This is a genomic window from Nocardiopsis valliformis DSM 45023 (assembly GCF_000340985.1).
Lineage (GTDB): Bacteria > Actinomycetota > Actinomycetes > Streptosporangiales > Streptosporangiaceae > Nocardiopsis > Nocardiopsis exhalans.
The window spans coordinates 57,672-115,342 of record NZ_ANAZ01000023.1 but is presented as its reverse complement, the minus strand read 5'-3'; the positions used below and the strand labels follow the sequence as shown (position 1 = coordinate 115,342).

Sequence of the window (57,671 nt, the reverse complement as noted above, 5' to 3'; positions counted from 1 at the left end):
CATCAGCCGGTCGAACTGCTCAATTCGCTGCGTGGACTGGTCCTGGGGCGGAAGCTCTCCGTCGCCGACGCAGAGGCCGCTCGCAAGCTTTACGGTTTGCAGACGATCGCGTATATCGAAGTGGTGGGTTCCGTCGCAGACCGGGTCTGGGAGCTGCGGAACAATCTGACGGCCTACGACGCGGCCTATGTGGCGGTGGCTGAGGCCCTGGACTGCGCTCTGGTCACCGGTGACGCTCGCCTGGCGGCCGCACCGGGGCTCAGGTGCGAGGTGCGGGTGATCCGGTAGGCCATCCTTGGCGTGTCTGGGATTTCGGACAGAACTCACGTGTTGGCACTTCCGGCGGGGTCGCGGACAGGGTCGAATGGGGGCATGTCCACAGCAGTTGCTTCCGTAGCCGTCGGCGGTGCCCCGCTCACCCCGGCCCAGGTCCTGTCCGTCGCCCGTGATGGCGCCCACGTCGTTCTCAGCGAGGAGACCCGCAAGGCCGTGCGCCACGGCCGTGAACAGGTCGAGGCGCTCGCCCGGGGCGAGGTCCCCGCCTACGGGGTCAGCACCGGTTTCGGTGCCCTGGCCACCCGGCACATCGCCCCCGACCTGCGCGCCCGTCTCCAGCGCTCGCTGATCCGCTCGCACGCCGCCGGGGCCGGTCCCGAGGTGGAGCGCGAGGTCGTGCGCGCCCTGATGCTGCTGCGGCTGCGCACGCTGGCCTCGGGCAACACCGGGGTCGAGGTCGCCACCGTCGAGACCCTCGCCGCCCTGCTCAACGCCCAGATTACCCCGGTCGTGCACGAGTACGGCAGCCTGGGCTGCTCCGGTGACCTGGCGCCGCTGTCCCACGTGGCCCTGGCACTGATGGGCGAGGGCCGGGTGCGCGACGCCGACGGCGAGCTCAAGGACGCCGAGGAGGCCCTGGCCGAGGCCGGCGTCCAGCCGGTGGAGCTCGGCGCCAAGGAGGGCCTTGCTCTCATCAACGGCACCGACGGCATGCTCGGCATGCTCGCCATGGCCTGTATGGACCTGGAGCGCCTGCTCAAGGTCGCCGACATCACCGCCGCCATGAGCGTCGAGGCCCTGCTGGGCACCGACCGGGTCTTCGCCGAGGAGCTCCAGCGCCTGCGCCCGCACCCCGGCCAGGCCGCCTCCGCCGCCAACCTGCGCGCGATGCTCGCGGACTCGCCGATCGTCGCCTCCCACCGGGGCCCGGACTGCAACCGCGTCCAGGACGCCTACTCGCTGCGCTGCGCCCCCCAGGTCGCCGGGGCCGCCCGCGACACTCTTTCCCACGCCCTGCTCGTGGCCGGGCGCGAACTGGACAGCGTCATCGACAACCCTGTCGTGCTCGACGACGGCCGCGTGGAGTCCAACGGCAACTTCCACGGGGCGCCGGTCGCCTACGTGCTGGACTTCCTGGCCGTGGCCGTGGCCGACACCGCCTCGATCGCCGAGCGCCGCACCGACCGCATGCTCGACGTCTCCCGCTCCCACGGGCTCCCGGCCTTCCTCGCCGACGACCCCGGCGTGGACTCGGGGCACATGATCGCCCAGTACACCCAGGCCGCCATCGTCTCCGAGCTCAAGCGCCTGGCCGTGCCCGCCAGCGTCGACTCGATCCCCAGCTCGGCCATGCAGGAGGACCACGTGTCCATGGGCTGGTCGGCCGCGCGCAAGCTGCGCCGGGCCGTGGACGGGCTCACCAACGTGCTGGCCGTGGAGCTGCTCACCGCCGCCCGCGCCCTGGACCTGCGCTCCCCGCTGGAGCCCGGCCCCGCCACCGGCGCGGTCCTGCGCACCGTGCGCGAGAAGGTCGGCGGCCCCGGCCCCGACCGCTACCTGGCCCCCGAGATCGCCGCGGTGGCCGCCCTGGTCGCCGACGGTTCGGTGGTCGCGGCAGCCGAGTCCGTCACCCCGCTCGCCTAGCACCAGCCCCGCCCCCTCCGCTCTCGAAGGAGACCACGATGAGCAACCCACGCACCGTCCGCGCGGCCCGCGGCCTCACCCTGTCGGCCAAGGGCTGGCAGCAGGAGGCGGCCCTGCGCATGTTCCACAACAACCTCGACCCCGAGGTCGCCGAGCACCCCGAGGACCTGGTGGTCTACGGCGGTACCGGCAAGGCCGCACGCGACTGGCGCAGCTTCGACCGCATCACCGCCTCCCTGCGTGACCTGGAGGGCGACGAGACCCTCCTGGTGCAGTCCGGCCGTCCGGTGGGCATCATGCGCACCCACGAATGGGCGCCCCGCGTGCTGCTGGCCAACAGCAACCTGGTGGGGGACTGGGCCAACTGGCCCGAGTTCCGACGCCTGGAGGCCGAGGGCCTGACCATGTACGGGCAGATGACCGCCGGTTCGTGGATCTACATCGGCACCCAGGGCATCCTCCAGGGCACTTACGAGACCTTCGCCGCCGTGGCCGCGAAGTTGGGTTCGGAAAAGCACAGTGAGGGAACTCTGGCCGGGACCATCACCCTGACCGCCGGGCTCGGTGGCATGGGCGGCGCCCAGCCGCTGGCCGTCACCATGAACGACGGCGTGGCGATCGTGGTGGAGTGCGACGGCAGCCGGATCGACCGCCGCATCGAGCACCGCTACCTGGACGTGCGCGCCCAGAACCTGGACGAGGCCCTGGAACTGGCCGTACGCGCCCGCGACGAGCGCCGACCGCTGTCCATCGGCGTCCTGGGCAACGCCGCAGAGGTCTTCCCCGAACTCCTCTCCCGCGGCGCCCCGATCGACATCGTCACCGACCAGACCTCGGCCCACGACCCGCTCGCCTACCTGCCGGCGGGTGTGTCGTTCGAGGACTGGAAGGACCTGGCCGCGGCCAAGCCCGAGGAGTTCACCCTCCGGGCCCGCGAGTCCATGGCCGCGCACGTGGAGGCCATGGTCGGCTTCCTGGACGCGGGCGCCGAGGTCTTCGACTACGGCAACTCCATCCGCGACGAGGCCCGCGAGGGCGGGTTCACCCGCGCCTTCGACTTCCCCGGCTTCGTGCCCGCCTACATCCGCCCCCTGTTCTGCGAGGGCAAGGGCCCGTTCCGCTGGGCCGCGCTGTCCGGTGACCCGGCCGACATCGCCCGCACCGACCAGGCCATCCTCGACCTGTTCCCCGAGAACGACCACCTGACCAAGTGGATCCGCATGGCGCAGGACCGGGTCGCCTTCCAGGGCCTGCCCGCCCGTATCTGCTGGCTTGGCCAGGGCGAGCGCGCCGCCGCCGGTCAGAGGTTCAACGAGCTGGTGGCCTCCGGTGAGATCTCCGCTCCGCTGGCCATCGGCCGCGACCACCTGGACACCGGTTCGGTGGCCTCGCCCTACCGCGAGACCGAGGGCATGAAGGACGGCTCAGACGCCATCGCCGACTGGCCGCTGCTCAACGCCCTGGTCAACACCGCCTCCGGCGCCTCCTGGGTGTCCATCCACCACGGCGGCGGTGTGGGCATGGGCCGCTCCATCCACGCCGGTCAGGTCAGCGTCGCCGACGGCACCGAGCTGGCCGCCGCCAAGCTGCGGCGGGTGCTCACCAACGACCCGGCCATGGGCGTCATCCGCCACGTGGACGCCGGGTACGAGGACGCCGAACGGGTCGCCGACGCCCACGGCATCCGGGTGCCCATGAAGGAGGGCGAGTGAGCTTCGACCGGCTCTGGGCCGACCTGGCCCCCGTCGGGCGCTCCGCCGACAGCGGCGGCTACCACCGGTACACCTGGGCGGGCGCCGACACCGACGCCCGCGCCTGGTTCACCGAGGCGGCCGCCGCCCGCGGCCTGGACGTGCGCACCGACCGCAACGGCAACCTGTGGGCCTGGTGGGGCACGCCCGGACCCGGCGCCGTGGCCACCGGATCGCACCTGGACTCGGTGCCCGACGGCGGGGCCTTCGACGGTCCTCTCGGGGTGGCCAGCGCTCTGGCCGCCGTGGACGAACTCCGCTCGCGCGGGTTCACGCCCGCGCGGCCGCTGGTCCTGGGCGTGTTCGTGGAGGAGGAGGGCGGCCGCTTCGGGGTTCCGTGCCTGGGCAGCCGTCTGAGCGCTGGGGAGATCGACCCGGCCCGTGCCCGCGGCCTCACCGACGCTGCCGGGGTCACCTGGGATCGGGCGATGGCCGAGGCCGGTCTGGACCCCGAGGGGATCGGCCCCGACCCCGAACTCCTCGGCTGGCTGGACGTCTTCGTCGAGCTACACGTGGAGCAGGGCCGGGCCCTGGAGGACATCGACCACCCCGTCGGCGTGGCCAGCGCGATCTGGCCGCACGGGCGATGGCGGATGGACTTCACCGGTCGCGCCGACCACGCGGGCACGACCCGTCTGCAGGATCGCAACGACCCCATGTTGCCGTTCGCGCACACGATCCTGGCCGCCCGCACCCTGGCCGAGAAGCACGACGCCCGGGCCACCGTGGCCAAGAGCCTCATCACCCCCAACGGCACCAACGCGATCCCCTCGCTGGTCAGCGCCTGGCTGGACGCGCGGGCCGCCGACGAGGCCGCCCTGGCCGCGGTGGTGGAGGGCGTACGCGAGGCCGCCGAGCGGGCCGCACGCGACCACGGGGTCACCCACACCATGGCGGCCGAGTCCACCACGCCGCTGGTGGAGTTCTCGCACGACCTGCGCGACCGTATGGCCGCGATCGTGGGCACCCGCGCCGCCGAGTCCGCCGGCCCGGTCCCGGTCCTGCCCACCGGTGCCGGACACGACGCCGGGGTGCTCTCCGCGCACGTGCCCACGGCGATGCTGTACGTGCGCAACCCCACCGGGGTCTCGCACTCACCGCAGGAGTGGGCCCGGCCCGAGGACAGCCACGCCGGGGTCCTCGCCCTGGCCGACGTCCTCCAGGACCTGCTCGCCGTTCCGGGAGGGGCGTCATGACCGCGTACTCCGAACACCAGCACGCGCCGTCTTCGGATGCATCGGGCACAGCGGGCCCCGAACGTTCGCGCACGGAGCCGTCCGCCGAACGCGCGCACACGCCGTACCCCTACGCGCCGGGTACCGGGTCGCGCCGGTACTGGTGCGAGTGGGCCTGGCTCGGGGGAGAGGCCCCCGAACCCGGGGTGCTCCTGGAGGTCGACCGGGCCGGGCGCCTGGCCTCGGTCAGCCGGGGAGCGCCCCCGGCCGACGCCGAACGCCTGACCGGGCTCACCCTGCCCGGTCTGGCCAACGCTCACTCGCACGCCTTCCACCGGGCGCTGCGCGGCCGCACCCACAGCGGGGAGGGGCACGGTGCCGGTGGTCACGGGCACGGCGGGTCCTTCTGGACCTGGCGCGAGGTGATGTACCGGGCCGCCGAACGCCTGGACCCGGACTCCTACTACCGCCTGGCCAGGGCTACCTACGCCGAGATGGCCCTGGCCGGGGTGGCCTGCGTGGGCGAGTTCCACTACCTGCACCACGGCCCCGGCGGGCACCGCTACACCGACCCCAACGCCATGAGCGAGGCCCTGGTCGCGGCCGCCGCCGACGCCGGGATCCGGATCACCCTGCTTGACGTGTGCTACCTGTCCGGCGGGCTCGACGAACACGGTTCCCACCTGCCGCTGACCGGCCCCCAGTTGCGCTTCGGCGACGACACCGTCGGCGCCTGGGCCGAGCGGGTCAGCGCGTTCACCCCGGGCGGGGCGCACGCTCGCGTCGGTGTGGCCGCTCACTCGGTGCGAGCGGTGCCCGGACCCGACCTGCCCGAGGTGGCCGGGTTCGCCGACCAGGGCGGGCTGCCTCTGCACGTGCACGTCTCCGAGCAGCCCGCCGAGAACGCCGCCTGCCTGGCCGCCCACGGGCTCACCCCGGTGCGGGTACTGGCCGAGGCCGGGGCGCTCACCGAACGCACCACCCTGGTGCACGCCACCCACCTCACCGACGCCGACGTGGACGCCCTCCGCACGCACGGGTCCGCCGTGTGCCTGTGCCCGACCACCGAGCGCGACCTCGCCGACGGCCTGCCGCGCACCGGCGACCTCGTCGCCGCCCCGCACCGGGTCCCGCTGAGCCTGGGCACCGACCAGCACGCCCAGCTGGACCTGTTCGAGGAGGCCCGCGCGGTGGAACTGCACGAGCGCCTGCGCACCCACCGCCGGGGCACCCTGGGCAGCGGGACCCTGCTGCGCGCCGCCACCGCGGCCGGCCACTCCGGGCTCGGCTGGCACGACGCCGGAGCCCTGCTGCCCGGGTCCCGCGCCGACCTGGTCAACGTCCCCCTGGACAGCGTGCGCCTGGCCGGGGCCGACCCCGAACGCGCCACCGACGCCGTGGTCTTCGCGGCCACCGCCGCCGACGTCCGCCACGTGATGGTGGACGGGCAGTGGGCCGTCCGCGACGGCGTGCACGTCCGCCTGCCCGACACCGCTCGCGAACTCGACGCCGCCATCAAGGAGCTGCTTTGACCGACCCCAGGACCGAGACCGAAACCGTTCCCGGGACGCCCGGCACGATCCTCGTCGACACCATCGGCACCCTGGTCACCAACGACCCCGCACTGGGGGAGGGGCCGCTGGGGGAGATCAGCGACGCCGCCCTGGTGATCGAGGACGGCCGGGTAGCCTGGGCCGGTCCCCGCGCGCAGGCGCCCGCCGCCGACGCCCGGGTGGACGCGGCCGGACGCTGCGTGCTGCCCGGTTTCGTGGACAGCCACTCCCACATCGTCTTCGCCGGTGACCGCAGCCGCGAGTTCGCCGCCCGGATGAGCGGACAGCCCTACTCCGCGGGCGGCATCCGCACCACCGTGGCCGCCACCCGAGCCGCCTCCGACGCCGAACTCCTCGACGGCGCCCGCCGCTTCGTCCGCGAGGCCAACGCCCAGGGCACCACCACCCTGGAGGTCAAGTCCGGGTACGGGCTCACCGTCGAGGACGAACGCCGCTCCCTGGAGATCGCCGCCCGGGTCACCGACGAGGTCACCTTCCTGGGCGCGCACGTGGTCGCCCCCGAGTACGCCGACGACCCCGGCGGCTACGTGGACCTGGTCACCGGGCCGATGCTGGACGCCTGCGCCCCGCACGCCCGCTGGGTGGACGTGTTCTGCGAGCGCGGCGCCTTCGACGAGGAGGCCTCGCGCCGGGTGCTCACCGCCGGGATCGGGCGTGGCCTGCTGCCCCGCGTGCACGGCAACCAGCTGGGCGAGGGGCCCGGGGTCCGGTTGGCGGTCGAGCTGGAAGCGGCCTCGGTCGACCACTGCACCTACCTGACCGGCGAGGACGTCGACGCCCTCGCCCAGGCCGCCAAGCGCCCCGAACCCACGGTCGCCACGCTGCTGCCCGGCGTGGACTTCTCCACCCGACAGCCCTACCCGAACGCCCGCGCCCTCGTGGACGCCGGCGCGATCGTCGCCCTGGCCAGTGACTGCAACCCTGGTTCGTGCTTCACGTCCAGCCTGGCCTTCTGCATCGCGGTGGGCGTGCGCGACATGGGACTGACCCCGGACGAGGCCGTGTGGGCGGCCACCAAGGGCGGGGCCCTGGCGCTGCGCCGCACCGACGTGGGCCACCTGGCCCCGGGGGCCCGCGCCGACCTCACCCTGCTGGACGCGCCCAACCACCTCTACCTGGCCTACCGTCCCGGTGTGCCCCAGGTGGCGGCGGTGTGGAAGGACGGTGCGATGGTGGCCGGGCGCCCCTGAGCTTCGGTGTCCCCGGGGCCGGCGCTCCGGCCCCGGGGAAGCCGCCCCGCGGGGGCGTTACCGGACCCTCAGGTGTGGGTTTCGCCCTTGGCCCATGCGGTGACCAGTTTGTTCGCGTCCGGACGCCTCGGCATCGCCACGATGATCAGGTCACCTTCCCTGATTCTGGTGCGGGGGGTCGGCAGGAGCACGTGTGAGCCCCGCACGATCGTGGTCACCAGGCCGTGCGGGGGGTCCAGCTTCTCCAGCCGTCGGCCGACGATGTACAGACCCGGAGTCGCACGGACCTCGACCAGTTCGGTGTTGACGTCACTGAGCGGAACGTCCGTGGCCACGGGCGAGAGCGTGTGCTCCTCACCCCGGGCCAGCCCGAGCCAGCGCGCCGCCGTCTGGATGCTCATCCCCTGCACCGCGGCCGATACCAGGACCACGAAGAAGACCACGTTGAAGATGAGTGCGCCGTCGGGGTAGCCGGCCACGAACGGGAAGGTGGCCAGCACGATCGGCACCGCGCCGCGCAGCCCCACCCAGCTGATGAAGACCAGTTCCCGCCAGTCGTAGCCGAACCACACCAGGCACAGGACGACGGATACGGGCCTGGCCACGAGGATGAGGACCAAGGAGACCGCGAGCGCGGGCACGGCGACGGAGGGCAGTTGGGAGGGGAAGACCAGCATCCCCAGCATGAGGAACAGCCCGACCTCGGCGGTGTTGGACAGCCCTTCGTGGAAGCTGCGGATACCGCGGCGGTGCAGGGGCGCCCGGGCGCCCACGATCAGCCCGGTGACGTAGACGGCCAGGAAGCCGGAGGCCCCCAACACGGCCGCTGACCCGTAGGAGAGCCCCGCCACCCCCAGCGCGAGCACCGGATAGACCCCGGCGGGCCCCAGGTTGACGCGGGTCAGCAGCCAGCTTCCGGCGAGGCCGGCCAGAGCGCCCACCGTGATGCCTCCGCCCAGCTGGAGGAGGGCGAACACCGTCCAGTCAGCGGGTGTGGGGGCACCCTGCCACGTGGCCAGGAGCCCGATCGTGAGCATGATGGCGATGGGGTCGTTACCGCCCGACTCCACCTCCAGCAGTGACGCCAGCCGACGGGGCAAGGGGGCGCGGCGCAGCATCGCGAAGACGGCCGCGGCGTCGGTGGAGGCCACCACCGCGCCGATCAGGAAGGCGGTGAGCGGTGCGACGTCGAGCAGCAGGTACGTGCCCCAACCCACGAGGCCGGCGGTGATGAGTACGGCGAACGTGGCCAACAGGAACCCTGGTGCGGCCGCGCGCCGGATGTCGCCCGGTTTGGTGGTCAGGCCACCCTCGAACAGGATGATGAGCAGGGCTACTGTGCCCGCGACCTGGGCCAGGCCGGGGTCCTCGACGCTGACCAGACCAAGACCGTCGTCGGCGATCAGCATGCCCAGTGCGAGGAAGAGCAGCAGACCCGGTAGCCGGATCCGGCTGGCGAACCCGGCCGCTAGGATGGCCGCTATCAGCAGGGTGCCTCCTGCCAGGATCCAACCGTCGGCAGGTAGTTGAACGCTCATCGTCCCCCGTTGTCGGGTATGTGATGGTTCACAGGGAGTTTATCGGTGCTGAGGGGACTCAAGTGGCGCGGACACGGTACGGCGGCGCGGCCGTCGGCCATCCGTCGGCTGCTCGTTCCGCTGGACGGTTCGGTTGAGGCCGCCTCGGCGATCGACCCCGCGCTGCGCATCGCCCGCTCCCTGCAGGTGCCGGTCGAACTGATGACGGTGCACGAGCCCGTGCACGGTACATGGGCTCGGGACATCGACGACACCGCTGCCGGTCTGCTCTACGAACACGTCGAGGTCGCCGTGGTGGGCGCGGGCTGGGCCGGTGACGTGATCGTGGAAGCGGTCGCCGAGCATCCGGGCACCGTGGTGTGCATGGCCACGCACAGCCGGGACCGGTTCTCGCGGTTGGTCGCGGGGAGCGTGACCGAGCACGTGCTGCGCCACGCCGAGGCGCCGGTGGTGATGGTGGGGCCGCGGTACCTGCCGGGCGAGGCCGAGGGCCTCTATGAGCGCGCCGTGGTCTGCTGCGACGGCGGTCACCGTGACGAAGTGACGCTCGCCGCCGCTGAGAGCTGGGCCCGACAGCTCAAATTGGAGCTGGAACTCGTGCACGTCCTCGGCAGGGGTGCGGACGACGGCACAGCCGCACGGATCTCGGACGCGGCCGTGCGCCTGGAGGAGAACGGCCTGGCGGCCCGCGCCACGGTGACCACCGGGGCGGATCCCGCGGAGAGCCTCATCGAGCTCTTCGCGCAGCGCCCCGGCGCGCTGGCGGTACTGGTCAGCCACGCCCGGGTGGGTCTGCCCCGGATCGTGCTGGGCAGTGTCAGCTCCAAGATGCTGGAGGCCAGTCCGATCCCCCTGCTCCTGACCCGCGTTCCCTGACCGGGGCGGGCGACCACAGCCCCGGCTCCGGTGGCTGATCCCGGGGCGCCCCTACGCCCCTACGCCCCTATGCCCCGGCGCCCTGGTCGCCGGTCAGCCCTGAGCCCGGGCGCCGATGCGCGCTGTCCGGGCCCGTTCGGCCAACCGGTCCGCGGCGCGCCGCAGCATGGCGCGGACCACGAAGGGGTGCAGGCGGCGGACCACCGCCCAGTACAGCCGCCCGCGCCGGTTGTTCAGGCGCACCACCGTGCTCAGGGTGACGGTGCCGGAATCTTCCTCGACCAGGACCGAGGCCCGAAAGTCCAGGTGACCGGAGTCGGTGCCCAGAAGTACCTCGCCGGGGCGGGACGCGACCGTGTCGAAGGCGGTCCGGCCCCCGCGTTCGATGCCGACCAACCCCACCAGCGCCTCGCGCAGCAGGAGCAGCGACAGCACCCAGCGGGGCGGGTCGCGGAAGACCGCGTCCGCCCACTCCCGGGGGTCGGTGCTGATGCCCGGGCGCAGGCCGACGGAGAAGGCTCCTGCGTGGTCCGTCTTCTCGAAGGCCGTGCGGGCGAGCCGCGCCGCTTCCGGTACCGGACAGGACCGGGCTCGTGGGCGTGCCACGCGGCGGAGCAGGCGTACCCACGGTGACCAGCGGCGGGCCGTTGGACGCTGCCCGGTCGCGGCGTGTTCGGCGTTGTCGAACAGGTCCTCGATCAGGGCGTCGTGGATCGGGCGGATCACCAGCGGCCACATCAGGAGTGTGCTTCCGCGCGGGCTCGCCTCGATGTGGTGGCGCAGCATCGAGGAGCCGTCGGGGCGTGGCTCGACGGTGAACTCGTGGAAGCCCCCGAGCCCCGTCCGCTGGCCGAACTCGAACCGCACCCGGCGTCCGGGCTCGTACTCGCTCACCCGGTAGCGGATCGGCCCGTGCCCGCCGTCGGCGCCGACCGATAGCGGCCGGTCCAATCGCAGCGGCATCCACTCCGGGTTCGGCCACAGCCGGTCCCGGTCGCCGCCGAGTGCGGCCATCAGATCGCCCCATGCCTCGGGGGGCGCGGAAACGACCCGTTCATGAGTGTTGCGGACGAGTGCCACGTGGACCTCCATCGAGTTCACCATACGGTACCGTATGGTGCTTTTCCGTACGGTACCGTATGGCTATGGCCGACGAAAAGACCCGCAAGCGACTCACCGCCGAGGACTGGGCCCGCGCGGCCATGGCAGCGATCAGCGAGGGCGGTCTGAGCGCCGTCGCTGTCGAGCCGATCGCTGCCCGCCTGGGCGCGACCAAGGGCAGCTTCTACTGGCACTTCGCCAACCGCGACGCACTGATCGCGGCGGCGCTGGATCTGTGGGAGCGCGAGCACACCGAGGCCGTGGTCGCATACGTGGAAGCCGAACCGGACGCTCACGCCAAGCTTCGGAGGCTGTTTAGGGACGTGACCGTCTGGGCCGCCAGCGCAGCGGAGAACCGGATCGAGGTCGCCCTGCTCGCCACCGCCTCGCACCCGCTGGTGGCACCCGCCGTCGCTCGCATCACCGAACGCCGGGTCTCCTATGTAGCCTCCCTGTACGAGGAACTGGGCGCCTCACCCGAGCGGTCACGGCATCAGGCCCTGCTCGCCTTCACCGCCTGGCTCGGTTACATGCAGCTGGTCCACGCGACCCCCGGGGTACTGCCCGGTGGCGCGGGTGCTTCGGCCTACCTCGACTTCGTCCTCGACCAGTCCGTCACCCCCCAGGGGATCGCAGACGGTTAGCCGCCCGGGCGGCGGGACCCGGGGTCGAGGCCGTCTCCCGCGGTGGTCTTCGGTTCGCATCCGTTCCGGGCGTAGCCGGACGCCGACTGCCGGGCGTAGTCTGGCGCCGGTCGACGCCGAGAATCGGATGGGAAACAGTCATGAGGTACACGGCAATGGCCGGGCTCGCCGCCGCGGCACTCGTGCTCACAGCGTGCGCCGGCTCAGAGGAGCAGAGCGCTCTCCCGGACGAGACGGGCAACGGGACAGCGGGTGAGGCGGCGCCGGAGTCCGGTCCGGGTGCGGAGCTGCTGGCCGAACACGGCCTCGACGGTCTGACCGCCGAGGAGATCGTGGACCGCCTGGACCTGCTGCCGGTGGACGAACGCCCCACCGGCCTCGTCGCCTCCGTGCGCTCCGACGTCCTCGTCCTCGCCGACGGGCCGGAAGGGGAGGAGGTCGAACTCGGCCTGCCCGAGGACCTCTTCTACCTGTCGATGGCGCCGTACGTGGACCACACGCACGACTGCTTCTTCCACAGTCTCACCTCCTGCCTGGGGGAGCTGCGCGGTGAGGCAGTCGCCGTGACCGTCACCGACGACTCCGACGGCACCGTCCTGGTGGAGGAGGACGGCACCACCTTCGACAACGGGTTCGTCGGGTACTGGCTGCCTAGAGGCGTCGACGCCACCGTCACCGTCGAGCACGAAGGCCGGTCCGGCACCGCACAGGTCTCCACGGGCGAGGACGACCCCACCTGCCTGACCGCTCTGGAACTCAGCTGAGGCCGCTGCCCGCACACGCCCCGTGCCCGTGGGCGGTGCCGAGTGGGTAGAAGCGGGCGAAGAAGTGCGGGGCGAGTGGTGCTCGCCCCCGCGAAACACCGCGCGCCCCACGTAGGGGAGACCACCTGCTCAGGTCAGGGGCATGGCGGATCAGCGCCGACCGTCGTCACCACCGGTCCGCGTCGATGGCGGTGTTGAGGGAGGACACGTCCGGGCCGCGGTAGTCCGCCATACGCAGATGCGCCCGCAGGTGCATCAGCCCGGAGTGGATCATGGTCGCCACGGTCTCGTGCGGCACCCCGAGGACGGTGCTGATCTGTTCGGAGGTGCACCCCTGGTAGTAGGCCAGGAGAACGGCCCGGCGCCGCGTGGCGATGGAGAGGTAGGCGTTCGGATCCGGTTCGGCACCGGCCGGACCGGTGGACGCGGAATCGATCCGGGTGAGAGCGGTGTCGCTCGGAGAGGAACGGAGCCGCTCGACCACCGTGCGCTGCGTCAGTGCGATCACCCAGGCCAGCGCCGAACCCTGGGCCGGGGTGTACTGGCCGGACCGGTGCCACACCCGTATCCACACCGCCCGGGTGACCTCCTCGGCCGCCTCGGGATCGCGCAGGACGCGCAGGACCAGGCCGTGGACGGTCGCCGCGCCGCGATCGTAGAGGTGCGCGAACGCCTGTTGGTCACCGGAACCCGTGCGCGTCAACAAGTCGTCGAGACCTGTCGGCGGGTTGGGGTGCGCGAAAGTCTTCATGGGCGGTCGCCCCTCGAGCCGTCGGACATATGTCTTTCGGCCGCCGGTCTTCTGGGGCAGCACACCCGCACTTCGTGCCCGGGGCCCGTGCGCGGATCCCGTTGACCCGGGCCGCGCGGTGCTTACGGGAGACGAAGGAGAGCCCTCAACTCTTAGCACGTGTGGCGCAGATCGCACAAGCTGACCGGATCCCGTGCGGCCCGTGCGAGACTCGTAGGAGCAGACACCGGGCCTCCGCTCCTTCCTCGCAGCTGTTCCCCGAGTGCCGTTGCTGTCGGCTCCGGCCGTCTCCACCTACCAGGAGGAGGAATGCGGTGCGTAGCCAGTGAGTGTTCCGCAGAGCCCCGAGGAGTTCCTCCAGCGGGTGTGGGTCGCCGTCGCCGCGTCCATCAGCGGCGGTTCCGGCGGAACGGAAGTGCTGGCGCTGGTCGGGCGGGTGTGCACACAGCTGCTTCCGGTCGACGGCGCCTCGATCTCGATGGTGGCCGGTGCCCGAACGAGGGAGGCGCTCTACTCAGGGGACGAGACGAGTGACCGGATCCAGCGGTTACAGGTCAGCCTGGGCGAAGGGCCCTCCTACCAGGCGTACGCGATGCGCAGACCGATCCTGCTCCCCGACCTCGCCGCCGACCCCGGGACGCGCTGGCCGGTGTTCGCCACCGAGATCGGCGCCTATCCGGTCGGTGCCCTGTTCGCCTTCCCGCTCCAGCGCGGAGCGATCACGATCGGGGCCCTGGACCTGTACCGCCGTCAGCCGGGATGGTTGTCCTCCGAGGAGGTGACCATCGCGCTGCGCATCGTCGACATCGCCACGCTGGCCTTGCTGGCACTGCGGGTGGACTCACTCCAGGGGGAGTGGGTCGTGGCCCTGCCGCTGGAGCGCGCCCAGGTCCACCAGGCGACGGGGATGCTCATCTCCGGGCTGGGCGTCACCGCGGAGCAGGCGCTGGCCAAACTGCGGGCCCACGCGTTCGCCGTCGGGCGCATGGTGGACGAGATCGCCGACGACCTGGTCTGCGGCCGGATCCTCCCGGCCGACATCGAACTCTGAGGAGCGGGTGTGAGAGTACGGACACGCGCCATGGCGGCGGACACCGCGCGCGGCATCAGACAGGGCACGGAGCAGGACCGCGCCGAACCCGGAGCGAAAGCAGAGGAAAGCCCATGAACGACTCACTACCTTCGGGCACGCGGCGGGAGTCGGACCTCGTGGGCGCTTTTGTCCAGTTGGCCGACACCCTGGTCGACGACTACGACGTCCCCGAGGTACTGCACCAGCTCGCCACCCACAGCGTCAGCCTCCTGCACGTCTCCGCGGCCGGACTGATGCTGTCCGACCAGAGGGGCAGCCTACAACTGGTCGCCTCCTCCAACGAGCGGACACGGCTGCTGGAACTGTTCCAGCTCCAGACCGACGAGGGACCCTGCGTCGAGTCCTTCCGGACCGGCGAGACGGTCACGGAGGCCGACCTGTCCACGGCCGGGGGTCGCTGGGCGGTCTTCACACCCCAGGCCCTGGAACAGGGGTTCAGGGCCGTGCACGCCGTCCCGCTGCGTCTGCGCGGCGACGTCATCGGCACACTGAACCTCTTCAACCAGTGTGCCGGAGCTCTCTCGGCCGAGGACGCGCAGGTCGCCCGGGCGCTCGCCGACATCGCCACCATCGGGATCCTCCAGGAACGCGCGATCCGCCACGGCGAGGTGCTCACCGAGCAGCTCCAGGGCGCGCTCAACAGCCGGGTCACCATCGAACAGGCCAAGGGGCTGCTCGCCCACGCAGGAGGGCTCGACATGGAACAGGCCTTCCAGGCACTGCGCCAGTACGCGCGGTCCAGGCACACCGGGCTCAGCGACATCGCCCACCGGCTGGCCTCCGGGCAGCTCCCTCCCGACCTGGTCCTGAGCCCCGGGAGCGGCGACGGCACCTGAGCACGCGCCCTCCCGGACAAGAAGAGACTCCGGGACGCAGCCGGTGTTACGCGACGTTCCCGGACCGCACACCGAACTCAACCGCGGCCTAACCTCCGCGAAACCTCGGGCCACCACAGTGGAACCACGTCGGTGCGCGTCCCCCGCCGCGCCCACAGCGTCGTGACGCGGCGGGGGGAGCACCTTCTCCACCAGGAGGTTTGGCCCATGAGCCTGTGGCGTATCCGTACCGCGGTCGAGGACCGCCCCGGCGGCCTCGCGGGGGTCGTCGGCACCCTCGCCGAACACGGCGGGAACATCGTGGGACTGGCCATCCACACCGACGTCTCCGGGGTGGTGGACGAGTTCGTCGTGGACATCCCCGGAAACCACGGCGCGGCCGTCCGCGCACTCACCGAACAGTGCCCGGCCGGTACCGTGACGGCGGTCGCCGCCGGGCGGCGCGAGGTCGGCGACGACGTCACCCGGGCCCTGCTGCTCACCGCGCGGCTGCGCTCCCACCCGAACCGGCTCCCCGAGTCCCTGGCCGAGCTGCTGCTCGCCGACGACGCCCGCTGGACCAACCTCACCCCGGAGGACGCCGAGGACGTGGCCCGGGGCACCTCGATGCTGGTCCCGGTCGGACCCCTGCGCGGGGTCCTGGTCAGCCGGGCCTCACACCCCTTCACCTGGACAGAGTCGAGCCGCGCCGACGCACTGGTGCGCTCGGTGATGCCCTCCACCGGCCCGGTGCCCACCGACCGCGTCATCCGCACCGCGGACGGCGCGGCGCTCTCCCTGCGCCAGGTCCGCGAGACGGACGCACCGGCCCTGAGCGACCTGCACCGCCGCTGTTCACCGGACACCCTGCGCAACCGGTACTTCGCGGGGATCAGCGAGCTGGGCCCGCGCATGCTCCGGGTGTTCTGCGACGCCGGACGCGGCCTGACCATCGCGGTGCGCCCGCAGGGTCAGGAGGAACCGATCGCCCTGGGTCACCTGATGTACACGCTGGACCCCGGGGTGGGCGAGATCGCCTTCCTCGTCGAGGACTCCTGGCAGGGGAGCGGGGTGGGCACCGCCCTGACCCGCGCGCTCACGGTCATCGCCGGCGACTGGGGGCTGGCCGAGGTGCGGGCCGAGACCACGCTCGCCAACACTGGGATGCTGCGGATCATGCGCCGCCTGGGGGCTTCGGTACAGACCCAGGAGGGTGTGTACGTACACGCCCGGCTGCCAGTCGCCGCGGCGGTCCAGGGCGGACTCGGTGAGGAGAGCCGCAAGGGCGGCCAGGTCGCGCGCCTGATGGGGTCGGCGTGACCGGGCCTGCGTGATGGCGCCAGCGCGAGGGGAGCCGTGTGACGGATTCTCCCGAGGACATCCGCCCGGTCGGACCCCGCTTGAAGGGGCCCGGCCGAGGGCGGATACGAACGCGGGGGTCGGCGGCCACTGGGGGTGTCGCCGACCCCCGCTTCGCGGTTGACGCGATGAGGTCGTTCTCGCGCGGCCCCGAGGGACCGCGCAGGTGAACCTAGTCGTCCTCGCTGTCCGCGGCGGAGTCGGAACTCTCGGGCTGCTCGGTCTTCTCGGCGGCGGGCGCGGCCTTCTTGGTGACGCGGCGCTTCTTCACCGGACGCGAGTAGTCGACGAGGGGCTCGTAACGGGTCTCGTGCTCCTTGAAGCACTCCTCGCAGGCGTCGACCTCGCGGACAGCGCCTTCCCAGGCGAACTGGATGACCTCAGTCGCCTCGACCTTCTCCTCGCGAACAGCGTGGGGATCGCAGTACTTGCGCGTGAAGACCTCGGTGACCACGGCGGGGATTTCCCTTCGGTATCGCGTGAACTGTGCGGACCCCGTAATCATACACATGTACGAACGCGGAAACGGGTGTTGAGCCCGGTTTCCGTGATGGGTCGGGGTCGCCCCGAAGCCTAGCGAAGTCGGAGGGGTCGCTGCGCCGTCCCGCGGCGCGTGTGGCTGGGATGACCAGGCAGTCCGTTTGGGATGCGCACTGTGATCCCGGTCGCCGTCCGGTCTTCTTCGGGGTGGGGCGGGCGTGGGTATTTGGTCCGGGCTGTGGTTCGGCAATGCCCTTCGTCCCTTTTCTCATTCTCGCTCACCGTATTTGTGCCAGCCGATTTGTGTATTTGGTGAACACGCCGCGCGGAGTGTCGTTAGTGTGATGCCCACCCTGGGGAGAGGGGCGTCCCGCGACGGTGACGACTCGCCCCGGGAAACCGGCCGACGCGCCCTTGGCGGCGCGCGCCGGTGAAAGGCCGCAGTCCGTGGGGGAGCGGATTGGGCGCCACAGACAAGGGCCCCGCTCGCGCGGGGAGGGACTTTGCCGTGTTCGGGGGGATGGCCGTGGTCGAGTACATGGAAGGCACGTCCAGAAGGCGTGGTGACGGCGCGGGGGAATCACCGCGACCGGCTGGTGGGAGGTCGGCCCGCATGCGGGCCGAGGCGGATATGGCGCATGCCTGTGAACGCATGTCCGTCGACCCGCGTTTTGTGAAACTACGAAGGAGATTCGCACTTCAGGCGGGGGTGCTGGTCGGCGCCTTCCTGATCAGCTACATGTCCTATCTCCTCCTTTCCGCCTACGCGCGCGATTTCATGAGCGTGCAGATCGTCGACTCCGTCAACGTCGCCCTGCTCATGGGTATCGGACAGTTCCTGCTCACCTTCGTGCTCGCCTGGGCTTTCGGCCGTTTCTCCGCCCACTCCATCGATCCGCTGGCCGAGGAGATCCGTGACCGCGCTCGCGACGAGGACACGATCAACGGACGGGTGATCGGCTGATGGACACCGGTACCCTCGATCCGGGCAGTGCCATGTATTCGGGCAGCGCCATCCGTCTTCTGGACACCGCCGCTCCCGACCTGGGCAGCGCGCTCGGCGGTCAGTTCGGCGTCGCGCACGCCTGGACCGTCGGCCTGTGCGCCCTGTTCGTCCTGGTCACCCTGGCCATCACCATCCGCGCCCGGCGCACCACCAAGGGCGCCGTCGACTTCTACGCGGGCGGTCGCGGCTTCTCCAGCACCCAGAACGGCCTCGCCCTGACCGGCGACTACCTGTCCGCCGCCTCCTTCCTCGGCATCGCCGGGATGATCGCCCTCCAGGGCTACGACGGATTCCTGTACTCCATCGGCTTCCTGGTGGCCTGGCTGCTGGTGCTGCCCATGGCCCAGCTGATGCGCAACACCGGCCGCTTCACCATGGCCGACCTGCCCGCCTTCCGCATGCGCCGGATGCGCGTCCGTCTGGCCTGCACCGTCTCCACGGTCACCGTGTGCGTGTTCTACCTGGTCGCCCAGATGGTGGGTGCGGGCGCGCTGGTCGCCGTCCTGCTCGGACTGCACGACGGCGGCACCTTCCTGGGGCTGAGCGCGGGCCAGGCCCGCACCGGCGCCATCGTGCTGGTGGGCGTGCTGATGATCGTCTACGTCATGTACGGCGGGATGAAGGCCGCCACCTGGCTGCAGATCATCAAGGCCGTGGTGCTGCTCAGCGCCACCGGCCTGCTCACCGTCATGGTGCTGGCCCTGTACTCCTTCGACCCGCGAGCCCTGCTCAGCGGTGCGGCCGAGGCCAGCGGACACGGACAGGCCTTCCTCGAACCCGGTCTGCGCTTCGGCGTCGAGGTGCCCGGCGAGGCGGCGCAGACCTTCTTCAACAAGTTGGACCTGATCAGCCTCGGCCTGGCACTGGTCCTGGGCACCGTGGCCCTGCCGCACATCCTCATCCGCTTCTACACCGTGACCGACGGCCGCGCGGCCCGCTCCTCGGTCAACCGCACCATCGTCATGGTCGGCGCCTTCTACCTGATGACCCTCGCCCTGGGGTTCGGCGCCGCCGCGATCGTGGGCTCCGAACGCATCATGTCCCTGGACCCCTCGGGCAACTCCGCCGTCCCGATGCTCGCCGAGGAACTGGGCCGCCTGGCCGCGGGCCCGGTGGGCGCCGCGGTACTGCTCGCCCTGATCTCCGCGGTGGCCCTGGCCACCATCCTCGCGGTCATCGCCAGCCTCACCCTGGCCTCGTCGTCCTCGATCGCGCACGACCTGTTCGGCCACATCCTCATGTGGGGGCGCCCGCGCGAGTCCCAGGAGGTGAGCGTGGCCCGCTTCTCCGCCTGTGTGATCGGCGCGATCTCCATCGCCCTGGCCGTGCAGGCCCAGTCCCAGAACGTCGCCTTCCTGGTCGGGCTGGCCTTCGCCATCGCGGCCGCCGCCAACCTGCCGGTCATCGTCCTGACCATGTTCTGGCGCCGCTTCAACACCAAGGGCGTGGAGTGGGGGATCTACGGCGGGCTGTCAACGACCCTGCTGCTGATGCTGTTCTCCCCGGTGATGTCCGGAAAGACCGACCCGGTCACCGGAGAGAACCTGTCCATGCTGCCCGCCTGGATCGACATCCAGTTCTTCCCGATGGAGAACCCGGCCCTGGTCGCGGTGCCCGTCGGGTTCGCCTGCGCGGTCATCGGCAGCCTGCTCTCCCCGGAGCGCAACAGCGCCCGCTTCACCGAACTCCGGGTGCGCTCCCTCACCGGCTGGGGCGCTGACCGCGACTGACCGGCGGTGCCCGGGGAGAGGGTCAGCCGCGGCTGCGCGGCCGGGCCGTCGCGAGGGACTCGGCTACCTCGCCGAAGAAGCCGGGCAGCTCGGGCAGGGCGCGGGCGAGGTCGTCCCAGCCTCGGGCGAGCTCCGCGGAGTGTTCCGCCACGGAGACGCTGTCGGCCCGGCGGACGGAGCGCACCAGCGCCCAGAAGACCGCCGCCACCAGCGGCCGGGCCAGTCCGCGGCCGCGCACGTTCAGGTCGCCGGAGACCGACCAGAGCCCGTTCGGGCCCGGGGCGGGCACCACCTCGCCGTGCGCCCGGACCAGCCTGTGCTCCACCTCCAGGGTCACCGGGGGAGCGGTCGCACCTCCGGCGGCCGCCGCGAACCAGCCGCGCAGCTCCACCCGTGCGGTGATCCGGGCGCGCAGCAGGCTCGAACCCCAGCGCGCCATCGCGCTCTCCATCGGAAAGCGCATGTCGGCGTGGACGGTGAGGGTCTCCTCCGCGCGGTCGTGGACCACACTGCCGGTGGTCACCGGCGGGGCGCCGTCCTCGGCCGAGGCGGCGTCCTCGCGCATGCTGAAGTCCACCGAACACACACCGGACTCGTCCCAGGCGGTCACGGTCAGGTCGGTGCCCAGCCAGCCCTCGCCGCCCTCGGCGAAGAGGGGTTCGCCGTCGGCGTCGACCTCGGTCGCCAGATAGGTGCTGCCGGGGACCAGGTGTTCCCCGGAGAGCAGCCGCAGCGTGAGGGTCGCCTCGCGCACGGCGGCCTCGTCCGAGCGGTCCTGCTCCCAGAGCTCCCGTTCGGTGTCACAGCCCGGGGCCCCGGCGGGCTGTTCCGGATCCGGGAGGTCGGCCAGCCGGGCCTGGTTCCGGCGCTCGCTCTCCTCGCGCTCGGCCTCGGCGGGGACGATCCCCAGTTCCTCGGCCCGCCGTTCCAGGCGCTCCGACTCCTGCTCGGTGGGCAGGATCAGCTCGCCCGTGTCGTCGAAGCGCGCACTACGCAGGACCTCGTGCACCGCGGACACCGCCCGGGCGACGTCCCCCCGGTCCACCGGTGTCAGGTCCAGGGTGTGGCTCAGGCGGGGCATGTCCCCTCCGCTTCGATGTTGGTCAGTGTGGCCAGGCCATTGTGGTCCCTGCTCGCACGGAGGGACAAGCGGCACCGGGCCCTGGCCTGGCACAGCCGACTGTCACGGGTCTGCGGCACCATGGCTGGTATGACCAGACACATCGTGCTGCTGCGCGGGATCAATGTCGGCGGGCACCGGAAACTGCCCATGGCGGACCTCAGAGCCCTGTTGGCCGGGCTCGGGTACACCGACGTGGTCACTTACATCCAGAGCGGCAACGCGGTGGTCGCCGCGGACGAGCCCGACCCCGAGGTGGTGGGAGCGGCCGTGCGCGAGGCGGTCCATGCGCGGTTCGGCTTCGACGTTCCCGTGATGGTGCGCCCCCTGGAGCAGTTCCGTGCGGTGGTCGCCGCCAATCCCCTGGACGTGGCCGACCCCTCCGTGTTCATGGTGCTGTTCTGCTCCGAACCCGTGGACACCGCCGGTCTGACCTCGATCGACCTGGCCGCCTACCCCGGTGAGCGCATCGCCATCACGCCCACGGAGGTGTTCACCTACCACGAGTGCGGTGCCCGCGAGGCGAAACTGCCCGCCGTGGTCGGACGACACTGCCCGGGGGAGATCACCGCGCGCAACTGGCGTACGGTACTGCGTCTGCTGGAGATGGCCGGAGGCTCCTGAGGGCGCACGAGCGTCCCCGGGAACGGTGCCCGCGAGCGACCGGGGCGGTCGGCGGCGCATGTTCGTAGCTGAGGGCGTGTGGGAGCCCGGTTGCGCGGGACTGTCCGAGAGAAGTCATCGGTGAACTGAGTACGGCGGGAACTATCGCCGTCATGACCACGTGAAGGGGTGGTGTGCGGTGCCCAGACGGTGGACCGTGATCCTGCGGGACCAGGCGGACACGGCGCGGCCGATCCGGCCCGAGGACTGTCACGGGCTGCTCAACCGTTGGTGGCCCCAGCCCGCGTCCGAGCACGCCGCCGCCAAACGCTGGGCGATGAACGGCTGGCTCCGCCCCCTGGGCGATCGGCTGCACCACTGGACGCTCACCTGGTTGGACGACGAGAATCCGGCGCCCCTGGACCCGGGGGAGCTGGTCGGCTCCGCCCAGCGGGTCGGCGACCACGTCCTCGAACCCCTCTCGGTCACGCGGACCTTCGACTCCTCCTACACCGAAATGCTCACCGAGACGCGCGGCCCCGCCGTCGTACGCACCGCCGAGGTGCGCACCCAGACCCCCGTGGTGATGAACACGAGGGACGCCACCGGTGAGCGGGTCCCGCACATCTGGCCCAACCCCCGGCGCCTCTTCGGCGCCGTGCACCGCTCCAGCGGCGAGATCGTCGGCGGCAGCGGCGCGGTGGGCGCGGTGGCCCGGTTCGCACCGCCCGCCCTGGCCGCCTCCTGGCTCGAAGAAGCGCTGACCGACCTGGCCCAGGTGCGGCGTTCGACCCTGCCCGGGCAGGAGGTACGGCTGGCCGAACACCACCACGCGGAGAGCCGGACCGTCCTGGGCTGGCGCGGCGGGCTGCATCTGGAGGCGGTCGGCGGCGGACACCGCGGCACCGCGACCTTCGCGGCCCTGTTGGAGCTCCTGGAGCTGGCCGGTGTCGGCAAGTACACCGCCCAGGGGTTCGGGTCGGTGCGGGTGGACACGGTCACCCAGAGCCAGCGCGCGCCCCAGGTCCCCGCCCCGCGTTCGGGTCGGGCCACACGCCGGGTGCGGCGCAACCCGCCTCGGGCGGCCGACAGCCGGGCGCACGCGGTCGCCGAGGCCGAGGACTTCGGGGGCACGTTGTTCGACTGACCCACAGACCGCCGGTTCCCGCCCGAGGACGGCGGGCGGGGGCCGGTGCCCCACCCTGACGGCTGTTCGGCCGCCTCCATGGCTCCCACCCGGTGGACGGGGTGGGAGCCTCCTTCTTGTTCTGGTCCGCTCTGCGGGACGCCGTGCCGTAGGCGGGCACCGCGCTGTCGGCCTGCGCTGAACGGTCCGCCTGATCGCCCGCCTGATGGCCCGAGTGCGCTGCCGACGGGGTTGCTGGCAGCGCACTCCGTTCTCGGCGGGCCCAGGGCTCTCGGCGGGTTCCAGAGGTGCGGACGGCCCTGCGCCTCTCGTGTCCAGGAGCCGGGGCGTTCTCGGCCTGTACGGTTGCTCAGGCCGAGCGGATCAGGCGCCGTTCTCGTGGGGCATCGGCCCCGGCGGCGTGCGCCCGTCGCCCTGCCGCAGGGAGCGAGCCAGGCCGAGCAGGTGCGGGACGAGGTCCTCCGGGGTCAGCGCGGGACCGGTCCGCTTGCCGGCGGAGGGCCGCTCGCGCTCGGATCGGGAGAGCTGGTCGTGACTGTGCGGGGTCGCCATGGAGGGCCTTTCCTTGCTCTGGACGCTGTTCCGGACGGGGACGGTCCGTGCACTGAGCTCTCTCGGACAGACACGGGCGGTCGCGCGCCCGCAGGGGCACGAGTGACCGGAAGGGGCCAACAAGATGACGCGGGCCCGTGACACCTGGTATCGGTGGTGCTGACGGCGTCACCGTCCGAGAGAGGTCAGCAGGACACCCGCTTCCCGTTCGGCGCCCCCACGCCGTCCCCGCCGTCCCCCGGCCATGAGGAGTCCGTCGCGGTGACCCAGGCCCCCGAGCACCGACCGACCGAACCCCGCACTCCGGGCCCCTTCGTCCCCGAACACGCCCATTATCCAGACCACTCTGGCGCCCCACCGGTCAGCGGGGTGCTCGTTGGCGTGGACCTGCGCGGGATCCAGGCCTACGTCTACAGCGGCCGCCGCATCCTGGACGCCGTGGGCCGTGCCGCCCTGGTCGCCGAGCTCACCGACACCTCCGACCCCGTCCACGGGGTGGCCGACCTGGTTCCCCCGGGCAGCCTGGTGCTGCGGGACGCGGGCGGGGCCCTGACCCTGGTCGTGGCCGATCCGGCGGTGGCCCGGGACTTCACCGGACGCTACACGCGCAGGCTCCGCGACCGCGCGGGGGGCCTCACCCCGGTGGTCGCCCACGTCCCCTACGGGCCGGGAGCCGTCCCGGTCCCGGGGGAGCCGGCCCTGCCCGACCTCGACACCGCGCTGGCCGAACTCCCGGTCCGGCTGCGCCGCGCCCGCCGCCACATGTCCGCGCTGCACACTCCAGCGCACGGTTACGGGATCACGGCTGTGTGCTCGGTCAGCGGCGCCCCGGCCGAGGCCGTGGACAGCAGCAGGCCCCTGGGCGACCGGGGGCGCGTGCACGAGCGGGTGGCCGCCGACGTCGCCCGGGCCCGGGGGATCGGCCGCCGCTGGCACCGTGCGCACAGCGACGCCTGGCTCGCGGGGGCGGGCTCCGCCGACGGCTCCGGACTCGCTCTGCCGATGGAGGTGGACCGGCTCGGCCGCGATCACGGCGAGGTGAGCCGGGTCGCGGTGGTGCACCTGGACGTCAACGGCCTGGGCACGATCCTGGGTGAGTACCGCGAGCGAGCCGGCGACCCGGAGGTGCCCGGTTCCGGTGCCCTGGCCCAGAGAGCGCTCTCCACCCGGATCGCCGGACTCACCGAAGGACTGGCCCGGGCCCTGGTGCACGCGGTGGCCGCCACCGTCCGGACGGAGCCGGGACGAGCCCCCACCGTTCCGGGCACCGGTGCGGGCGGACCCCTGACCCTGGACCACGAACCACCCGGCCCGATCCGCTTGCCGGTGCGGCCGATCGTGGTCGCCGGAGACGACCTCACCGTGCTGTGCGACGCCCGGCTGGCGCTGAGCATGGTGCGGTACGCGCTGGAGTGGCTGGACGCCGACCCGGAGGCGATCGGGGACCCCGGGGATCCCAGGGTGGCCCTGCACCGCGCTCTGGCCCGTGCCCGCGTCCCGGGCCGCACCGTGGCCACCGCCGACGGCCGCCGCCACACCACGTGCGTGCCCACCGTCGGTGCGGGGATCGCGGTGCAACCGGTGGGCGCCCCGCTCTCCCTCGGGTACGACCTGTGCGAGGCCATGTGTCGCCTGGCCAAGGCGCGACGGCTGGCCGCGGCCGCCACCGACCCGACCGCCGCCCAGGAACACGTCGTGGCCTGGACGACCCGCTTCGACGGGGTCGACCGGGTCGTGCGCCGCTTCGAACTCGCCCTACGGGCCGAGCGCCCGCGCACCGCCCTGCCGATGACCGGCACCGCCTTCGCCCGTTTCCTGGACCGCTACCTGTCCGCACACGGCGGTCTGGTCGCGGACGGCGACACCCGCCACCGGGGCTGGCTGGTCTCGGCGCTGGTCCCCCTGCTGGAGTCCGGTGCGGACCCCGCCCCGGAACTGGCCCGCCGCGCCCACGTGACCGGGAACCCCGTGGCGCTGCCCGAGGGGTGGACCCCCGGGGAGCTGCTCGACGCGGTCGGGGTGATGGATCTGCACGTGGATCCGGGACTGTCCGCGGCACTCGACCCCCGCCTGCCCGCCGGAGGTGGGCCGCGATGACCGATCCGGACCGGATCGTGGTGCGTCTGGCCTCTCCCGCGCTGTTCGTCGGGGCCAGCGCGGACGGCACGGGAGCCGACACCGACGTGGTCACCGACGAGCACGGACTGCCCTACCTGCCCCGCCACCGGCTCGCCGCCCGACTGCGCACGGGCGCGCTCAGCGCTCTTCGGGTCGCCCCGGACCTCGCCGAAGCGGTGGACCAGGTATTCGGCCGGAGCCGCTCCCACGGTGCTGACCGCATCCTGAGGACGGGCCACGCGGTCCCCGGCGACGAGGTGCGCGCCGCCGTCGCCCACGCGCTGGCGGGCCGCGCCGAACCCATCCGTTCCACCCTGCGCCGGGCGGTCACCGACGCGCACACCACCCTGGAATCGGGGATCGAGGTCGGCCCGCACGGTGCACCCGAACCGGGACGGCTGCGCACCAACCGGGTGCTCCTGCCCGGACTGGTCCTGATCGCCCCCCTGACCTGGGCGGTTCCGCCGGAGGAAGAGCACTGGCGCTGCCTGGCCCGGGCCTGTCTGGCCACCGATCAGATTGGCCGGAAGGCCAGCCGGGGCCGCGGCCGCGTGGACGTGCACCTGGCCCTCCCCGACGACCCGAACCCCCGCGCCACCACCCTGGCCCTGGCCGCGCCCCCGGCCCGGGCAGGGGAGGCCCCACGACCATGACCTCCACCCGATCCCTGCCCCCCGATCGAACCTCCACCCCCGCCGAGCACCTGGACCCCACCCACACCGAGGGGCCCACCCCCTCCCCCCACCCGCACCCCCTTCGTCTCTCGGAGCTGACCCGGTCCGTGCACCCCGACCAACCCGCCCACCTCCCTCGGCCCCTGAACTCGCAAGAGCACGCAAGTCCCGAACAGCGCCTGCCGTCCGATCCCGTGAGTGCCTATCTCCCCCTGCGCTATGTGCTCACCGACTCCTTGGCGGTGCGTACTTCCTTCGACCCCCTGCGGGTGGACTCCGAGACCACGGTGAGCGGGCGCGCACAGCGCGGCATGCTCGCGGCGGCCCTGCAACGGGCCGGGCTGGAGAAGGAGCTCACCGCATGGGTGGCGAGGGGTGAGCACGTGCGTTTCGCTCCGGCCCACCCTCGGCTCGAACAGCACGCTCGGGACGGGGTACAGGTGGTCGCCCACCCGCCGCCCGCCCACCTGTACACCCCGGGAAAGGACGGGGACACCCTCGTGGACGTGTTCGCCCCCGGAGCGGATCGGCCGGGCGTCCCCTACCGGGCGGTCCGCGATCCGCTCACCCCGGACCGGTCACTGCGGGCGGCCGTGCGCACCACCGCCGAGCGTTATCTCGGACGCTCCCGAACCGGGGAGACGGGCCGGGGCGTGCCCTTCTTCACCACGAGCCTGGACCCGGGACAGGTCTTCGAGGCCCGGTGGCAGTTGCGCGGCCCCGACCACGCCTTCCTGCGCGGCCTCGCCGAGCGGATCGTCACCGTCCTGACCGACGCCGAGGGCACCCTCACCCTCGGGGGCGGCGGCACCCGGGCCCACGGCGGGGTGACGGTGGGGCCGGTCCGCCCGGACCGGCTACTGTCCCCGGACCGGGTGGAGTGGCCGGGGGCGGACCGTTCCCGGCGGGCGGGGGAGGAGGTCGACCTCCTGCTTCTCTCGCCCGCGCTGCTGGTGGGCGAACAGGGCCAGGGCCGCCCGCACGCGTTGGTCCCCGCGGTACACGAACTCCTGGCCCGGCGGTTGCCCGGCACCGCGGTGGCGGTGGTGGCCGCCCATGTGGAACCGGTACTGGTCGGCGCCTACCACCGCGCCTACCGCGGCCCGATGGCCCAGCGGTGGGCCGCTGCCCCCGGCTCAGTGGTGCGGTTGCGCGTGGAACGGGAGCTGACCACCGCCCTGGTCCGCGACCTGGAGGCCCACCCGCTGGGCGAGCGCCTCGTGGACGGGTACGGCCAGTTCGCCCTGGTCGACCCGCCGCCTCACCCCGAACCGCTCCCACCGACCTCGGAACCGATCACCGCGCGCAGCGAGGGCACCGTCACCCTGCCCGACGGGCGGGTGCTGCCCGCACCCGCACCGCTGGCCCCCGAATCAGATTCCGAGTCGGGCACCCTCTACGACGAACTCCTGTGGAACGCCGCCGCCCAGCGGGTCCGAGACCACGCCCGGGCCCTGGCCCAGGCCTCGGTGCACACCCTCGCCCCGCTCACCCCCAGTCTCCTGGGGCGGTTGCGCGAGGTGGTGTCCCACCCCGACCGCACCGCTGACGAGGCGTTGACCGCTCTCGGGGACACCCTCAACGGTGAGGATGGCCGTAGCGCCCACAAAATCCTGCGGGAACGGGCGGTGCGGGCACTGGAACGGGCCCGGCTGGTCCACCCGGGGGAGCAGCGTCCGGTCGCGGTTCACACCTGGCTGAGCGGGCTCTCGGGCGGGACCGCCGCCGTCGCCTGGTGGCAGCGGAACCGCCCCCGGTTCGTACAGGACCCGGCCTACGCCCAGGCGCTGGCCGCCGTGGACCTGGCCTCGCCCGACGGTCTGCCCCCGACCACCCGGGAGAGCGCTCTCTCAGCCGGCGCGGAACAGTGGGAGCGCCGCGCCTCGGCCCGCCTGTGTCTGCTGCTGGTCTCCTCCTGGCTGGCCGAGGCCGCGCGAGTCCTGCGTACCGAACCGGACCGGGCCGGAGCCGCGCAGTGCTGAACACCGGCCCCGGCCCCAGCCCCGAGCCTGCGCACGGTCCCGGACCGGCCGGGCCGGTCTGGGAGTTCGCCGTCCGGCTTCTCCTGCTCACCGACACCCACATCGGTGCGGCCCGGGCCACCCCCCGGCACACCGCTGAGAGTGACGTGGACCTGCACCTGGACCGCGATCCGCGCACCGGGGTGCCCCGGCTGCGCGCCACCACCCTCGCGGGCCTGCTCCGCCACGAACTGCTCGTGCGCACCGCCGACCCCGTCGGCGCCGCCGCGCTGCTGGGGTCCAGTGACGCGGGGGAACTCACCGAGGAGAGCGCTCTCACGACGCTGCCCAGCCCCCTGGACATCGATGACTCCCACGCCACCCTGCCGGAGGAAGCCGGTGTCACGGTTCGCGTGGGCAGCCGGGTGGACCCGGCCACCGGCAGTGTGTACCCCGGTCGGATGTGGCAATGGGAGGTCCTGCCGGCGGGCACGGTTTTCACCGCTCACCTGCGACTGCGTATCACCGCACCGGCCGAGGAGGCCCATCTACTCACCCTGCTGACCCTGGCCGCCCGAGGGCTGGGCGACGACGGCCCGGGCATCCGGATCGGCGCCCGTTCGGGCCGGGGCCACGGGGCGGTCCGGGCCGTCCGCTGGGTCGCCCGCCGCCACGACCTCACCGACGAACACGGATGGTTCGCCTACCACGCAAGCGACTGGTCCACCCGCTGGCAGGAAGGGCAGGCGGCCCTCGCCACCCCCGCCGACCAGCCCACCGAGCACCCTCCCCACCGACGCGAATCCACCAGAGAGCTCTCTCCTGGGGTTCGGCCTGATCAGGGACAGACCTCCGGGATCAGGGCTTCGGAGGACCAGGCCTCAAAGAGCGCTTTCCCGAAGTATCGTTCCGGTGCGGAGCTGGCCGGGCTCCTGGATGTCCTGCTGCGCGAGAACGGCCGGGACGCTGCCGCGGCCCGTCTGGCGGCCCGGGCCGTGGGCGTGGACCGTCGGCATCGGGCCGAACTGCGCATGCGGTTGCACGTGGCCGAGCGCCCTGAACCCCTTCCCACGGGGCGGCCACCCCTCTCCCGGGAACTGCGACCGGGGCTGCTGATGATCGGCGACATCCCCGCGGACGACCGACTGGCCGAGGTCGACCGCGCTCACCGGCGACGCCCGGTCGTCACCGGCACCGGCTCCGAGATCGGGAACCCGGCGGTGGAGCTGCGTCCGGTTCTGGGCGACACCGCACTGTTCGCCCTGTTCAAAAGGATCGGCGGTCGGCTCGTCCGCGACGCGGCCGAACACCTGGCGGGGGAGGAGACTGACTGGCGGGAGTGGCACGCGTACTGGTGGGGCGCGCAGCCACACACGGGAGGGGGCGACCAGCGCCTCGACCCCCCGCCCGCCCCCTCCCGTGTGCGCCTGCGCGCCACCCCCGCCCTCACCGGTGGTGCGGCCCTGACCACCACTCGCCTGACCGTGGACGCACTGTTCGGTGACGCCGTGGACGGGCGCTTGTTCACCACCGACCTGCACTGCGGCGGGTCGGCCGAGGTGGTCTTCGACGTCACCGAACCTGACGACGCCGTCCGGGGGCTGCTCGCCCTGGTCGTGCGTGAGCTGGCCACGGTCCCCCTGGACACACTCGGCGCGGGCTCGGGGAGCGGAAACGGCAGGCTCGTCGCCACCCGCGCGGTGCTGGTCAGCCACGAAGGGGACGGCTCCGCACCACAGGAGGTGGACCTGATCGCCGCCCTTGCGAACCCGCACGGCCGCGACGCCGAGGTCGCACGCGGTTGGCTGCCCGCCCTGCACCGCAGGATCTCCGCACCCCGACCAGTCGATGATGGGGATTTTTCATGAACCGGCACTCCCACGAACCTCCCGCTCCGGTCGGAGTGGACGTCAGGGGGCTCTCCGCGGCGATGATCGACGAGGTCCTCGACGACGTGTTCGTCCGGGCCCGGCGCTGTCGTGCGCTCGACGCGGCCGGGCCGCCGGGAACCTCCGGTGGTCCCCAGTGGTTGCTGGCCGAGCTCGGGGACGGGCGGATCACCGGGGCTTGCCCCGGCGACCGCTGGTCCCGCTCGGACACCCCGCCCACCGAGCACCTCTCGGCGCCCTCACTGGATCCCGGCACCGACCGGTGGCGGGTGCTGGAGGTCCTGGTGTTCGGTCCGCACGCGCAGATCCGCCTGGGTGAGGGGGCGGGATCGGGGTGGGTCAGCGCCGAGGGGCAGGGCGACGTCCCGGAGTGGTTGCGCCCCCGCGACCGGTCGTTCCTGCTGCAGGGGTGGCCCGGGGCGGACCACAGCCGCACGCTGGAGGGGGACGTGCCCCGATCCGTGACCAGGGAGCCGTCAGGGGCCGAGGCGGTGCTCCCGGTGGCCTGGACCGATTTCTCTGGGCGGCTCCGGCCGTTGCCGGAGCGGGGCCGGGGCGCGTTGGAGAGCTCCGGGACCTGGCTGACCGTCCGGGAGTACTGGGCGGCCGACCCCCTCACGGGCGCGGTGGGGGTGGCCTTCCACCGGCTCACCGGGCTGCGCGCCGGGACCAAGCCCACCGGCCCTGAGTTCGACGTCGGCACCGGTGACCAGGTCGAACCCGGGGGCCTGGATCATGGCCGGGGGCAGGAGGAGGAGCGCTGATGGTGGATCCGAGACAGATCGCTGCCGGAAAGAGCCCTCACCAGACCACGGCTCCCTTTCGCGCCACAGCGCCCTACGGCCTGGTCCGGCTGGCCGAGGCCCCCGTGCCCGCGGCCGCGCTGCACCCCGACCACGACACCCGGGAGCTGCTCCGCTCGCACGACCACACCGTCCCGGGTACCCGTACCGGGTGGATCGATCTCACCCTGACCACCCTGACCCCCACCTTCGTCGGCCAGGCCCCGGGCCGGGGCCGCGTGCACCGCTCCGCCCGCTTCCCCCACGGAGAGCGCTCTGTGCCCGTCGTGCCCGGCTCCACCCTGCGCGGCCTGATCCGCAACACGCTGCGCATGCTCACCAGCGGTGAGAGCGGCCCGGTCAACACCCCCATGCTGTTCTTCCGCGCCCCGGTGCGCGTAGATCCCGGCGGCACCGACACCTCCTTGTCCACGCGCGCTCGCCAGGTCATGGCCCAGCAGCACGACCACTACCGCAAACGCCGCGCCGGGACGCACACCAAGCAGGGTTTCCTGTACCGGTCACCCCAGGACACGGGCTGGTACGTCGTCGAGGTCCCCGCCACGACGCTCGAGCCCGAACCGGGCCGGGTGCTCAAGGTGCCCTTCGAGGTACTCCGGCAGAGCCTGCGCACCTGGGACTTCGGGGTCGGGGACTTCCCCGACCCGCCCCGGGGCAACACCTACGTGCCCACCACCCACGAACAGCACGGCCGGCTCCAGCACCGCTGGGTCCACGCCGTCCACCTGCCAGGGCAGCGCGGGGTCGCCGCGGTCGCCCCCACCCGCGGCGAAGCCCTCGCCCACCTGACCGCGCACACGGGGTCCGGCGGCGGTGGCGGGGTGATCCCGGCCCTGGTGGTCCTGACCGGGGCCGCCGCCGGGGAGCGGCGCAACGCCTACCTGTTCCCCCAGCCCCCGAACCTGCGTACCGGCCGGCTCCCGGTCCCCGACGCCATGGTGGAGCTGTTCGAGTCCGCCGAGCAGGTCACCGACTACCAGCGCGTGGCCTTCCCCGAGACGCTGGGAGCCGGGGGCAGCGACCCGGCCCGGCCGCCCGTCGCCGGGACCGGGGGCGGCGGACTGCCCCGGCGGAGCCTGGAACCGGTCTGGTTCGACGTGGACCCGTCCGGCCACGTGGTCTCCTTCGGCCGCTCCGGCGGTTACCGCATCGCGGTCAGCGACGACAACCCGATCCGCCGCGCAGTCCCCGGTCCGGTGCTCGGCCCCCAGCACGGTGACCCCGACCGCGCCGACCGGGCGGGGCGCACCGTGGACGTGTGCCGGGCGGTCTTCGGCGACGTCGACGTCTTCGCCGGGGAGGCGGGGGCGCTCAAGGGCAGGGTCTCCTTCGGCCCCGCCCTGGCCACCGAACCCGGCCACCCGGTTCTGCTCCCCGGCCACACCGACAACCCCCACCACCACGACCCCGGTCCCGACTACCCCGACGGCGCCACCCTGCGCGTCCAACTGCTCTCCCCGCAGCGCGGCTGCTTCGCCAACTACCTGGTCCAGGGCCCCGACACCGCGGCAGGGGAGCGACCGGACATCGTCACGTGGTCCCACGAAGGACGCATCCGCCTGGGCGGATACAAGACCTACCTGCACCGGCACGACCCCCGCCTCGGCTCGCCCGTCCGCTACGACGAACGCGCCCAGGACGAACTCGGGCTCGAGGTGATCCCCGCAGGATCCGAGGCCGCGCCGCCCCGGGACACCCAGCGCGACATCGTCCCGCTCCGCGACGGTCTCACCCTGCGCTCCCGCATCACCTTCACCAACCTCACCGACGCCGAACTCGGCGCGCTGCTGCGGGCGCTGCTCCTGGCCAACCCGGTCGACGGCGGAGACCCCGCCGGCCCCGAGCACGCCCACAAGATCGGCATGGGCAAGTCCCTGGGCATGGGCAGTGTGCACCTGCGCCCCGAACTCCACCTGGTGGACCGCCGCGCCCGCGCCGCCGACCTGTCCCTGGACCCCGCCGCGGGGGTCACCGCCGCCACCCCCGGACAGGTCACCGCCTTCCTGGACGCCTTTTCGACACCCCTGGCGGAGTACCGTGCGGTCGATGACTGGCGCCAGGTGGACCAGGTGGTGGACGTGCTCCTGGCCAGTCGTTGGCGCGGGCGCCTGCCGTGGTCGGAGACGGCGGTGATGTCCCTGCGCCAGTTCGCCGAGTACCCGGTCCTGCCCCCGCTCACCGAGCGCTTCCGGCTCACCGAACACTCCGGGAAGCCGGGGCGGCCTGAGAAACCCGGGCAGCCCGGGGAGCCCGGGGAACCAGACGCAGGATGAGCAGCCCCACGGCGAACGACACCGCGCTGCCGATCACCACCGCCACATGCATCCCACTCAGGAACGCCGCCCGCGCGGACTCGGCCGCGCCCTCCGCCAACCCCGAAACCGCCAGGGTCTCGTTGAGCGTGCCCGCCACATCGGGGCCGCTCAGCCGGAAGACCAGAGCCGCCGTCGCGCCCAGCAGGGAGATGCCCAACGCGTTGCCGAGCTCGTTGCTGGTCTCGGCGATCGCGGCGGCCGCCCCCGCCCGTTCCGGCGGCACCGCCGACACGGCGACGTCGGCGACCACGCTGAATGAGATGCCGTACCCGATGCTCGCGATCATGGTGGAGGCGACGAACCAGCCGACCCCGGACTCCGTGCCCGCCAACAGCAGGAGCGCCAGCCCCGCCCCGGCGAACAGGTGCGCGGCCGCCAGGGCGATCCTCCTACCGATCCGTTCGAAGAAGCGGGGCGTCACGACGCACGTCACGGTCAGTACCAGGGCGCCCGGCACCGCCAGCAGGGCGGCGGTCAGCACGTCCAGCCCCAGCACCGACTGCAGGTAGATCCCGGTGAGGTAGCTCGCCGCGGCCCACACCAGCAGGGACAGCAGTCCGGTGACGATCGCGAAGGCGAAGACGCGCTCCCGGAACAGGCCCAGCTCCACCAGCGGGTGTTCGAGCCGGTGCTGCCTACGCAGGAACCACCACACCAGCGCGACCCCGGCCAGCCCCGTGAGTGCCTGGTGCCAGCCCAGGCCGTGGCTCGCGGCGTCCTTGAGCGTGTACACGGTCAGAAGCAGCCCGGCGGAGGACAGCACCACGCTCAGCACGTCCACCCGTCCGGGCCGGGTCCCGCGGACCTCCTGCAGCATGGCCGGGGCGAACACCAGGAAGAGCACGACCACCGGCAGGTTGATCAGGAAGACCGACCCCCACGGGAACACGCTCAGCAGCAGCCCGCCGGTGACGGGCCCGATCGCGAAACCGGTGGCGAAGGTCGCCGCGAAGATCCCGATCGCCTGCGCGCGTTGCCGGGGGTCGCGGAACAGTTCGCTGATCACCGCGAGCCCGGAGGGCAGCAGGGTCGCTCCGCCGATCCCCATCAGTGCGCGGAAGGCGATGAGGGCTTCGGGGGAGGAGGAGAGCGCCGCTCCGGCCGAGGCCGCGCCGAACACCACGGCACCGACCGTCATCAGCCGCAGGCGCCCGTAGCGGTCCCCGACGCTGCCGAAGGTGATGAGCAGTGAGCCCACCACGAAGCCGTAGATGTCGAGGATCCACAGCGCCTGGCCCGCGCTGGGGGAGAGGGACTCGCTGATGCGCGGCATGGCCAGGTGGAGGATGGAGTTGTCCATCGCCACGAGCAGGACCGGGCCCAGGACGACCAGCAGGCCCAGCCACGCACGGCGGTCGGATCGTGTACTCGGGGCGGGTGAGGTGAGCTGTTCGGTTGGGGAGAGTCGTTCTGTCATGGCTCCGACGGTGCCCGCCGCCCCGGGCGCCGGCCAGACCACCGCCGTGGGTATCCCCGGCAGGTGCAGGCACGGCCCGGGCCCGCCGACCTACGATGCGAGACATGGAACTGGAGAGTCTGGGCGCTTACCTCAGAAGCCGGCGCGACCGCGTCACCCCCGAGGACGTGGATCTGCGGGCCTACGGTCCGCGGCGGGTGCCGGGGCTGCGCAGGGAGGAGCTGGCCCAGCTCGCCGGGGTCAGCCACGGCTACTACACACGTCTGGAACAGGATCAGGCGGGCACCGCCTCCCAGCAGGTGTTGGACGCCCTGGCCCGGGTGCTGCGGCTCGACGACGCGGAGACCGTCCACCTGCACAATCTCGCCCGTCGCCCGGCGGTGCCGCGCCTGGTCCGGCCCGAACTCGAGCGGCCGCACCCCAGGGTGCTGGCCCTGCTGGACTCCCTCGGTGAAGGCGCCCCGGCGGTCCTGCTGGGGCGGCGCGGGGACGTGCTGGCCTGGAACCGGGCCGGGCATGCCCTGGTCGCCGAACACCTGGACTTCGATGCCCCCGAGGACGTGGAGAACCGGCCGTCGGTCCCGCGGATGTTCTTCCTGGATCCGCTCTGCCGGGACCTGCACCGCAACTGGGAGGAGCTGGCCCTGGTGCACGTGGCCTACCTGCGCCTGACTGCCGGTCGCCACCCCACGGACGCCCGGATGGCCGAGCTCATCGGCGAGCTGGTCATGCGCAGCCCCGAGTTCGCCGCCATGTGGGCCAGGGGAGAGGTCCGTGACTGCACGGTGGGCACGATGCTTCTGCGGCACCCCACGGTCGGCGAGCTGGACGTCGACTACCAGGTCTGGCTTCAGCCCGACAGCCCCGACCACCACCTGGAGGTCTACACCGCTCGCGGTGAGTCCGACCGTGACGCGCTCCGCCTGCTGAGCAGCCAGCACGCGGTCGCCCCGGCACGGACCCGGTCTCAGGACCCGGCCCCACTCCGAATCTCTTCCTGAGTTCGCTCCTCCCTGCGGTCAGGGGCGAGTACGGGGAAGTCCGTGCGGGACTCGCCTTCCCCGCGCTCCTCAAGCCCCGCCCCTGACCGTTTTCCTCCTGCACCTTCTCTCTGCGAGCTCGCTCCCATGAGCTCGCGCCCCTCCCGGTGTGCTCCCCGCACTCCGGGAGGGGCTCCTTTTCGGCTGAGTCTGCGGCCCGGCTTCCGGCTCAGCCTCCAGGTCAGCTGTTGATGGTCTCGGCGAGCGCCTCCAGCAGGTCGGCTCGGCGGTCGGGGTCGTCCTGGGCGCCGCGCCAGAGTTCGGGGACCTCGGGCCCCTCGTCCAGCAGGCGACACAGCAGGGCGTCCAGGGAACCCCGCGGGTCGGCGTTGAAGGCCGCCCGGTGGGCTTGGGCCTCGGCCGCCAGTTCCTGGGCGAGCCAGCTCAACCACGCCTGTTCGGCCTCGCGCAGGACCTCGCGCCGTCGCCCGTAACCGTCGTCGTGACCGTCACCGTGCTCGGCGTCGCCCTCGGTCGGCCCGGGCAGGTCGGGCACGGGGGTGTAGGGGGCGCTGCGGGCCCGGCCCCGGGCGCGCTGGACCAGTTCGAAGTGGCCGGGCATGTTGACGGCCATCCGTCCCAGGACCCCGGTGAGCCGCCGGGCCACGTCCTCGCCGCTCAGGTTCGGCAGGAGTCCGCGCAGGAGCAGGCGGCGGCGCTGGTCGGGGGTGCGGCCGGGGTCGGCGTCACGGCCCGCGGCCAGTTCGGCGAGCTTGCGCAGCAGGTAGTCGCCGGTGGCGGTGGAGACCATCGGGGGTTCCTTGACCGCGGTGAGCGGGCGCCCGTGCAGGTCGGCGACGGGGACCGCGCTGCCGTCCTCGGTGAAGGACACCGACTCGCCGGGGTGGATGTCCTCGGGCAGGTCGGCGGCGGGGTTGCCCCACCCGGCGGTGAGCACGAGCATGGCCAGGGCCTCCTGCTCGACCACGTCGGTGGCGACCCGGGCGACATCGCGCCGCTGGGCCCAGCGGCGGGGGCGCTCGGAGAAGGCGCAGCGAACCTTGCCGTTGGGGGCGGGCTGCGGGTAGACGCGGCGCAGGTTCTTGTAGGACCGGTCGCGGCGTTCGTCGTCGAGGGCGTCACGGAGCCGGTGCGCGGCGGTGCGGTCCACCGCGCTGCGGTTCACGCCGTGCGGCGTACCCGGCGTCGTGCCCGCGCCGGACACGCTCTTGGCGCCCACCGCGCGCCGCTTTTCGGGCACGGTGCCGAGCGCGCCCGCTGCCACGCCTGCGTCAGCCGCCGCATCGGTCATGACGGCGACCATGCGCACGGCGATGACGCTGTGCGGATCGCCCTGGTGCCGCTCGCACGGACAGTGTTCGAAGCACAGGTCGACGTAGTCGCAGAACTGCTCTGAGTGGCCGACGCAGCCCTGCGCGGTTCCGTCCGCCGAGCACGGTCCGCATCCCAGCACGCGCGTGAACACGTGCAGGAAGGTGGCCGAACCGAACAGCTCCCCGGCGGAGCAGTGGTGCTTGCTCACGGACTCTTCTCCCCGGATGTTCCGGGGCTGGGACGCTCCCCCAGCCCTTCCGGGGAAACGTGTGAACGAGGCGTGAGACTCGTGATGACACTCCTGCGTTAACGGGAGGTCATACAACAAAATATGGCCAGTGTGGCTGAACTGTCAATTATCGACCATGGAACCGAAGGCGACTAGCTGTCGAAGAGGCTAATAAAACGGTCATAGAAAACAGTGGCCTCAGAAATAACAACGGTGTTTTGTTCCTGGTGGCGGCGCCCATCGCCCGAAAGGGTGTCCGAGAGAGGGCGGTGAGAGCCTCGGAGCGGGGTGCGTCGCGGCGGTCCGGGCGAAGCGGGCGGTCGGCAGGGAACAAGAGTTACGGGAGGTCGCTGGATGTCCGTGGTCAATCTGACGCCGCATGAGGTGACAGTGGTGGACGAGCACGCGCGGGTGATCCGGACCTGGCAGGGGTCGCCCGACCCCGCCCGGGTCGAGGCCGTGCGCGTCCACCTCCAGGAGGTGGAGGGGATTCCGTTGCTGGCGGAGGAGCGCACCCGGGCCCGCCTGCCCGATCCGGTGGAGGGGGTCTGGTTCATCGTCTCCTCCGTGGTGAGTTCGGCCCACCCGGAGCGGCACGACCTGCTGGTCCCCTCTGACCTCGTGCGTGATGACAAAGGCGTGGTCAGGGGTTGCCGTTCCTTCGTCCTCACCTGCGCTCCGGTGTACGAGTGCGAGTATGGGTACAAAGGGGAGAAAGTTCTCCAGTGATCCACTGCGGTTAAAAGTAAGCACAGCGGTTAAATGCGAGCACTGTGGACACGGGTGAGTACTGTGGTCCCGTTCCTGTTGTCTGGTGACGGCCGCAAACGGTGCGTCCTGGAAAGGAAACCGTGGCCGCCGCCCCCCGTGTCGCCGTCGTCCTCGTAGGACAGAACCCCACCCCCGCCCTGCTCAGCGCCCTGACCCTGCCCGTCGACCACCTTCTTCTGGTCGCCAGCGACGGGACCCTGGCCGTGGCCCGCCGGGTCGCCCGCGCCGTCGAAGCCCTGGCCGCCGACCGCTCCGTACGTGTCCTCAGCGTGGGTTCGGACCCGCACGACCCCGGCCGGGTCGCCGGACTACTGGAGAGTGTCCGCACCGCACTGAACGGCCGACCCTGGTACCTGGACTACACCGGCGGAACCAAGATCATGAGTGTGGCCGCCGCCCTGCACCACGAACACGCACTGCCGCCCGAGGCCCGCGCCTGGCGCTTCTACCTGGACTCCCACAGCGACCTGTTGCGCAGCGCCGACACCGCCGGCCCCGGCCGCCCGGTGACCGGGCACGGCGTCGACCTGAGCACCCTGGCCGGGATCCACGGCGCCCGCTGGTTGGCCGACCGCGACCCCAAGCCCCTGCGCCTGTTCCTGGACGGCGGCCCGGCCGCCCTGGCCGAGGCGTTCCCGAAGCTGCCCGAGAGCGAACTCAACGGAATCGCCGCAGAGGGGCGCGTGCTCGCCCACCTGCGCCGGCTGCTGGGCGCACGGCCCGACAGCGAGGTCCTGGGCTCGCGCAGGGTCGCCGACCCCTTCCGCCCCGGCGGATCCATCGCCGACTTCGACATCCTGGTCCGGCACCGGCACCGGGTGCTGTGTGTGGAGACCAAGACCCGCGCCGAGGACGTGGTCGCCCGCGCGGGATGGACCGTGGCCAAGGCCCGGCGGGTCTTCGGCGGGGCCACCCACGTCCTTTTCGTCTACTCGGGCCCGGTCGTGGCCGACCTGCGCGACCAGGTCACCGCCTACAACCCGGCGCTGTCCGCACGCCACGTCCACGTGTGGAACCTGGACGCCCTGACCGAGCGCGTGAACTCCTTCGATGCGGTGCGCGACGCCTTCTTCCCCAGCCTGGCCGACACGCCTCCGGGGGCGGCCGTCCCCGACGTGCTCCCACCCGAATCCGCTCCCGTGCCCGAACCCGGGCCGCCGACCGAACCGCCCGCCCACCATCCCGGGCCGGAGGAGGCCCCGCTCCTGGTCACCCCGCTGGGCGGAAGCCGCCTGGGCACCCTGGCCGCCATGCACGCCCACCGCCCGGCCCGCGCGTTGGTTCTGCCCTCCAAACAGAGCCTGCGGGCCAGGGTGCGCGAAGCCGCCGCGCGGGCCCTGCGCGCCGCCGAGCGCCCGGACGCGCCCCCGGCCGACAGCGCGGCCCTGCGTGCCGAGGGTTACCGGGACCGGGTACGCCTGGCCGCCGACCCGGTGGACGGCTACGACTCCGGCGCGGTCCAGCGGGCCGTCCAGGAGTGGATCGAAACAGAGCGGGGGCGTGGCCCGGGCGAACACCACGGCGCCCCCCGCCCGGTGGTCGTGGACATCACCACCGGGACCAAGGCGATGAGCCTGGGCCTGGCTCGGGCGGCCCGGCACGGCGGGGCCTGCGCCACCTACCAGCTGCCCAAGGACCGGGCAGTGGTGTGCCTGGCCCACGGTCGCCGGGGGTTGGCGGGGCGGGCACGGATCGACTGGTCGCTGGTGCTGTCCGGGTACGAGCCCCTATCCGTGCCCCTGGGCGAGACGGTCACCGGGCCGGCCCGGGACCAGGTGGACGTCGCTCTGCTGGAGCTGGCCGGCTCCGCTCTCGCCGCGGCCGCCACGGGCGAGTGCGAGGTGTGGTGGGACGTCTCCCTGCGCGACCCGCAGGGGTTCCTCACCGCACAGGAGCGGCCCGGGCTGGTGCTGACCTTCGACGACCGCGCGGTCGGGCTGACCGCACCGGCGCGGTTGCGCCGACGCACCGCCGAGGGGCCGCTGCGGGAGGTGAGCCCCGGTGCGTGGGCGCAGAGCGTGTTCGCGGCGACCACGCACCTCAACGCGCGCTGCGACGTGGCCGGGAGGGTACTGGCCCTGACCCGGCCCGGGCGGAACGTGACCCGGGCGGGGGAACTGGTCGACTGGATCGCCCAGGCCGATCCCGAGGCCCCTGACTTCGCGGAAGAGCTCAACTTCGGTGAACCGCTGCGGCCGCTGCTCGTGGCGGTGGACCCGGCCCGCCCGCCGAAGGTTCTGGCCACCGATGTCAGCCTGCTCTGAGCTGGAACCGGCCCGTTTTATTGCACAGAGTGGCTGACAGGGTACGGGATTCCACTGTCGCTGGGGGTGTAGAAGACGCCTCGCACGATGGGAAAGTTGCCATCGGAGGCCGTGCGTGACCACAAGCGGTCACGGGTGATTCTTCACCCTCTGTGTATGCCAGGCTGGGCGCAAGCCCCCTCCTGTGGAAAGTCGAAGAACTATGCGCAATCTCCCCCTTGTTCTTGTCGCCGTGCTGATCCTCGGGGCCTGTTCGCCCGATGCGGACGAATCCGCGGAGGGAGCCGCCGAAACCACCGAGGACTCCGCTCCCGAGACCACGGAGGAGGCGGTCGAGCTCCTGATGGCGGGTGACGACTGGTGGGAGGATCTGGACGCCGACCAGCGCGAGACCCTGCACGAGGGCGCCGCGGAACTGTGCGCCAGCGCTGATGAGAACTTCGACTACGGGGAGCCCGACGCCGAGGGAAACCAGAGCCTGAACTACTCAAGGCCGATCGTCCTCCAGTTGGGCATGGCTGGTGGGATGGCCACCGTCGGCAAGGGCGACGACGCGGCCGAGTCGGCTCGGACCTTCATCCGCGCCTACGTCGAGGAGGACTGTTCCGAGCACAGCGCCGCGATCGACGTGGTGATGGCGGAGCAGGAGAGCGTGCTCTTCGGCCAGTAGACCGGGGACGAGACCGTCACTTCCGCTCTCCCGACCCCGTATTGATCACATTGCCCCGCCGGAACCGGGACGCTGTCCGCGGCTTCCCACTCTTCGTCCTCCAGGATGGTGGACCAGGGGGCGGGGCCGTCAGGTCGCGCGAGAAGTGGAACGGCGGGATATGAAGTTCAACAACGGCATCACGGCGACGGCCGTGCTGGTACTGCTGGTCGCGGGGTGTACCGCGCCGGACGAGGACACGGGGGCGCCCGACGCGGGCAGCGTCGACTGGGCGCCCTGCCTGTCCGAGGAGGAACTGGACGAGGCGCCTGAGTGGGGCGGTGACCCCGACTGGCTCCAGGACCTGGAGTGCGGGACGGTCGCCGTCCCGCTCGACCACGCCGACCCCGACGGAAGCACCGTGGAGCTGGCCCTGACCCGGCGGCCCGCCGGCGGACCCGTCGACGAGCGGATCGGCTCTCTGGTGCTCAACCCCGGCGGCCCCGGGGAGTCCGGGGCGGCGATGCTCGACCACCCGCTCTTCGACGAACAGATCCAGGACGCGTTCGACCTGGTCGGATTCGACCCGCGCGGGGTGGGCGAGAGCGAGGGGATCGCCTGCGGCGACTGGTACGCCATGGACGAGGCCCGCCGGGCGGTGACCGACCCCGGGGACGTCACCGACGCCGACCTGGCGGCCCTGGAGGAGAGCGCCCGCGCCTACGCCGACGACTGCGCCCAGACGGTGGGGGAGGACTTCCTCGCCACCATGGGCACGGTCAACGTGGTCCGCGACCTCGACCTGATCCGCGGCGCGCTGGGCGACGAGCAGCTCACCTTCGTGGGCTTCTCGTACGGCACCTACATCGGCGCCCTGTACGCGGAGATGTTCCCGGAGAACACCCGTGCGCTGGTGCTGGACGGTGCGGTGGAGACCGAACGCCCCAACGTGGAGATCGCCGCCGACCAGGCTGACGCCTTCCAGGCCACCTGGGACCTGTTCGTCGCCGAGTGCCTGGGCGGTCCGGGCTGCCCGTTCAGCGGGTCGGGGGCGGCGGACGCGGAAATGGGGGAGCTCCTGGACCGGCTGGACGCGGACCCGCCGGTGGTCCGGGACATGCCGGTGGACGGGGTCACACTGCTGGGCATGGTGAGTCTGCAGCTGTACCACGAGGACGCCTGGGCCGACCTGACCGAGGCCCTCGCCGCCGTGGCCGAGGACCCGGCGCAGGCCGACCCGGAACTGGAGCGGCTCTACGACGACAGCTACGGCCAGGACGAGGAGCCGGAGGACACCGAACCGGGGGAGGGCGACTCCGGGGCGCAGGCTTCCGGCGAGCCCGTCCCGGAGTTCGGCGGACCGGACACCGAGGCCGCCCTGACCGCGGTGAACTGCGCTGACCGGATTGACCCCACCGACCCCGACGTCTACCGGGACACGGCCCAGCGGGCGGCCGGGGACTCCCCGTTCTTCGGCGCCGACCTGGTGTGGGAGCAGCTGCCCTGCGCCTACTGGGTGGACACCGAGGAGGCGCCCACCGGGTTCTCCGCCCCCGACGCCCCGCCGATCCTGGTGATCGGCACGGTCGGTGACCCGGCTACCCCCTACACCTGGGCCGAGGAACTCTCCGACCAGCTGGCCACCGCGACCCTGCTCACCTACGAGGGCAACGGACACACCGCCTACGGCTACGGGATGAGCTGCGTGGACGAGGCCGTGGACGCCTACCTGCTGGAAGGTGAGGTCCCGGAGGCCGGACTCTCCTGCCCCGCCTGGTAGGTCCCGCCTGGTAAAGGGGCGGCGGCACGGACTGTTTACCCGCCCACCGGGATGTTCTCCGCGCTTCCAGCCATGACCACTCAGAGTATGGAACTTTCGATGCTTCCTTACTCGGAGTAGAGGTGGATGTGCGGGTGCGCTGTACGGGTGGGCGGGTACTCGGGGCCGCGGGGCTGGCGGCGGTACTGGTCGTCACGGCCGGTTTCGCCCCGGCCGACCAGTGGGACGGTCAGCGCACGTTCTACGGCCAGCACATCGACTGGGCCCCGTGCTTCACCCCGCAGGAGCTCGCGGCGGCCGAACCGGCCGAGGGGGACCCGGACTGGACGGCCCGGTTGGAATGCGGCACCGTCACCGTCCCCGTCGATCACGGTGACCCCTGGGGCGAGACGATCGAGACAGCGGTGGTCCGACACCCGGCCCAGGGCACCCTCGAACAGCACCGGGGCTCCCTGGTGTTCAACTTCGGCGGACCCGGCGGTGCGGGGGTCGAGCGGTTCAGGTCCGGGCCGCTGCCCGTGAGCAGGCAGATCCGCGACTCCTTCGACCTCGTCTCCTTCGACCCGCGCGGGGTGGGGGAGAGCTCGGGCTTCACCTGCTCGGAGTGGGACGCCATGGAAGAGCCCCTGGCGCGGGTCCGGGGTGTCGAACCCGCGCAGGTCAGTGAGGAGCAGCTTCGGGAGCTGGATCGCGCGGCCGGGAGGTTCGCCCGGAGTTGTGTGGACGAGGTCGGCGCGGACTTCCTCGCCACCATGGGCACGGTCAACGTGGTCCGCGACCTCGACCTGATCCGCGATGCCCTGGGCGACCCGAAGCTGAGCTATGTCGGCTACTCCTACGGCACCCACATCGGCGCCCTGTACGCGGAGATGTTCGCGGAGCGGACCCGCGCCCTGGTCCTGGACGGTGCGGTGCAGCTCGAACGGGACGTGATCGCCGGCGGCATGGAGCAGAGCGAGGGTGCGCAGATCGCCTGGGAGGCCTTTGTTGCCTACTGCCTGGACGGGGCCCCGGAGTGCCCGTTCACCGGTGCGGAACAGGCTCCTACCGAGGCCGAGGCGCTCCTGGCCGGACTCGACGCCGATCCGATCGCCGTCGAAGGGCAGACGATCGGCCGACACGAGATGCTCGCGCTGCTGAGGGACTCGCTGTACCTGGAGCGGCAGTGGGAGGGGGAAGCCCGCCTCCTGGCTCGCATCGCCGCGGGCGACACCGGGGACGATTTCGTCCAGGCCTATCTGGAGCGTTACGTCGCGGGCCAGGAGGAGGACCCGGGCGCGACCGAGTCGGCCTTCACCGCGGTGCAGTGCGCCGACCACGTCAGGCCCACCGACCCCCGCTCCTACCGCAAGGGCGCCCAGCGGGCCGCGGACCTCTCCCCGTTCTTCGGCGGTGGCGAGGTCTGGTCGTTCCTGCCCTGTGCCCACTGGCCCGACACCGAGCTCGCCCCCACCGGGGTGAACGCCCTGATGGCGCCGCCGATCCTGGTCATCGGCACGCTGAACGACCCCGCCACCCCGTACGTGTGGGCCGAGGAGCTGGCCGATCAGCTGGTCACGGCGAGGCTCTTCACTTACGAGGGCGGCGGGCACACCGCCTACGCGGGCGGGCGCGCCTGCGTCGACGGTGCGGTGGACGCCTACCTGCTGGAGGGCGAGCTCCCCGAGGCTGGCGCCTCCTGTCCGGGCGAGCTCTGACCCTGTTCGCCTCGTTCTTCTGTGTCCGTCGGGAAACGCACGAACAGCAGCACCAGGGCCATCGCCCCCACGCCCGCAGCCAGCACCAGGTGGCCGGTGGCGATCGAGGTGGCCGCCATCAAAGGGCCGAGCAGCAGCGGGGACAGGAACTGCCCGACGAAGACCAGCGTGCTGGAGACCGAGCTCACCCGCCCCATCACCGGGGCGGGCACCAGCACACCCATGAGCACGGTCAGCGAGGTGAGCCACACCCCGCCGCCCGCACCCAGCAGGACGGCGGCCGCCACCAGGGCCGGGACCGCGTCGACCAGCCCCAGCAGGAGGAAGGCGGCCGTCCACAGTGCGGCGGTGGTCCGCAGCAGCGCGTTGATCCCCACGGCCCGGCGCAGGCGGGCGTAGAAGAGCCCCACCAGGGCGGAGGTCCCGGTCAGCAGGGACACGTTCACCGAGACCGCCACCGGGTCGTGCACGCCGAGCTCGGCCAGTCGCTGGGGCAGGAACACGAGCAGCCCGTAGGTGATGACCATGTACGCGCTGGACAGCGCGAACACACCTAGGAGCGCGGGCCGGGCAGCGAGCGCCGCGCGCAGGGTGGTCGCTCCGACAACTGATCCGCCGGTGCCGGAGGCCGGTCCGGTTTCGGGTGTGCTGACCAGGAACAGCGCGGCCACACCCATGGGAATGCCGATGAGAAACACGGCGAACGGCGCCTGCCAGGAGATCCCACCCAGGGCGCCGCCGAGGAGCGGCCAGGCCACGCCGCCCAGGCTGACGGCGGTGGTCCGCCACCCCATCACGCGGTCGCGGTCGCGCCCCCGGTAACCGTTCAGGAAGGCGACCGTGAGGGCGGAGAGCGCCATGGCCGTGCCGATCCCGAACACGACCCGACTGGCCAGCAGCAGTGTGTAGTCGTCGGTGACCAGCCCGGCCCCGCCCGCCAGCCCGTAGACGAGCAGGCCGACGAACATCGGGCCGCGCACCCCCACCCGGTCCACGACCCAACCGGTGAGGGGGCTGACGACGGCGATGGTCAGCCCGTTGAGGGTGAGCAGGGTCCCGGCCTGGGTGGAACTGATCCCCAGACCGGAGCGGAGGAGTTCCAGCACGGGCATGAGGATCGTGCCGGACATGACACCGAGAGTGGAGGCGAGCAGGAGGACAGCCAGTGTGCCGTGCCGCCGTTGTGTTGAGGGGTTGGCCGGGATCGCCGTTTCGGGCATGGGGGGTCCTTGAAAAAGTGCCACCAAGTGGCATTGGTTACTTGGGGGCACTGTATACCTGGGGGCTGATTTTTTCCAGGAGTCCAGGAAGGGGCTGGCTAGGATGCGTGGCATGGCCGTGAATGACACCGAAGGCACACCCCTGTCCCTCCGCGAACGCAAGAAGCAACGCACGCTGGAGGAACTGGCCGACTGCGCGGCCAGACTCTTCGAGGAACAGGGCTTCGAGGCGACCACCCTGGAGGAGGTCGTGGCGGCGGCCGAGGTCTCCAAACGGACGTTTTTCCGCTACTACGGGTCCAAGGAGGCGGTCGCCCTGGCCCCTGAGGGGCTGCTGTGGGGGCGCTACGTCGCCGAGGTCGCCGACCGGCCCCTTCGCGGAGCAGTGCTGGACACCCTGCGCACCGCCCTGCTCGACACCGTCGAGGCGATGCCGCCGGGATGGGAGGAACGGTTCTACGCCTGCCGTCGGCTGGCCGCGCACAGTCCCACTCCGGCGCTACGCGATCACACCGTCGTCGCCTCGTTCCACGCCCACGCGGAGCTCACCGCCATCCTCGAACGCCGCCTGGGCATCAGTTCCGAGGCCGACGTCCGGCTGCGGATGCTCGGGGAGTTCGCGCTCAGCGCCTGGCGGTGCGGAGCCAAGGAATGGGTGATGGGCCGCGAACCCGGGCAGATCGGGCGCCCGGCCATGGACGCCACCCCCGACCCCCGCGACGCTGCGACCGCTGTCCGGGTCCGGGGCGGGCGCGAACGCCTGCTGCGGCGGGTGGACGAGGCCTTCGCCGCGATCCCCGCCAGCCTGGCGCTGTCCGCTGACTGACCACCGCCCGCCCCTCCCTCTCCCGGATGACACGGTTCCCCCGTATGGGGGAGGCGCACCCGGGCCGCGTCGAACAGACTCGGACACGAGCGGGACAGCCGAGCGTGGGGACGGGTCATGGACGTGTGGACACGGGGGACGGAACGGGCCGTCACCGGGGACGGCCCGAGGCGGACCGCACCCGTGTGGCTCGGCTACGCGGCAGCCGCCGCTGGTCTGCTGCTGGGGGTCGCGCACCTGCTGGTCACCGGCTGGTTCGCGATCTCCGGACAGCAGGAGGTCTCGCCGGGCTACCTGGTCTGGATGGTCGGCCCGCTTGTCGCCACGCTGGGATTGGCCGCCGCGGCCATCGCCCTGGTGCGCCCCGGGGCAGGACGGGCCCCGTGGCGCGGGCTGACCTGGGTCACCGGCACTGCCGCGGTGCTCAGCGTCCTGCTCAGCGCGGTCGGGTTCGCGTCGCTGTTCTTCGGCGCGAGCCCGGCCTCCCTCTTCTTCGGACCCGGGCCCTACGCACTGCCCGGGGCGGTGCTCTTCGGAGCCCTCACCCTGAGCGCTCGGTCGGCGCGGGGTCGAAAGCTCCCTCTGGCGGGTCCAGCCGCGCGGCCTCCCGGTAACGCCCCGGGGAGCGGCCGAACTCCCGTTTGAAGGCGTTGGCGAAGGCGAACTGGGAGGAGTAACCGACCCGCCTCGCGATGGCGTTGATCGGCGCGTCGCTCTCGCGCAGCAACCTCCCGGCGGTGGCCAGCCGCCACCACGTCACATAGGCCAGCGGCGACTGGCCCACCAGCGCGGTGAAGCGCCGGGAGAAGGCCGCCCGGGACAGCCCGGCCCGCTCGCCCAGCTCCGCCACCGTCCACGGGTGAGCGGGGTCCAGGTGGACGGCCTGAATCGCGGCGTGCACGGCCGGATCGCGCAAGGCTCCCGCGAAACCGCATCCGGGGCCCTCTCCGGTGGCGGTCTCCTCCAGGTAGGTGCGCAGGATGTAGACGATCAGCATGTCCAGCAGGTGGGGGACCAGGGTGTCCCCGCCGGGCCGGTTCGATCCCAACTCACGGCCGAGCAGCCCGACCGCGAGCGGGAGCTCGGAGCGTTGTCCCACCCGCGCGGGCAGGTGCACCACGGAGGGGAGCTCGGTGAGCAGGGGGTGGGGCCGGGTGGGGCCGGCGTGGTAGAAGCCGCCCACCGTGACACAGGTGGGTTCCCCCGAAGCCGTGTCCCCGACGGAGGTGGCGCCGAACCGCTGGAAGGGCTGCGGGAACTCGTTGGAGCACGTCAGGTTCGGGATCGGCTCACCCGGGTCGGGAAGCATCAGCTCGCTCCGATCCCGGAGGAAGTCCACACAGTTCAGGTCCAGAGGCGCCACGGAGGGGTCACTGGTCAGGGCGTGTTCGTGACCCCGTGGCAGGAAGAGCACGTCGCCCGCGCCCAGTTGGACCGGTTCACGGCCGTCCACCAACAGCCAGCACGACCCCTGGAGCACGACCTGGAACGCGGCCGCGGGCGACTCTCTTCCGGTGAAGCGCATACCCCACGGTGCGTGCCACGCGACCCGGGCCGACCGCGGCTGCCCGGTGCGCACCGTCGAGATCACGTCACTGAGTACGTCCATGGTCCCACCGTATCCACGCATACCCCATGAAGAGACGCCTGAGTATAGAGGTGAGCTTTTCACGCATAGGAAGTCTTGCCGCAAGTTCATACGGTCAAGTCCGTACCTACGACAACGAAGGAACGACCATGACCGATACCCGTGTCGAAACCCGTCCCGCCATCCGCCCGTCCTGGCAGCCGCGCCTGGCCGCCGTCGTGGCGGTCGCCGTCGCCAACGCCCTCCTCGCTCTCCTCGCGCCGCTGCTCGGCGCGGACCTGGTGGTCACGGCCCCGGGGGAGGAGCCGATGCCCCTCACGCTGGTGGACTTCGCCCTCTTCAGTGCCGTGTTCGCCCTCCTCGGGTGGGGCGCCCTCGCCCTGGCCGAACGCCTCCTGGGTGCCGGGCGCGGACGCCTGGTGTGGACGGTCGCCGCGGTGCTCACCCTCCTGGTGATGTTCGTGCCGCCGCTGCTCATGGAGGCGTCGGTCGCCACCATCGTGGTCCTGGAGCTCTCCCACCTGGTGGTCGCCGCGGTCATCCCGGTGTTCTGGAAGTCCTCCAGGGCTTCCTGAGGGCTGGCGGGCGGGCGCGTATACTCCGGGTTATACCGGTGTGGGTCGCGCCCGCGGCCGCACCGCCTCTCGAAGGGACACCCCCTGCAACTGAGCGCGCTGCTCAACGGCCATGCCCACCAGGTCATCTACGGGGACTCCGACATCCCCATCGCCGCGGCGCCCTGCGCCGACCTCGACCGGGTGGCGCCGGGATCCCTCTACCTGGCGCTCCCGGGGCACCGCCAGGGCGGCCCGGAGGGCATCGCCACGGCGTTCGCCCGGGGCGCCGTCGCCGCCCTGACGGAAGAACCGCTTCCCGATGAGGACCTGAACGCGCCACCTGGTGCCTGTGTGGTCCGGGTCGCCGACGCCCGCGTCGCGGCGGCCCTGGTCTGCGCCCGGTACCACGGTGAACCCGGCTCCGCCATGGACGTCGTCGCGGTCACCGGCACCAACGGCAAGACCTCGGTGGCTTCCATGTACGAGTCCCTGCTGCAGATCGCCAACGGCGCCCGGGTCGGGGTCATCGGCACCTCCGGGGCCCGGACCGGCGGGGACCCGGTCCCGATGCCCCGCACCGTGCTCAGCACCCCCGAAGCACCGGACCTGCAGTACCTGCTGGCCCGCATGCGCAGCCGGGGCACCCTCAGCGTCGTGCTGGAGGCGACCTCCATGGGGCTGCTCGAACACCGCGTGGACGGCTCGCACATCGACGTCGGGGTCTTCACCAACCTGACCCAGGACCATCTGGACGACCACGGGACGATGGAGTTCTACCGGGACGCCAAGCTGCGGCTGTTCCAAGGGCTGTGCCGTCTGGCCGTGGTCAACGTGGACGATCCCGTGGGCGCCACGATCCCGGCGATGATGCCGGGCGCGGCGGTCACCTACTCCGTCGAGAGCGAGGCGGACTACCGGGCGACCGATCTGGTGGTGGAGGCCTCGGGCACCCGGTTCGTCCTACACCACGACGGCCGCAAGTACCCGGCGGCGATTCCCATGCCGGGGCGCTTCTCGGTCTCCAACGCGCTCGCCGCGCTGGCCGCCTGCCACGTTCAGGGGCACGACCTCGCCGGGCTGGTGGCGGCGCTGGAGCGGATGCCGCAGATCCCGGGACGCTTCGAGCACTTCGCGGCCCCGCGCGGGGTCTCGGTGATCGTGGACTACGCCCACTCGCCCGACTCCCTCGACAAGGTGCTGGCCACGATCCGGGGTTTCGCCCCGGGCCGGGTCTTCACCGTCTTCGGCTGTGGCGGCGACCGCGACACCACCAAGCGCGTCAAGATGGGCCGGATCGCGGGCACCTACTCTGACCGGTGCGTGCTGACCTCGGACAACCCGCGCCACGAGGACCCGGAGGCGATCATGGAGCAGGTGGCCGAGGGCATCGAGGAGACCGGCACCCCGTTCACCCGTATCCCCGACCGCCGGGCCGCCATCGACCGGGCCCTCTCGGTGGCCCGTTCCGGTGACGTCGTCCTCATCGCGGGCAAGGGCTGCGAGCCCTACCAGATCGTCGGTGACGAGATGCTCCCCTTCGACGACATGACCACCGTGCACGAGGTCGTCGCCGCACATTGACGCACGCCCCTCTCCTTTGATTAGGTTAGCCTCACCTAATCAAAGGAGGCTGTGGCGTGACCGCTGAGCGACCCGAGTTCGACCATCTTCTGCACTGGGTCCCCGATGTCACGGAGGCGTCGGCGAAGTACACCGCCGCCGGGTTCCCCGCCCACGTCGGCGAAGCCGCCAACGGCTTCCAGAACGGCCTCTGGCGGCTGGACGAGCGCTACGTCGAGATCTTCACGGTCCTGGAGGACGGCGCCTACGGGAAAGGTGTCTTCGGCAGAGCCCTCACGCTCCTGCGCCCCGCCATCGAGGACATCGCCGCCCGCGGTGGCGGCGCGATGACCTTCGCGGTCAACGTCACCGACGCGGCGGCCGCCGCCCAGCGCCTCCGCCTCGCCGGCCACCACGTCGAGGAGATCGTGGCCTCTCCGGAGGGCTACGACGTGAGCTTCCGCGAGGTCTTCCTCCCCGACGCCCCCTTCTGGGCGCCCTTCCTCATCACCTACGATCCGCCGCGCGAGCAGATCTTCACCGAACACGCCAAGGGCAGGTTCGACTCGGGTCCGCACGACATCGCGGCGATCCTCGTCCAGACCGCCGACCCCCAGCACTCCGCCACCTGGCTCGGCGAACTGCTGGGCGTACCGGTGCGGGGCACCGAGGTCCTGCTCCCCGGCGCCCATGTGCTCTTCGAGGAAGGCCCCGAGGATCGAATCACCGGAGTCGTCACCACCGGACCGAAGACGGAAATCGACGGCCTGGTCTTCCACCCCGAGAAGGAAGCCTGAGCCTGAGTTCTGACGTTCTGAGCGTCGGTCCTCCAAGCCTGCGGGTAACGCCTGATCGTGTCGCGGCCGGTCATTCACCCGAACGGAAAGCGGCAGCGAAGGCAGGAGCAGCCCCAGGCCCCCGAGCGCAGTTTCGGCCCCCTTTTCAAAGATGATCTTGCTACCAGTAGCAAGTTCGGCGCTGATTTCGCTCCTGGTAGCAAGATCATCGGGGAAGAGGGGGTTTCGGAAGCAGCGGACAGCTTCAGGCGCGGGTTACGGACACCCCCGGCTTGCCCAGAGTCAGCACCCCAGCGCCGAACCCCATCCTCGCCGCCGGGTGTCCGGTGGCACGCGCGATCGGCCGCGACACGTCCGACCGGTGGGCTCCGGCCGAAGGCCGCGCAGTGAAGGGCTGAACCCCGACCACTCCTCCCCGTTTCCCGACAGCCGCCCACCGCCGTCCCAGCGAAGCGGGTCAAGGGGGAACGCCTGACTCGGCGAAGCCGCGACGGCGACGACCTTGAGGCGCACAGCGGAGACGGCAACCATGGGGCAGCGGGAAACGGGGGAAGCACCCGTATCCCACCAGGCAACATCAGCGCACTGGGTTGACCTTGCGGTTACTGCAAGCCCGAGACTGGCGGTATGAGCCTTTCGATCAAGGATTTCAGCGAGGTGAGCGAGCTGCCGCCGCAGACGCTGCGCTTCTACCACTCCGAGGGCCTGCTGGTCCCCGCTGAGGTCGATGAGGCGACCGGGTACCGCTACTACGCCATCGAACAGGTCGAGACCGCCCTGCTGGTCACCGCCTTGCGGGGCACCGGCATGAGCGTCAAGCTCGTTCGTCGCGCTCTGGAGGCGCCAGACACCGCTTCCGCACTGCTCAAGGAACACGCCGAAGCATTGGAGCGCCAGCGCGAAGCCGAGGACGAGGCGGTCGCCACCGCCCGCGAACTCCTCATCTCCTGGCCCGAGGTCCAGCGCAAGGAGACACCGGGGACGACGGTGCTGTCGAAGGCCGTTCCGGCGGTCGCCGTGCAGAGGCGGCGGGGCCAGCCCGACCGGTACGACTGGGAGGAGGTCACCGCCGCCGTCTCAGCCACCGTGGGAGAGCTGATCACCCTGGCTGAGGGGCAAGGCGCCGCCGTGGCCGGTACCGCTTGGTTCAGCTGGGCCGGGGAAACCACCGAGCAGAAGGAGCAGGCCCTCACGGAGCAGGGGCCGCACTGGCTGGCCAAGCTACCGATCGTCGCTGGCCCCGAAACGCTCGCGGCCTTGGCTGAGAAGGTGGATGTGCAGACCTTCGAGGCTCGGGAGGAGCTGTCGATCCAACTCCCTGGCCGCAACTCGATGCCTAAGTACAGCACGGCCGTTTCCCGACTCGTGACCCAGGCCCCGGAGGGGTTCTTCCCCGACTTCTCCGGGCTCCGCCACATCCTGCACGAAGACGGTGTGGAGACCGCGATGCGATTGCGCCCTCTAAGTGAGGCCGAGGGCTTGACCTGAGTTGGCTGGCAAATCCCCCGTATGAGACCTCCTTGCCGGAGACGCATACGGCTGGGGCGTTCTGCGTGAGAGGGGCGTGACGTGGATTCGGCCGCGGCGGGGTTCGGTCTCCGCCATCGAAGCTGGTCCGGAGCGCTTCTTGGGGTGTCCCGCTTCGGAAACAGGTGAGCTTCGAGTCATCGTGCCTTACTGAACCCGGTTCTATTTATGCTAACTTTACGCCCGTTCTTGTCGGTTTGAGGCGATGATCCGGATCTGCGGGCTTTGGGGGAAGCGTGCATACCTGGGGACAGGTGTGTGCTTTCCGTACCCGGCTCGCCCTGGGTGATCCGGAGGTGACCGGTCGTGTCGACCGGCCAGCAGTCGTCCGTGCGCACAGCTCTCGTGCGGTTCTTTCCTAAGGGTGAAAACACCCAGGAGTGGCGCCAGAAAGTCAGCAGTAGGCTGCTCAAGACCACGGCTGTCGGGTGCGTCCTGGGGCTCCTCTTGACGGACTCCATGACGAGCGTGCCCGCCAACCCGGCCATGCCCCGTCTGACTCCTGTGTCCGCGGCGGATGTCGAGACACCGGACCAGAACGACGGCACTGCGGAAGGGCTCAGCCACGAGGCGGAGAGCGCCCTGGTCCACAGCTCCTCCGAGCCGACGGGTGCGGGACCGAACGCGGATGCCCCGGACGGAGCCCTTTCTTATGAGTGGCCGGACCTGCCTGAGGACGCGGACACTCTGGCCCCTCCAGACCTGGAGAGTCCGGCGACGCCTCTCGCCGAAGAAGAGCCTGAACCCCGGGTCACGGGCTTCGACCCGGAAACGAGTGTGGAGCTCGTAGAGGAACGCGACGAGTACTCGCGGACCTTCGAGAACGAGGACGGCACCCATTCCACCGACTTCTCCCAGGAACCCCTGCACTTCGAGGCGGAAGACGGCTCCTGGCAGAAACTGGATCCCAGCCTGGTCCCCGAGAACACTCTGACCTGGACCAGTGCGGCAGGTGCCAAGGAAGTGTCCTTCGCGGCCAACGCGGACGCGGACGAGCTCGCTCGGATGGAACTGGAGGAGGGGTACAGCCTGTCCTTCTCACTCGAAGGTGCCGCTGGCGCTCAGGGTGAGGTCCTGGAAGACGAGCCTGACACCATCGTCTACCCCGAAGCCCTACCCGGTACGGACATCGAGCTGAAGTCCCTCAAGGGAGGCGGGGTCAAGGAGACCATCTGGATCCACGACCTTCCCGAGACCGCGGCGGACGCTGTCTGGCGGTTCCCGTTGGAAATCGAGGGCCTGGAGCCAGTCCTGCTGGAGGACGGCAGTATCGACCTGGTCGATGACGAGGGTGAATCGGTCGGTCACATCCCCGCCGGTTACATGGAGGACTCCGACATCGATCCGCGCTCCGGGGACGGGGCCTGGTCCGAGGCCGTGGACTTCGAACTCCTGCGGGAGGGTGAGGGCTGGGTCCTTCAGGTCAGTGCTGACTTCGACTGGCTCACCGATGACGAGCGGGTCTACCCGGTTGCGGTGGACCCCACCTCGACCTGGAACTACAACGCCTCCCAGGACACCTACGTCCAAACCGGGTTCAACACCTCGCGCTACACCGAGCAGGAGCTCAAGGCGGGCACCTACAACGGTGGCTCTACCCGGGCCGCCTCGTACCTGCGGTTCAACGCGATGGTCAACGAGCTCAGCAACCACAAGATCTACGGTGCCAAACTCCACCTCTTCAACCACTGGTCCTACTCGTGCACCCCGAGCCCGGTGTATGTACATGAGGTGACCCAGTCCTGGTCGCAGAAGTCCATCTCCAACTTCCCCGGCCCCAGCTACAACTCCACCGCTTTGGGGAGCGCGAGCTTCGCCCGTGGTTGGATGCCCGCCGGAGCCAGCTCCAGCTCCTGCCCCGCCCGCTATGAGGGCATCGACCTGGGGACACGTGGCCGTAACCTCGTCCAGGCCTGGGTGGACGGCGACAAGCCCAACCACGGCATCACCGTCAGAGCCTCCAACACCAGCAACAGCGGGTGGAAGAAGTTCGGCAGCCGCGAGTCCTGGGGTGCGCCGTACATGACGGTCACCTACAGCCCCTACCGCGCTGACTACGCTTTCGCGCAGAGCCCTCCCGAGTTCGATCCCGCCCCGCACGCCACCCGGGGGACCAATGTCGATGTCCGGGTGACCAACCGGGGTGACGCGACCTGGACGCCCACCAACGGCTACGAGCTCGGTTACCAGGTCTTCGACAAAGACGGAAAGCGCGTCTACCACGTCGCCCCCACCACCAAGATGCCCAGGAACGTGGCCACGGGTCAGAGCGCGACCGTTCGAGCCAAGATTGATCCACTGCCCCCGGGAACCTGGACGATCCGGTTCGACATGACCCACAAGGCCCAGTCTTTCGCGGCCTGGGGCGTGCCCATGACAGCCCAGGTCCAGCTGGAGATCCCTGACCTTCCACCGCAGCTGTTGGACTACAGCCCCCGGGACGGTGCCCGGGTGGCGACGCTGACTCCTGAGTTCACCGCTTTGGGGCGTAACAACGACGCCTGGCCCACCGACGACATGGAGTTCTGGTTCAACTTCTGTGATGGGGAGTGGCCGGACTGGGAGTGCGTGGACTCCGGATGGCAGGAGGAGACCTCCTGGCAGTTGCCGGACGACAGGATGGAATGGGGCAACCAGTACTGGTGGAACGTCTTCGTCCGTGACGGCAGCCAGAACGTGGAGAGTGGTTGGCTGCGGCTGATCGCAGAGCCCGACCAGCCCGCCATCACCGCCAACCTGGCGAGCGGCGGCTCCGGTGAACACGGCACGGTCAACGCGCTCATCGGTAACTACACCCAGACCGTGACCGACGCTGCCGTGCCCGTGGCCGGACCTCCGCTGAGCGTCACCCGCACCTACAACTCTTCTGACCCTCGCCAGGACGGCATGTTCGGTGCTGGTTGGTCCACCCGTTTCGATATGCGCCTGGTCCAGGACGTGGACGGCACCGGCAACGTCGTCATGACCTACCCCGGTGGTAGTCAGCACCGGTTCGCGAGGAACGCCGACGGTAGTTTTTCGCCGCCTTCGGGGATGCACGCGGTGTTGGCCGAGACCGATTCGGGATGGCGGCTGATGGACAAGGCCTCCACCTCCTACGTCTTCGACGACACCGGTCGTCTGCTGGAGGTCACCGACCACCGCGGCCGTTCCCAGACCATCGCCTATGACACGTCTGGTCAGATCGCCACGGTCACCTCCGGCGGGGGACGGTCCCTGGACTTCACCTGGTCGGACGGGCGTGTCAGCTCGGTGACCGCACGCGGCGGTGACGACTCCGCTGAGTGGACCTATGTCTATGACGGCCAACGCCTGATCGAGGCCTGCAACCCCGAGCAGGAGTGCAGCTCCTACACCTACGAGGACGGCTCGCACTACCGGGCCGCGGTGATGGACGCCAACCCCTACGGCTACTGGCGTTTCGAGGAGACGGGCGGGGATGCCTTCGCCAACGAGGTCCCCTCTTCCCTGGGCGGTGAGAAAGCCACCATGGTCGGTGACCCGACGGGAGCCGACGGCGTGCTCGCGGGAATGCAGACCAACGCGATGGACGCCGGTGCGGGCGCCTACGCGGAGCTGCCCGAGTCGATCCTGCACCGGATCGGTACCCGGCTCACCGTGGAGGCCTGGTTCTCCACCACCGAGCACGGCACCGTCATCGGCGCTCTGGACAAACCCACCAGCCCCACAGAGCGCTCTCAGCTCATCTATGTGGGCACCGACGGCAGGCTCCGGGCCCAGTTCTGGACCACCACCGGTGGAGTCGACCCGATCACCACCGACAGTGCGGTCAACGACGGACAGTGGCACCACGTCGCCCTGACCTCGGACGGCACAACCCAGACGCTGTACCTGGACGGCGAGGAGATCGGCACCAAGAGCGGCCAGGTCGAGCACCGCAACACCAAGTTCGTCTATGCCGGCCACGGCATGGGCAACAGCGGATGGCCCGCGACCCTGCCCTCCCTGGGGAACTTCCCCTTCCAAGGGCAGATCGACGAGGTCGCGATCTACCAGCGCCCCCTGCACCCGGACACTGTCGCGCTGCACCACGCCTCCGGCCTGGACCCGGCAGACCGGTTGAAAGAGGTCATCACACCCGAGGGGAATCGGGCGGCTCACCTGTCCTTCGACGAGTCAACCTCACGGGTCCAGATCCACAACGACCACAACGGTGGCAAGTGGGTCTACTCCGACCGGCTCTACAACGGTGACGTCAACGACGAGGAAGCGCAGGTCACGGCAGAGGTGACCATCACCGACCCGCGCGGAGCCGCCTCCTCATCGCGCTACGACGCACTGGCGGGCCACCGTCGTGTCACCGACACCGACCAGCTCGGGCACCAGACCACCTACGACTACGACACCGGCGGGTTCCTGGCGGAGACCACCCTGCCCAACGGCGCACAGCTGCGGTTCTTCAACGACGAGCGCGGCAACCGCCTCGGACAGATGAGCTGTCGGGACCTGGAGGCGACGGACTGTCACTGGGAGTGGTTCTCCTACCACCACGACCCGGACGACCCCTTCGACCCGCGCAACGACCAGCTCGTCTCGCGCATGGACGCCCGGTCCGAGAACTTCCTGGACACCACCTACCGCACCTGGTGGGGCTACAACTCCTACGGTGACCAGATCTCCGAGACCGGCCCGGCCACCGAGGACTTCCCCGACGGCCGTACCGTCCGTTACTTCTACACCGACGACACCGAACCGGCCACGGACGGGGGGACAGCCCCGGCCGGACTCCTGGTCGAGTCCTGGGACGCCGACGAAGGCAAGACCCGGTTCTCCTACAACACCCACGGCGACATCACCCGAGTACGGGAGCCCTCCGGGCTGGTCACCGAGTACACCTACGACGGGCTCGGCAGGGTGGTCGAATCCACGGTCTTCACCGAGGACCACCCCGACGGCATCACCACAGCATTCACCTATGACAACGCAGGGCGGGTGCTCACCGAGACCGGCCCCGCCGTCACCAACGAACTGACCGGCACCACCCACCAGGAGCGGACCAGCCACGTCTACGACAAGGACGGCAACCCCATCCGCCAGACGGTCAGCGACCTGACCGGGGACGACCCGGACCGACTCACGATGCTGGCCTACAACCGCTACGGGCACCTGGTGGCCCGCACCGATCCCGAGGGGAACACCGAGCACTACGGCTACGACTTCACCGGAGCGCAGACCTACCACCAGGACGCCGCGGGCACCGAGTTCCGCACCACCTACACCGACCGCGGGCACGTGGCCGAGCACATCGTCGAAGGCTGGGTCGGCCACCCCGACGAGGACAACGCCCCGGCACCGCTGGTGCTGGAGTCCCACTCCTACGACCCGAACGGCAACCTGGCCTCGACCACCGACGCGGTGGGCCGCACCACCTCCTACACCTACTACGCCGACGGGCTTCCCGCGCAGACCATCGCGACCGGCGCGATGCTCAACGACAGCGAAGAACCCCAGGACCTGGTCCTGGAGGAGCACTTCTACGACCCGGCGGGCAACCCGGTCCGCAC

General features: G+C 71.4%; 45 protein-coding genes (2 of these 45 cut by a window edge). 35 read left to right on the top strand and 10 right to left on the bottom strand.

The window, feature by feature from the left end:
* The 6 genes from D457_RS0120975 to hutI form a co-directional block, all read left to right on the top strand.
* Positions 1 to 288: the 3' portion of a type II toxin-antitoxin system VapC family toxin gene (locus tag D457_RS0120975; protein WP_026116866.1), read on the top strand. Its footprint begins 114 nt before the window's first position; 288 of the gene's 402 nt are visible here — the last part of the coding sequence; the start codon falls outside the window, past its left edge; the stop codon is at positions 286 to 288.
* A gap of 84 nt (positions 289 to 372) precedes the next feature.
* The gene (gene hutH / locus D457_RS0120970; protein ID WP_017582638.1) at positions 373 to 1,920 is read left to right on the top strand and encodes a histidine ammonia-lyase; all 1,548 of its coding nucleotides are present in this window, start codon (positions 373 to 375) and stop codon (positions 1,918 to 1,920) included.
* Positions 1,921 to 1,958: 38 nt separating this feature from the next.
* Positions 1,959 to 3,632 carry a urocanate hydratase gene (gene hutU / locus D457_RS0120965; RefSeq protein WP_017582637.1) on the top strand — a complete coding sequence of 558 codons (1,674 nt, stop codon included), beginning with the start codon at positions 1,959 to 1,961 and terminating at the stop codon, positions 3,630 to 3,632.
* Positions 3,629 to 4,867, top strand: coding sequence for an allantoate amidohydrolase (locus D457_RS0120960; RefSeq protein ID WP_017582636.1), 1,239 nt, complete (start codon positions 3,629 to 3,631; stop codon positions 4,865 to 4,867). The genes hutU and D457_RS0120960 overlap by 4 nt, the downstream gene beginning before the upstream one ends.
* On the top strand, positions 4,864 to 6,378 hold the full coding sequence (locus D457_RS0120955; protein ID WP_017582635.1) for a formimidoylglutamate deiminase: 1,515 nt from the start codon (positions 4,864 to 4,866) through the stop codon (positions 6,376 to 6,378). Before D457_RS0120960 ends, D457_RS0120955 begins: the two co-directional genes overlap by 4 nt.
* A complete protein-coding gene (hutI, locus tag D457_RS0120950) occupies positions 6,375 to 7,610 on the top strand; it encodes an imidazolonepropionase (protein WP_017582634.1) in 1,236 nt (411 codons plus the stop codon). Before D457_RS0120955 ends, hutI begins: the two co-directional genes overlap by 4 nt.
* Positions 7,611 to 7,678: 68 nt before the next feature.
* Here the strand turns inward: hutI and D457_RS0120945 are convergent, their stop codons facing one another.
* Positions 7,679 to 9,148 carry a potassium/proton antiporter gene (locus D457_RS0120945; protein ID WP_017582633.1) on the bottom strand — a complete coding sequence of 490 codons (1,470 nt, stop codon included), beginning with the start codon at positions 9,146 to 9,148 and terminating at the stop codon, positions 7,679 to 7,681.
* Between the two features lie 45 nt (positions 9,149 to 9,193).
* On the opposite strand from D457_RS0120945, the gene D457_RS0120940 reads away from it, so the two are divergent.
* Complete coding sequence (locus D457_RS0120940) at positions 9,194 to 10,024, top strand: universal stress protein (protein ID WP_017582632.1); 831 nt, start codon at positions 9,194 to 9,196, stop codon at positions 10,022 to 10,024.
* 93 nt (positions 10,025 to 10,117) lie between these two features.
* Here the strand turns inward: D457_RS0120940 and D457_RS0120935 are convergent, their stop codons facing one another.
* The gene (locus tag D457_RS0120935; protein WP_017582631.1) at positions 10,118 to 11,128 is read right to left on the bottom strand and encodes a DUF2867 domain-containing protein; all 1,011 of its coding nucleotides are present in this window, start codon (positions 11,126 to 11,128) and stop codon (positions 10,118 to 10,120) included.
* Positions 11,129 to 11,169: 41 nt separating this feature from the next.
* Here D457_RS0120935 and D457_RS0120930 point away from each other — a divergent pair, with 41 nt between their 5' ends.
* Both D457_RS0120930 and D457_RS0120925 read left to right on the top strand, forming a co-directional pair.
* Positions 11,170 to 11,769: a TetR/AcrR family transcriptional regulator gene (locus D457_RS0120930; protein WP_017582630.1), complete on the top strand. Its 600-nt coding sequence runs from the start codon at positions 11,170 to 11,172 to the stop codon at positions 11,767 to 11,769.
* Positions 11,770 to 11,909: 140 nt separating this feature from the next.
* Positions 11,910 to 12,533, top strand: a complete 624-nt coding sequence (locus tag D457_RS0120925) for a CueP family metal-binding protein (RefSeq protein WP_026116864.1) — start codon at positions 11,910 to 11,912, stop codon at positions 12,531 to 12,533.
* 166 nt (positions 12,534 to 12,699) lie between these two features.
* Here D457_RS0120925 and D457_RS0120920 read toward each other — a convergent pair whose 3' ends face one another.
* The gene (locus tag D457_RS0120920; protein ID WP_017582628.1) at positions 12,700 to 13,284 is read right to left on the bottom strand and encodes a sigma factor; all 585 of its coding nucleotides are present in this window, start codon (positions 13,282 to 13,284) and stop codon (positions 12,700 to 12,702) included.
* A gap of 325 nt (positions 13,285 to 13,609) precedes the next feature.
* Here D457_RS0120920 and D457_RS0120915 point away from each other — a divergent pair, with 325 nt between their 5' ends.
* From D457_RS0120915 to D457_RS0120905, 3 genes are all read left to right on the top strand, one after another.
* Positions 13,610 to 14,335: a GAF and ANTAR domain-containing protein gene (locus tag D457_RS0120915; protein ID WP_017582627.1), complete on the top strand. Its 726-nt coding sequence runs from the start codon at positions 13,610 to 13,612 to the stop codon at positions 14,333 to 14,335.
* A 113-nt stretch (positions 14,336 to 14,448) separates the two neighbouring features.
* Positions 14,449 to 15,213: a GAF and ANTAR domain-containing protein gene (locus D457_RS0120910; protein ID WP_017582626.1), complete on the top strand. Its 765-nt coding sequence runs from the start codon at positions 14,449 to 14,451 to the stop codon at positions 15,211 to 15,213.
* 207 nt (positions 15,214 to 15,420) lie between these two features.
* Positions 15,421 to 16,512, top strand: coding sequence for a GNAT family N-acetyltransferase (locus D457_RS0120905; RefSeq protein WP_017582625.1), 1,092 nt, complete (start codon positions 15,421 to 15,423; stop codon positions 16,510 to 16,512).
* Positions 16,513 to 16,723: 211 nt separating this feature from the next.
* Here D457_RS0120905 and D457_RS0120900 read toward each other — a convergent pair whose 3' ends face one another.
* Positions 16,724 to 17,005, bottom strand: a complete 282-nt coding sequence (locus tag D457_RS0120900; protein ID WP_017582624.1) for a hypothetical protein — start codon at positions 17,003 to 17,005, stop codon at positions 16,724 to 16,726.
* A gap of 552 nt (positions 17,006 to 17,557) precedes the next feature.
* Here D457_RS0120900 and D457_RS0120895 point away from each other — a divergent pair.
* A complete protein-coding gene (locus tag D457_RS0120895) occupies positions 17,558 to 17,995 on the top strand; it encodes a DUF485 domain-containing protein (protein ID WP_026116863.1) in 438 nt (145 codons plus the stop codon).
* Positions 17,996 to 18,027: 32 nt separating this feature from the next.
* Positions 18,028 to 19,767, top strand: a complete 1,740-nt coding sequence (locus D457_RS0120890; protein ID WP_051072989.1) for a solute symporter family protein — start codon at positions 18,028 to 18,030, stop codon at positions 19,765 to 19,767.
* Positions 19,768 to 19,789: 22 nt separating this feature from the next.
* Here D457_RS0120890 and D457_RS0120885 read toward each other — a convergent pair whose 3' ends face one another.
* A complete protein-coding gene (locus tag D457_RS0120885; protein ID WP_017582621.1) occupies positions 19,790 to 20,848 on the bottom strand; it encodes a hypothetical protein in 1,059 nt (352 codons plus the stop codon).
* Between the two features lie 120 nt (positions 20,849 to 20,968).
* On the opposite strand from D457_RS0120885, the gene D457_RS0120880 reads away from it, so the two are divergent.
* Together D457_RS0120880 and cas6 are read left to right on the top strand one after the other, a co-directional pair.
* Complete coding sequence (locus D457_RS0120880; protein ID WP_026116861.1) at positions 20,969 to 21,511, top strand: DUF1697 domain-containing protein; 543 nt, start codon at positions 20,969 to 20,971, stop codon at positions 21,509 to 21,511.
* Positions 21,512 to 21,689: 178 nt separating this feature from the next.
* On the top strand, positions 21,690 to 22,637 hold the full coding sequence (cas6, locus tag D457_RS0120875) for a CRISPR system precrRNA processing endoribonuclease RAMP protein Cas6 (protein ID WP_026116860.1): 948 nt from the start codon (positions 21,690 to 21,692) through the stop codon (positions 22,635 to 22,637).
* A 363-nt stretch (positions 22,638 to 23,000) separates the two neighbouring features.
* Here the strand turns inward: cas6 and D457_RS0120870 are convergent, their stop codons facing one another.
* Complete coding sequence (locus tag D457_RS0120870) at positions 23,001 to 23,189, bottom strand: hypothetical protein (protein ID WP_017582618.1); 189 nt, start codon at positions 23,187 to 23,189, stop codon at positions 23,001 to 23,003.
* 261 nt (positions 23,190 to 23,450) lie between these two features.
* On the opposite strand from D457_RS0120870, the gene D457_RS0120860 reads away from it, so the two are divergent.
* From D457_RS0120860 to D457_RS0120835, 6 genes are read left to right on the top strand one after another with little or no spacing between them, the layout of a single operon-like run.
* Positions 23,451 to 25,286, top strand: coding sequence for a hypothetical protein (locus tag D457_RS0120860; protein ID WP_394297049.1), 1,836 nt, complete (start codon positions 23,451 to 23,453; stop codon positions 25,284 to 25,286).
* Positions 25,283 to 25,960 carry a hypothetical protein gene (locus D457_RS0120855; protein ID WP_017582615.1) on the top strand — a complete coding sequence of 226 codons (678 nt, stop codon included), beginning with the start codon at positions 25,283 to 25,285 and terminating at the stop codon, positions 25,958 to 25,960. The genes D457_RS0120860 and D457_RS0120855 overlap by 4 nt, the downstream gene beginning before the upstream one ends.
* Positions 25,957 to 27,963, top strand: coding sequence for a type III-B CRISPR module-associated Cmr3 family protein (locus D457_RS0120850; protein ID WP_017582614.1), 2,007 nt, complete (start codon positions 25,957 to 25,959; stop codon positions 27,961 to 27,963). The genes D457_RS0120855 and D457_RS0120850 overlap by 4 nt, the downstream gene beginning before the upstream one ends.
* Complete coding sequence (locus D457_RS0120845; protein ID WP_017582613.1) at positions 27,957 to 29,810, top strand: RAMP superfamily CRISPR-associated protein; 1,854 nt, start codon at positions 27,957 to 27,959, stop codon at positions 29,808 to 29,810. The genes D457_RS0120850 and D457_RS0120845 overlap by 7 nt, the downstream gene beginning before the upstream one ends.
* The gene (locus tag D457_RS0120840; protein ID WP_017582612.1) at positions 29,807 to 30,595 is read left to right on the top strand and encodes a hypothetical protein; all 789 of its coding nucleotides are present in this window, start codon (positions 29,807 to 29,809) and stop codon (positions 30,593 to 30,595) included. The genes D457_RS0120845 and D457_RS0120840 overlap by 4 nt, the downstream gene beginning before the upstream one ends.
* Positions 30,595 to 32,907 carry a TIGR03986 family type III CRISPR-associated RAMP protein gene (locus tag D457_RS0120835; RefSeq protein ID WP_017582611.1) on the top strand — a complete coding sequence of 771 codons (2,313 nt, stop codon included), beginning with the start codon at positions 30,595 to 30,597 and terminating at the stop codon, positions 32,905 to 32,907. Before D457_RS0120840 ends, D457_RS0120835 begins: the two co-directional genes overlap by 1 nt.
* Here D457_RS0120835 and D457_RS0120830 read toward each other — a convergent pair.
* Complete coding sequence (locus tag D457_RS0120830; RefSeq protein ID WP_051072986.1) at positions 32,828 to 34,366, bottom strand: MFS transporter; 1,539 nt, start codon at positions 34,364 to 34,366, stop codon at positions 32,828 to 32,830. The two genes, D457_RS0120835 and D457_RS0120830, sit on opposite strands and share 80 nt — an antisense overlap.
* A 104-nt stretch (positions 34,367 to 34,470) precedes the next feature.
* Between D457_RS0120830 and D457_RS0120825 the strand changes: the two genes are divergently transcribed.
* Positions 34,471 to 35,367 carry a helix-turn-helix transcriptional regulator gene (locus D457_RS0120825; RefSeq protein WP_017582609.1) on the top strand — a complete coding sequence of 299 codons (897 nt, stop codon included), beginning with the start codon at positions 34,471 to 34,473 and terminating at the stop codon, positions 35,365 to 35,367.
* Positions 35,368 to 35,587: 220 nt separating this feature from the next.
* Here the strand turns inward: D457_RS0120825 and D457_RS0120820 are convergent, their stop codons facing one another.
* Positions 35,588 to 36,889, bottom strand: a complete 1,302-nt coding sequence (locus tag D457_RS0120820; protein ID WP_017582608.1) for a hypothetical protein — start codon at positions 36,887 to 36,889, stop codon at positions 35,588 to 35,590.
* Positions 36,890 to 37,264: 375 nt separating this feature from the next.
* Between D457_RS0120820 and D457_RS0120815 the strand changes: the two genes are divergently transcribed.
* From D457_RS0120815 to D457_RS0120795, 5 genes are all read left to right on the top strand, one after another.
* Positions 37,265 to 37,639 (top strand): hypothetical protein, encoded by a 375-nt coding sequence (locus D457_RS0120815; RefSeq protein WP_017582607.1) that lies wholly within the window; start codon positions 37,265 to 37,267, stop codon positions 37,637 to 37,639.
* 122 nt (positions 37,640 to 37,761) lie between these two features.
* Entirely contained in the window at positions 37,762 to 39,945 is a 2,184-nt protein-coding gene (locus tag D457_RS0120810) for a nuclease-related domain-containing protein (protein WP_017582606.1), read from the top strand.
* A gap of 202 nt (positions 39,946 to 40,147) precedes the next feature.
* On the top strand, positions 40,148 to 40,615 hold the full coding sequence (locus tag D457_RS0120805; RefSeq protein WP_026116858.1) for a hypothetical protein: 468 nt from the start codon (positions 40,148 to 40,150) through the stop codon (positions 40,613 to 40,615).
* 160 nt (positions 40,616 to 40,775) lie between these two features.
* Positions 40,776 to 42,374, top strand: coding sequence for an alpha/beta hydrolase (locus D457_RS0120800; protein ID WP_017582604.1), 1,599 nt, complete (start codon positions 40,776 to 40,778; stop codon positions 42,372 to 42,374).
* Positions 42,375 to 42,508: 134 nt separating this feature from the next.
* The gene (locus tag D457_RS0120795; RefSeq protein WP_039831657.1) at positions 42,509 to 44,071 is read left to right on the top strand and encodes an alpha/beta hydrolase; all 1,563 of its coding nucleotides are present in this window, start codon (positions 42,509 to 42,511) and stop codon (positions 44,069 to 44,071) included.
* Here the strand turns inward: D457_RS0120795 and D457_RS33050 are convergent.
* A complete protein-coding gene (locus D457_RS33050) occupies positions 44,014 to 45,291 on the bottom strand; it encodes an MFS transporter (RefSeq protein ID WP_017582602.1) in 1,278 nt (425 codons plus the stop codon). The genes D457_RS0120795 and D457_RS33050 overlap by 58 nt on opposite strands.
* A gap of 112 nt (positions 45,292 to 45,403) precedes the next feature.
* Between D457_RS33050 and D457_RS0120785 the strand changes: the two genes are divergently transcribed.
* Both D457_RS0120785 and D457_RS34970 read left to right on the top strand, forming a co-directional pair.
* The gene (locus D457_RS0120785; protein ID WP_039831654.1) at positions 45,404 to 46,117 is read left to right on the top strand and encodes a TetR/AcrR family transcriptional regulator; all 714 of its coding nucleotides are present in this window, start codon (positions 45,404 to 45,406) and stop codon (positions 46,115 to 46,117) included.
* A gap of 117 nt (positions 46,118 to 46,234) precedes the next feature.
* Entirely contained in the window at positions 46,235 to 46,762 is a 528-nt protein-coding gene (locus D457_RS34970; protein ID WP_193374525.1) for a hypothetical protein, read from the top strand.
* Here D457_RS34970 and D457_RS33045 read toward each other — a convergent pair.
* Positions 46,659 to 47,726 (bottom strand): AraC family transcriptional regulator, encoded by a 1,068-nt coding sequence (locus D457_RS33045; RefSeq protein ID WP_017582600.1) that lies wholly within the window; start codon positions 47,724 to 47,726, stop codon positions 46,659 to 46,661. The two genes, D457_RS34970 and D457_RS33045, sit on opposite strands and share 104 nt — an antisense overlap.
* A gap of 128 nt (positions 47,727 to 47,854) precedes the next feature.
* On the opposite strand from D457_RS33045, the gene D457_RS0120775 reads away from it, so the two are divergent.
* From D457_RS0120775 to D457_RS37555, 5 genes are all read left to right on the top strand, one after another.
* Positions 47,855 to 48,280: a DUF6069 family protein gene (locus D457_RS0120775; protein WP_017582599.1), complete on the top strand. Its 426-nt coding sequence runs from the start codon at positions 47,855 to 47,857 to the stop codon at positions 48,278 to 48,280.
* A gap of 84 nt (positions 48,281 to 48,364) precedes the next feature.
* The gene (locus tag D457_RS0120770) at positions 48,365 to 49,843 is read left to right on the top strand and encodes a UDP-N-acetylmuramoyl-L-alanyl-D-glutamate--2,6-diaminopimelate ligase (RefSeq protein ID WP_026116857.1); all 1,479 of its coding nucleotides are present in this window, start codon (positions 48,365 to 48,367) and stop codon (positions 49,841 to 49,843) included.
* A 56-nt stretch (positions 49,844 to 49,899) separates the two neighbouring features.
* Positions 49,900 to 50,619, top strand: a complete 720-nt coding sequence (locus tag D457_RS0120765) for a VOC family protein (RefSeq protein ID WP_017582597.1) — start codon at positions 49,900 to 49,902, stop codon at positions 50,617 to 50,619.
* Between the two features lie 627 nt (positions 50,620 to 51,246).
* On the top strand, positions 51,247 to 52,107 hold the full coding sequence (locus D457_RS0120760) for a MerR family transcriptional regulator (protein ID WP_017582596.1): 861 nt from the start codon (positions 51,247 to 51,249) through the stop codon (positions 52,105 to 52,107).
* A gap of 498 nt (positions 52,108 to 52,605) precedes the next feature.
* A protein-coding gene (locus tag D457_RS37555; RefSeq protein ID WP_275041015.1) for a DNRLRE domain-containing protein crosses the window boundary here: on the top strand, positions 52,606 to 57,671 show its 5' portion. It continues 3,994 nt past the right edge of the window; 5,066 of the gene's 9,060 nt are visible here — the first part of the coding sequence; it begins with the start codon at positions 52,606 to 52,608; its stop codon lies off the right edge, out of view.

What these genes read in the sequence shown, in the direction of transcription:
- D457_RS0120760 (WP_017582596.1), top strand. Translation starts at nt 51,247, where the DNA reads ATGAGCCTTTCGATCAAGGATTTCAGCGAGGTGAGCGAGCTGCCGCCG.
- D457_RS0120805 (WP_026116858.1), top strand. Translation starts at nt 40,148, where the DNA reads ATGCGCAATCTCCCCCTTGTTCTTGTCGCCGTGCTGATCCTCGGGGCC.
- D457_RS0120840 (WP_017582612.1), top strand. Translation starts at nt 29,807, where the DNA reads ATGAACCGGCACTCCCACGAACCTCCCGCTCCGGTCGGAGTGGACGTC.
- D457_RS0120920 (WP_017582628.1), bottom strand. Translation starts at nt 13,284, where the DNA reads ATGAAGACTTTCGCGCACCCCAACCCGCCGACAGGTCTCGACGACTTG.
- D457_RS0120785 (WP_039831654.1), top strand. Translation starts at nt 45,404, where the DNA reads ATGGCCGTGAATGACACCGAAGGCACACCCCTGTCCCTCCGCGAACGC.
- D457_RS0120945 (WP_017582633.1), bottom strand. Translation starts at nt 9,148, where the DNA reads ATGAGCGTTCAACTACCTGCCGACGGTTGGATCCTGGCAGGAGGCACC.
- D457_RS0120825 (WP_017582609.1), top strand. Translation starts at nt 34,471, where the DNA reads ATGGAACTGGAGAGTCTGGGCGCTTACCTCAGAAGCCGGCGCGACCGC.
- D457_RS0120870 (WP_017582618.1), bottom strand. Translation starts at nt 23,189, where the DNA reads ATGGCGACCCCGCACAGTCACGACCAGCTCTCCCGATCCGAGCGCGAG.
- D457_RS0120955 (WP_017582635.1), top strand. Translation starts at nt 4,864, where the DNA reads ATGACCGCGTACTCCGAACACCAGCACGCGCCGTCTTCGGATGCATCG.
- D457_RS0120930 (WP_017582630.1), top strand. Translation starts at nt 11,170, where the DNA reads ATGGCCGACGAAAAGACCCGCAAGCGACTCACCGCCGAGGACTGGGCC.
- D457_RS0120855 (WP_017582615.1), top strand. Translation starts at nt 25,283, where the DNA reads ATGACCGATCCGGACCGGATCGTGGTGCGTCTGGCCTCTCCCGCGCTG.
- hutH (WP_017582638.1), top strand. Translation starts at nt 373, where the DNA reads ATGTCCACAGCAGTTGCTTCCGTAGCCGTCGGCGGTGCCCCGCTCACC.
- D457_RS0120800 (WP_017582604.1), top strand. Translation starts at nt 40,776, where the DNA reads ATGAAGTTCAACAACGGCATCACGGCGACGGCCGTGCTGGTACTGCTG.
- D457_RS0120880 (WP_026116861.1), top strand. Translation starts at nt 20,969, where the DNA reads ATGGCTGGTATGACCAGACACATCGTGCTGCTGCGCGGGATCAATGTC.
- D457_RS34970 (WP_193374525.1), top strand. Translation starts at nt 46,235, where the DNA reads ATGGACGTGTGGACACGGGGGACGGAACGGGCCGTCACCGGGGACGGC.
- D457_RS0120905 (WP_017582625.1), top strand. Translation starts at nt 15,421, where the DNA reads ATGAGCCTGTGGCGTATCCGTACCGCGGTCGAGGACCGCCCCGGCGGC.
- D457_RS0120890 (WP_051072989.1), top strand. Translation starts at nt 18,028, where the DNA reads ATGTATTCGGGCAGCGCCATCCGTCTTCTGGACACCGCCGCTCCCGAC.
- D457_RS0120925 (WP_026116864.1), top strand. Translation starts at nt 11,910, where the DNA reads ATGAGGTACACGGCAATGGCCGGGCTCGCCGCCGCGGCACTCGTGCTC.
- hutU (WP_017582637.1), top strand. Translation starts at nt 1,959, where the DNA reads ATGAGCAACCCACGCACCGTCCGCGCGGCCCGCGGCCTCACCCTGTCG.
- D457_RS0120835 (WP_017582611.1), top strand. Translation starts at nt 30,595, where the DNA reads ATGGTGGATCCGAGACAGATCGCTGCCGGAAAGAGCCCTCACCAGACC.
- D457_RS0120935 (WP_017582631.1), bottom strand. Translation starts at nt 11,128, where the DNA reads ATGGTGAACTCGATGGAGGTCCACGTGGCACTCGTCCGCAACACTCAT.
- D457_RS33045 (WP_017582600.1), bottom strand. Translation starts at nt 47,726, where the DNA reads ATGGACGTACTCAGTGACGTGATCTCGACGGTGCGCACCGGGCAGCCG.
- D457_RS0120850 (WP_017582614.1), top strand. Translation starts at nt 25,957, where the DNA reads ATGACCTCCACCCGATCCCTGCCCCCCGATCGAACCTCCACCCCCGCC.
- D457_RS0120910 (WP_017582626.1), top strand. Translation starts at nt 14,449, where the DNA reads ATGAACGACTCACTACCTTCGGGCACGCGGCGGGAGTCGGACCTCGTG.
- D457_RS0120815 (WP_017582607.1), top strand. Translation starts at nt 37,265, where the DNA reads ATGTCCGTGGTCAATCTGACGCCGCATGAGGTGACAGTGGTGGACGAG.
- D457_RS0120775 (WP_017582599.1), top strand. Translation starts at nt 47,855, where the DNA reads ATGACCGATACCCGTGTCGAAACCCGTCCCGCCATCCGCCCGTCCTGG.
- D457_RS33050 (WP_017582602.1), bottom strand. Translation starts at nt 45,291, where the DNA reads ATGCCCGAAACGGCGATCCCGGCCAACCCCTCAACACAACGGCGGCAC.
- D457_RS0120830 (WP_051072986.1), bottom strand. Translation starts at nt 34,366, where the DNA reads ATGACAGAACGACTCTCCCCAACCGAACAGCTCACCTCACCCGCCCCG.
- D457_RS0120885 (WP_017582621.1), bottom strand. Translation starts at nt 20,848, where the DNA reads ATGCCCCGCCTGAGCCACACCCTGGACCTGACACCGGTGGACCGGGGG.